This window comes from Acinetobacter sp. F9 (assembly GCF_019195275.1).
Taxonomy (GTDB): domain Bacteria; phylum Pseudomonadota; class Gammaproteobacteria; order Pseudomonadales; family Moraxellaceae; genus Acinetobacter; species Acinetobacter pseudolwoffii.
In genome coordinates, this window is record NZ_CP078068.1 from 1,049,001 (window position 1) to 1,106,671 (window position 57,671).

Genomic DNA, 57,671 nt, shown 5'->3' on the forward strand with positions numbered 1-57,671 from the left:
CTTAATAACCTATTTAAATCATTTAAAAAATCGAGTTATCCACATTGTTAAATTCACATGAATTCATTTTATACATGCAATCGAATCCTAAAAATCTTGTAAAAATAAGACTTTGATTTCGCATACGAATAAGTTCAGACAAATCCAAAGCTGATATTTAAATAAAATGAAAATTTATGAACTTTAATCAAGAATGTACTTTATTTAATCAATTTTTTATGATAAAAATACTCACAACAAATAGTATTAACGATAAATAGATCGGACAATAAATATCTATGAAAATCGTGCAAGAAGAAACATTAGACCAGGTCGAGCATCATCTTAGCTCTCGCTATAATATTGATATGATGTCATGCCTTTTTTTCATGTTGGGAATGCTGATCTGCGGCTTTACCCTGCATACTTTTATTTTTTAAATTCCCTGACATAACCGAATGCATAAAAAAACCCAGCCTATGCTGGGTTTTTACATTTCAGGGATTAACCATTGCGTTTTGCAAAGTCATCCATAAAATTCACCAAGGCTTGTACGCCCTCTAATGGCACTGCATTATAAATACTGGCACGCATACCACCGACAGAGCGGTGACCCGCAAGATTCAATAAATGCTGGGCTTCTGCTTCTTTCAGGAATTGTTTTTCAAGATCTGCATTGGCCAAAGTAAATGGCACATTCATGATTGAACGATTTTCTTTGAAGATTGGATTGGCATAAAAATCGCTTTGATCGATATAACCATAAAGCAGATTGGCTTTTTCCAGGTTCACTTTATGCATGGCTTCTACACCGCCATTTTCCAGCAACCATTCAAATACCAGACCAGACAAGTACCATGCATAAGTCGACGGCGTATTTACCATAGAACCATTTTTGGCTTGATCTGAGTATTTTAAGATACTTGGAATTTCAGCTTTGGCTTGATCCAGTAAATCTTCACGAATAATCACCAGGGTTAAACCCGCTGGGCCGATATTCTTTTGCGCGCCTGCATAGATCACACCAAATTTTGATACATCAAGTGGCGCAGATAAAATGCTTGATGAATAGTCACAAACAAGGGGCTTATCTGTTTCAGGAATAGAAGCAAACTGCAGACCACCAATGGTTTCGTTGTCTGCATAGTGCACATAGGCGGCATCGGCAGACAGCTTCCATTCGCTTTGCGCACTGATGGCATGTTTAGCATCAATTTTGATACCTGCTTCTACCACATTGATATCGCCATAGCGTTGCGCTTCTTTCAAGGCCTTTTCAGACCAGATTCCGGTATGGATATAGTCCGCTTTGTTATTTTTACCCAGCAAGTTCAATGGAATTGCCGAAAATTGTAAGGATGCGCCACCCTGCAAGAACAATACTTTGTAGTTCTCGGGAATATTCATGAGTTTGCGTAGGTCTGCTTCCGCTTTTTCAGCCACGGCCACATAGTCGGAACTACGGTGGCTCATTTCCATGATCGAAAGACCTTTGCCATGCCAGTCAAGCATTTCAGCTTGAGCTTTTTCAAGTACGGTAGTCGGTAATGCAGCAGGACCAGCACAGAAGTTGTACGCGCGCATGAGTTTTCCTTATCTATGTGAGACACAATAAAATGATGGCATTTAACCATATCTGGCAAGGTCTTGCACAAAATTATTTCAATCTCGAACTGTAATTACAGTCAAAAAATCAATGTAGATGATGAGGATACGTTTAACACTTATGTATTTCTAATTGTTTCCATTAGATCATTTATAGCTGCTTGCACCACTAACCATGAAATTTCCGTGGTATCTTTATTCGGATTAAAGTTTGATAGCATATGTTCGTAAGGATGTATCAAATTTCTAAACTCTCTTAAAGCATGTGAAAATTTTTTAACATCTACCTCAATCCATTGTAATGAATGAGCCACGTCAATCATTTCACTTAATTTCCACTCTGAAAAAGGTTTTACTTTTCCTTCGCGATTTTTTGGAGCAGAAGTAGCCTGATTGGCTTGTTTAATATTTTTATGGATAACACCTAATAAAAGTCCTTCCAATAAGCTCCCCATAAGAATTACTGCCGAAAGATTTGCATTAGCTCCAATACAACGTTGAATTTCATCCCAACGATAATCGAGTATCTCTCCTACCCCTGATTCTAAACCTAATGCTACAAAATTAGGTCGTGCAATGGGCTTTAATTCAGGCTCTGACTTGTCTTGAAAATCTATCTGAATTCTTCTGAATTTTGGCTCCACCCCCTGCAAAATAATTTCAAAACCTTCAGGATATAAAATTTCATTTAACAATTTCAATGCAGCACTAATTTTTGAACGATTCCCTCCATATTCTTTAGGAGAAGCAAGCCTCTTAAGCACATCAGCAATTTGATTTTTATTAAAATTATTTAGCTGCTCATATACCCATTTAGATCTTGTTGTTCCATCATGGTAGATCATAATTCCTACACGATGAAAGAATGATGTCAGCTCACTACTAGATCTATAAATTGGATAAATTTCTGGATTAGTTCCACAAATAAATTCAGCTATATTTTCTAAAGTTGTTTTATCCATTTTTATATTTAAGCAATAATTTTTTGTGTTTATATTTTACACACAAACCATTTTAACTCTAAGTATATTTCAAAAGATTCATAGTCCTTTCATCAGTAGTTGAAATACAGATGTAAAATAAACAATACTACAACCATGCCCCTTACTGAGCTGCAAACCACTGATTTATAATGTACACAAATCAACTTATTCTTCACTTTGGCCATCTGCTTGCATGAATATGACGAACTATAAAAGTAAATTATTTTTGGGGTGTGGATTATTGTCAGGCCTATGGTTGAATAGCCAGAGTCTATACGCCCAGACTTTGAGTTTTCAAGACGCCGAAAAACAGTTATTGCAGTCTTCTTACAGCAGTCAGGCCTATCAAAGCTTGGAACAAGCCTCGAAACTTGAAGCTGAAGCGGTAAAAGGTTTGGGATTACCACGTGTCGATCTGAATGTGCGTGCTTATGCCTTTCATAATGAATTAGATATTCCTTTGGGTGCTCTTAAAAACAACCTGGAGCAATCTCTCACCAATGGCTTAAATAATAAAATTGATGAGTTTAATTTAGCTGAGAATATTGCCAATCCTTTAAAAGAAGGTTTACAACAACCGATTCATGACGGTGTAGGCTTAATTCCCGATACCTCCAAGGTCGTACTCGAAGATCAAGTGATTCGTCCTACCGTGTCCATGATGATGCCGCTTTATACCGGTGGTTTGACTCATAGCGCCAAGGAGATTGCCAATCTTCAGGTCGGTCGCAGTCAGCTCAGTAATCAACAGCAACAAGACACGCAGCGTTTCGAACTGATTCAAAGTTATTTTAATGTGCAACTGCAAAAGCAACTCCATGCAGCAGCAGTATTTAATCTGAATGCCATGCAACAGCATTATCGCAATGCCTTAAAAATGGAACAGCAAGGTTTTATTAGCAAAGGCCAGCGCATGCAGTTTGAAGTGGCGCGTAATAATGCCGAGCGCAGTCAGCAAAATATGCAAACCAATTTAAATGCCAGTCTATTTCAACTGAATAATCTGCTGCAACAAAGCAGTATCACTGAACTGTCGACACCTTTATTTGTCAATCAGACCGAGCCACAGGCTTTAAATCAACTACTGAAAACCTTTAGTCAAAACTCTGCGCTGATTCAAAAAATGCAGCTAGATACCCAATTAGCACAAGCCAATGTCAAAGCTCAGCAAGCAGCAAAAAAACCCAATGTCTTTGCTTTTGGTGAATATAGTTTGGATCAGAATCAAAACTGGATTGTCGGGGTTGCCGCACGCTATAACCTGTTTTCCGGAATTGATAAAAACAAAAATATTCAGGCGGCCGAGCTCAAACGCTATGCCACAGAACTGCTCACCTCACGTACCCAGCAAGAGATTGAAAACCTGATTTATAAATCTTATAGCGAAGCCTTGAGTGCACAGCAAAGTCATGCTCTGTTGGAACAAAATCTAAAGGCTGCGCAGGAAAATTTACGCATTCAAGAGTTGTCCTTTAAAGAGGATATCGGAACAGCAACACAGGTCATTGATGCCCAAAACATGCTTAGCGGGCTACGAGCCGAAACTGCATTGAATGCCTATAAATATGTGATGTCACTGGCCACCCTGTTACAAAGCCATGGCTCGATTGCAGAATTTCCCAATTATATTCAACACACCAATACCCACTATATTCGCTAATGGAGCCGAACATGAACGACGATCAAAAACCCAATGATCCTGTGAATGAAGCGGTTTCATCTACCGAAACAGAAAGCTCTCCCGCTCCACAGACCCAATCAGCAACGCTAGAGGAAAATCACGCGACGACCTCGACCGATGAGCAGCCTCCTGAAATCTCCAAAAAGAAAAAATATCTACTGCTGGCGTTGCTGCCTATTCTGCTGGCCGTGATTATTTTTGGATTATGGAAAAGCTATCAACCGACGCCGATTGAATTGCAAGGTCGTGTCGAGGCTGAAACGATTCAGGTGGCCACCAAAGTGCCAAGCCGGATTGAAGAAATCTATGTGGAAGAAGGTCAGCGAGTTAAAAAAGGCGATGTTCTGGTTCGCTTAAATAGCCCGGAAATTGCAGCCAAAAAACAGCAAGCTACAGCAGCCTTACAATCGGCTTTGGCCTTACAGTCCACAGCTGAACGTGGCTCGCAGGAAGAAAATGTCGCGAGTCTGTATGCCAACTGGCAATCGCTAAAAGCACAGCAAAATCTCGCCACAGTATCTTATCAGCGTGGGGAAAATCTATTTAAGGAAGGTGTGATTTCACGTCAGCGCCGTGATGAACTGTATGCAGCCAGTCAATCTGCGCTAGAAATGACTGAGGCCGCCTATCAGCAATATGCACGTGCCAAGCGTGGCAGCACCCCGCAGCAAAAGAGTTCAGCCGATGCACAAGTAGACATTGCCCAGGCTGCTCTAAACGAAGCCAATGCGCTAGAAGCAGAAACCGAATTGCTGGCCCCCGTCAATGGAACGGTGTCTAAAACTTATGGCAAAATATCTGAGCTGGTCGCAACCGCAGTGCCCGTGGTCAGCCTGATTGAAGAGAAGATGTGGGTAAGCCTGAATATTCGCGAAGACCAGTATGCTCCATTTCAAAAATTAGAAAGCATTCAAGGTTATATTCCAGCCTTGGATCAAACAGCCAGTTTTCAGATCAAAAGTATTAGCGCTGAGGGTGAGTTTGCCACCATTAAAACCACCCGCCAAACCGGCGGCTATGATGTGAGAAGTTTTAAACTGCATTTGCTACCGACACAAACCATGCCTGAACTGAAAGTCGGTATGAGCGTATTATTTAAACTTAAAGAGACACCCTAATGTGGCTGGGTATATGGCGCGAACTACGCTATTTGCTCCGAGAAAAATGGGATCTGTGCCTGGTTACGCTGGCACCTGCTCTAGTAATTATTTTATTCAGCAGCATGTTTGCGCAGGGCAAGCCTACTCATTTACCGATTGCCATTATTGATCAAGACCGAAGTGCGTTCAGCCAAAGCATCTATCGACATGTCTCGCTCAATCATACCCTTAAAATTGAAACAGTATCCGAGCAAGCTGCTGAAGTTGAACGCCTACTGAATAAAAATAAAATTTGGGGTTATATCCATATTCCAAATGGTGCCGAACAACGTTTTGTTCGTGCTCAGGATGCAGAAATTAGCATTGCCTTTAACCAGAGTTATTTCAGTATCGGCAATACAATTTCTTCAGCCATGCTGGTGAGTACCTTACAAGCCTTGGCTGAGTTTACTGAACAGCACTATCTGGTGAATCGACTGCCCTATATCCAAGCACCGACACCACAGATCAAAATCTCACCTTTGTATAATCCGCAATTGAATTATGAGTTATATCTAGAACCTTATGTCATTCTCGCAGTTCTGCATTTACTGCTATGTTGTTGTGTGGCATTTTCCGTCGGTCAGGAACTGAAGCGGCAGACCTTAACAAGCTGGATTAGCAACCCATCCATCTGGATGGCTTTAGTGTCTAAAAATCTGGTCTATGTGGCTATTTTTAGTCTATGGACTTGGGCGTGGATGTTTTGGATGATTGAAATTCGCGGCTGGTTTGTTGCCGGTTCGCTTGGTCTGATTTTATTGGCACAATTGCTGCTGTATAGCGCCTATGCATTTTTAAGCGCTGCGGTGGTGCTGGCCACCCAAGATTTAAGTAAATCTTTCGGCTTGATTGCTGTATATGGTGGGTCATCGTTAAGCTTTGCCGGGGTGACTTTACCCTTAAATAATGCGCCCCTATTCACCCAGTTTTGGGCCAATATTATCCCCTTTACTCCTTATGCCAAATTACAAACTGAACAATGGATGATTGGCAGTCCAGTGCAGATTTCACTGCAAGCTATATGGATCTTGTTGGCCTATGTGGTGGTGTACGCACTGCTAGCCTATATTTTTCTCAAGAAAATAGCCAAAGGAGCGGCCTGATGAAATCCCTTTGGTTTTATTATCTGCGCAGCTTTAAAGATATTGTCAGCCACGGCGCTATCTTTACCACGCTGATTTTATCAGTGGTGTTTTATAGCTTCTTTTATCCCTTTGCTTATCAGGCACAGCAAGCCGAAGCCTTACCGATTATTATTGTTGATGCAGAACAAAGTCACTTGAGCGCGCGGATTATTGGCCAAGTCCGTCAAAGCCCGAATGTTGAAATCAAGGCGATTACCAGCAATTTCGCCGAAGCCAAAACATGGGTTGAATCGCAACAAGCGGATGGGATTTTGCTGCTACCGGACAATTTATCGCAAACGTTAAGGCATGGTGAAACGGGTGGAATAGGACTGTACTTAAGTGCTGCCAATTTTTTAGTCACCAAACAGATGGGGATCGGTTTAGCGACCTCTCTTGAGCAGACCTTGGCAGACTATGCTGAACGTTTTGGCCAGGTTTCAGATTTTTCTCCTGCCCTATCAGTGCATCAGATTCCATTGTTTAATCCGCTCTCCGGCTATGGCAGTTATGTCTTTCCTGCGGTCGCCCCTCTCATCATTCATCAGACCATTTTTTTAGGTTTGAATATGCTGATTCTGGTGTACCGCGAAAGAAAAGTGCAGTTAAACTCAAATGCGTTGATTGGGCTATGTTTAGCGATATTGAGCATTGGCTGTCTGGGTTGTTTTTATTTATTTGGATTTACCTTTTGGTTATTTGATTATCCGCGAGGGGGTAACCTATTCGGCATGCTGCTGGCTGTGCCGGTTTTTGTTTATACTGTGATTGGAATCACCTGCCTATTTGCCAGTTTTCTGGATATGCCGGAACGCGCTGGACATGTAATTGTTTTTACTTCTATCCCTCTATTTTTTTTATCCGGTGCTGCCTGGCCACATGCAGCTATGCCCATCTGGATGCAAGTGATCACTGAGATACTGCCTTCTACCCAAATGGTGCAGATGTTTATTCAACTGAATCAGATGGGTGTACCGACCGCACTGATTTTGCCTAAACTGATATATCTGGGGCTGATAGGCAGTTTATGTTTTTTCTTGGCTTATCGACGTTTGATTCAAGTGAGTCAAAGCAGATAAAGCATTGGATTTATGCTGTCATCAACTTATGGATTAAGATTCGCCAAAGACCTGAATATTAAAATTACGAATCTTGTTGCTACCATTCGGCTGGTCGAAACTGACATCATACTGCACCAGATTATTTGGATAGGCAATTTCATAGCTGATCTTATATTGGCCAGGCTGGTTGGTTGCTTCTTCAATCTGCTTGGTCATTAAAGTTTTAGACTTGTACTCACCTTGCGGAATTGAACGTGAAAAGCGTTTCATCAGCTTTTCGTTGTCCTTAAACTGTGTTTGCAATTGCGGCTCTAGCTGATCCAGAAACTCGTCATACTTCCCATCACGCAAATCCTCATAGGCCAGCTGTGCTGCCTGTTCCTGCTCAGGACTTGGGTTTGGGATATTGTCCATTGAGTTACAGCCACTTAATGCAACTGCTGCCGCTAACAACATTGATTGGGTTTTCATCGCTTACCTTCATTCAGTCAAGATTTATAAAAAAGGACGCCGAAGCGCCCTTTTTATCAATAGAACACTTATTCTTCTACTGAGTTTTCACCATCTTTTTCAACATGTTCAGCTACTGCATCTGTTTCAGTTGCTACATCTGTTTCTGCTACTAAAGATTCTTCACCTTCAATCGCTTCAACAAACTCATCTTCTTCAACAGCTTCAACTGAAACCACACCAACCAGTAACTCTTCATTACCGAGACGGATCAGACGAACACCTTGTGCATTACGACCGGTTTGAGCCACTTCAGAGGCACGGGTACGAACCAAAGTACCGCCATCGGAAATTAACATCAGCTCTTTAGATGCATCAATCGCTACTGCACCGACCAACTGACCATTACGTTCTGAGGTCTTGAGTGCAATCACACCCTTACCGCCACGTTTCTTGGTCGGGAAGTCATCCACCGGGGTACGTTTACCATAACCATTTTCAGAAGCACACAATACTTCGCCAGTTTCAGGGACAACAACTAAAGATACAATCCGGCTGATCAATGCTGAATCTGCAGCATCTTCATCATCAGACTCGATCTCAGTTTCTTCGCTTTCTTCCAGCAAGGCTGCTGCACCGATGGTCACGCGCATACCGCGCACACCTTTGGCTGAACGACCCATTGAACGCACATCAGTTTCTGCAAAGCGAATCGCTTTACCTTCGTTCGAGAACAACATGATTTGCTGTTCGCCGTCAGTAATCGCAACACCAATTAAAGTGTCATCGCCATTCAGTTCAATCGCACGTAAACCGTTTGAACGCACATTCGAGAACTGTTCAAGTTCTACACGTTTAATCGTACCGTATTCAGTCGCCATAAACACATAGAAGTTTTTACGAACCGCTTCAGCCTGCTGGGCAAAATCATTGATGATGTCATCATCAAGATCGGTCGTTGAAAGTTCTAAACCTAGCTCTTTCAATTGAACACGAAGTGCATCAGAAATATCATCCGCACCCTCTTCAGATTCAGCAAGTGCCGCTTCAAGTGCCGTAAAGTGACCATTAATCACTTCATTGCTTTGCAGTTGTGCAGCATTGGCTTTTACGAAGGCTTTGAAGTCCGCCAGACGTTCTTTGAATTTCTTCGGTGCATCAATCACCGGTAAAATTGCGGTAATGGTCTCGTTTTCGTCTAATGGCAACAAGTTCACCATTGGGCGACCTTTGGCACCACGTGATGCTTGTGGCACTTCATACACTTTCAGACGATAGACTTTACCAACGTTGGTAAAGCAAAGTACCGTCGCATGACTTGACGTCACAATCAGATGTTGAATGTAATCATCTTCTTTCATGCTGGTCGCAGACTTACCACGACCACCACGACGCTGTGCGGCATAGTCAGACAATGGTTGAGTTTTCGCATAACCTGTTTTTGAAACCGTCAGCACCATTTGCTCTTCAGGAATCAGATCTTCACGAGAGAAATCGATACGTGATTCAACAATCGAGGTTTTACGTGCATCGCCATATTGCTGAAGAATCAAAGCCAATTCTTCACGAATTACGTTCATCAACAGATTAAAGTCATTTAAAATTGCAGTCAGTTCAGCAATTTGCGCCAGAATTTCACTATATTCAGCATGTAACTTGTCTTGTTCAAGACCGGTTAAACGATGCAGACGCAGTTCCATAATCGCATTGACTTGGGTGGGTGACAGACGATAAATATCGCCATCCAGACCAAACGGACGACTTGGGTCTTCACCTTCAATCTCATCCGGACGTACAGAAACCGAGCCAGCTTTTTCTAGCAATGCCAATACACCGCCACCTGCCCACTCACCTGCCTGCAAACGCTCACGCGCTTCAGCCGGGTTTGCAGAACTTTTGATGGTTTCGATGATGGCATCAATATTCGCCAGAGCAACGGTTAAACCTTCCAAGATATGACCACGTTCACGCGCTTTGCGTAATTCGAACATGGTACGACGCGTTACCACTTCCTGACGGTGACGGATAAATGCTGCAATAATATCTTTCAGGTTCATCAGTTTAGGCTGGCCATTGTCCAGGCAGACCATGTTGATGCTGAAAGAGTTTTCAAGTTGCGTATTCTGGAACAGGTTGTTCACGATCACTTCGGCGTTTTCGCCACGTTTCAAGTCAATCGCGATACGCATACCGTCTTTGTCAGACTCGTCACGCAGCTCGGAAATACCTTCCAGTTTTTTCTCTTTAACCAGTTCAGCAATACGTTCAATGGTTTTTGCTTTATTGACCTGATATGGAATTTCCGTAAACACGATCGTGGTACGGCCATTCTTTGGATCTTCTTCGAAGTGATACTTGCCACGGATGTGTAAACGGCCTTTACCGGTACGGTAGGCATCCACGATGCCCGATTTACCGTAAATAATACCACCTGTCGGGAAGTCCGGACCAGAAATGTGTTCCATCAACCCTTCGATGCTGATCTGGGGATCATTGGCATAGGCCAGACACGCATTCACAACTTCAGTCATGTTATGCGGCGCCATATTGGTCGCCATACCCACCGCAATACCGGTTACACCATTAACCAGTAAGTTCGGTACACGGGTGGGCATCACCTGAGGAATACGCTCAGAGCCATCGTAGTTGTCTTCCCACTCGACGGTATCTTTTTCAAGATCCGCCAAGAGTTCGTGGGTCAGTTTACGCATACGCACTTCGGTATAACGCATTGCTGCTGCGCTGTCGCCATCGACCGAACCAAAGTTACCCTGACCATCGACCAACTGGTAACGCAAACTGAAATCTTGTGCCATACGTACAATGGTTTCGTATACAGCAGAGTCACCATGCGGGTGATATTTACCGATCACGTCACCGACGACACGTGCAGACTTTTTATAAGCTTTGTTATAGTCATTGCCTAATTCGTGCATTGCGAAAAGCACACGACGATGAACAGGTTTTAAACCATCTCGTACATCGGGCAATGCACGTGACACAATCACGCTCATCGCATAATCGAGATATGAGCTTTTAAGTTCATCCTCAATGGCAATCGGTCTAATTTCCGATACGCTCATGCATACTCCTTATTCTACAAGCCAGATCTATCTGGCTTGCATTTATATGTCGTAAATCCAGCTATAAATCGGCTCAAAAAAAGCTGAACCAATATTAAAATTTAGTCGTACAGTATAGCATAATCCCGGCCAAATTTATCTGTTTCAGCCCTAAGTATCCATAGGATTTTTAGTAGAAATTTTAAACACTTCACAAAATTTAGGTGTTAAAAAAACCTCTACAAGCAGAGGTTCATTTTTTAGGTGTTTGAATAGCCAGCTTAAATGCTGATTTTTGAGTCTACGTCAGACAAATCATCTTCTGCACGTTGCTGTTCAGCCCGTTTGGCTTTCTTACAATCCCATTGCATTAACGGATAAGCCACCATAAACAACCCCATAATCAGTGGAAATTCATACAGCTCCTCCATCAGATCTTTATAAACAAGTTCTGTAAAGATCATATGAATAAAAAACCGATTATGCTCAATTGCATCTGAAATAACCAAACCGGTAACTGCCAGTATTAAAGCCCAAAATGAAAATTTTGCATGCTTGAATTTATTCGCAATCTCATGACGCAAAGGCGCTAAAAACAGCATGAAAACGACAGGAACAATGACTAGGATCGAAATACCACGGAAATAAATTTTCGGAACTTCCGGGAAATAGTCACGCCCCCAGCTGGTACTTCTGCCGAACAGTAAAATCCACCATGCAACTGACCAGAGCCAGAACTGTTTTTGCCCTTGGCTTAATTCAAATGGACGGATATAAAAAAAACTAAGCACTGCAAAACCAAGCAACATCAATGCTTGGATTGACTCAACTGCTGTGACAGTCATACCATCTAACAAAGGAGGGGATAGACTTGGGAGAAAAGGGAAAATCAGACAGCAGATCATCATTACCAAAATACTGACTGATAACTGAAAATCAAATTTCACGGGCACTCCGCCAAAATGGCAAGCTTAATAAAAGTGTAATATTAACACGAAATATACAATAGCTAAAATTACCAATCAAAAAATAGACAGGTTGTAATTAATATTACTTATTCAAATGTTAAGACATAAAAAATGCTCCTGAGCAAAGCAGGAAAGCATTGCTTTCACTGCTTGCGCAAGAGCGTATTTCTAAACTGTATTCAGGAATTAGATTTTAGAAACCAATTCAGGAATAACAGTGTTCAAGTCACCAACTAACCAGTAGTCAGCCACTGCATTGATTGGCGCTTCTTCATCTTTGTTGATCGCAACGATCACTTTAGATTCTTTCATACCGGCCAAATGCTGAATTGCACCAGAAATACCGACAGCGATGTACAGGTCAGGTGCAACAATTTTACCGGTTTGACCAACCTGCATATCGTTAGGAACGAAGCCAGCATCTACTGCAGCACGTGATGCACCTTGTGCAGCACCAAGCTTGTCCGCCAATGGATCAAGGATCGCGTGATAGTTCTCACCTGAACCCACACCACGACCACCAGACACCACAATGCGAGCAGCTGTTAATTCAGGACGCTCAGACTTCACGATTTCTTCGTTGATAAACTTGGAAATGCCTGCATCGCCAGCAACAGTCGCAGCTTCTACAGAGGCAGAACCGCCTTCAGCAGCAACAGCATCAAATGCTGTACCACGAACAGTTGCTAGTACGACATTTTCGCCCGACTCTACAGTTGCAATCGCGTTGCCTGCATAGATCGGACGCTTGAATGTTTTAGGACCATCGACTGCGATGATGTCGGTAATCATGCTCACATCAAGAAGCGCAGCTGCACGTGGTAAAATGTTTTTACCAGTGGTAGTCGAAGCAGCAAGAATATGGCTATAACCTTTGCCTAATTCAGCAACTAGTTTCGCTACGTTTTCAGCCAGCTGGTTTGCATAAGCAGCATCATCAGCAAGTACGACTTTGCTTACACCCGTAACTTTCGCTGCTTGATCAGCAACTGCTTGAGCGCCAGAACCAGCAACCAATACAGTGATATCACCACCGATTTTTTGCGCCGCAGCAACAACGTTTAAAGTAGCAGCGTTTAATGCTTTGTTGTCGTGCTCAGCGATAACTAAAATACTCATGATTTTTATCCTTCTGTATTAGATCACTTTCGCTTCGTTTTTCAATTTTTCTACAAGCTCGTCTACAGACTTCACTTGTACGCCAGCTTTACGCTCTGCAGGTGATTCAACTTTTACTGTTTTCAGTTTAGTTGTGGTCGTTACACCAAAATCTGCAGGCGACTTGTTATCAAGCGGTTTTTTACGCGCTTTCATGATGTTTGGAAGCGCTGCATAACGTGGCTCGTTCAAACGCAAGTCAGTGGTAATAATGGCTGGAAGTGCAAGTTCAACAGTTTGTAAACCACCGTCTACTTCACGTGTTACTTGTACTTTGTCGCCATCTACTTTCACTTCAGAAGCAAATGTACCTTGGCCCGCACCCATTAGAGCGCCAAGCATCTGACCAACCTGATTAGAGTCGTCATCAATGGCTTGCTTACCTAGAAGGATTAATTGTGGTTGTTCAGCTTCAACAACACCTTTCAGGATTTTAGCAATTTCTAGCGCACCGAGCTGGCTGTCATCAGCTTCAACCAGAATACCGCGGTCAGCACCAAGCGCCATTGCAGAACGGATCTGTTCTTGCGCTTCTTTAGGACCAATAGAAACAACAATGATTTCTGAAACAGTTCCTTTTTCTTTTAAACGAACCGCTTCTTCCACTGCGATTTCACAGAATGGGTTAATTGACATTTTAACGTTGGTTAAGTCAACACCACTGTTGTCCGGTTTAACACGAACTTTAACGTTGGCATCAACCACACGTTTTACAGCAACAAGAGCCTTCATGTAATCCTCGGCTGTTTTAGCAAATGTAAATGTTGAGAAAAGTTAGTGTAACTCTTCACTTAAATTTTTTTAGGTGCCCTATCTTGCAATGTGTACGGCATTTCGGTCAAGTCACAATTCAACAAAGAGCTGTAAAAATGCGTAAATTTACCTGAACGATGCGTTCACAATTAATTGTTATCCATTTATTACAATGAAATGTATAAACATTTACTTAAAATTTAAGCATTGATTTATATTATTTTTTTATTTGATTAGTCACATCAATAGTTCTGATTGAAAAGCTGTACGCAAAATAAAATGAAAGTAGTTGGCAGCAAAACTGGCAGGATGAACCCACAATCATATTTGTCATTTTAGACAGAAATCTTCTTTGAAACGGATTTGGCCCACTAAAAAGACCAATTGACTGAATAAGCAACCCGCTCACTTATAGATACGCCAGGAAAGTCATCTCTTTTTCAAATGCTTTTAACCATAAAAAAAGCATACTGTGAAAAGTATGCTTTTTTGAATCGGGCTTAATTGATGATGAGCCAGCTTGCTGCAAGCGCCAATAAACCACCAGAACTTCCATCTACCCATTTTTGTTTACGTTCATCAATCTGGGTTTTCTGGCTGATTTTACTGAACAAAATACTTAAGCCACAATACACCACAAAAATCAGACCAATAAAAATAAAGGACAGAATCAAACCTTGACTGACAGTATTGGCCGATTTATCAATAAACTGCGGCAAAATCGCAAAATAAATCAGCATGCCTTTCGGGTTTAATAACGCAGTAAAAAAACCTTTTTGAATCGGATTGGCTGATGTCTTTTTCTCAATGTTCAGCACACTTTTACTGAATACTGACTTGAACAGGCCAAAGGCCAGATACAGCAGATAAGCAATTCCGAGCCAGCGAATCGTTTCAAACAGCACCGGAAAGGACACAATAATCGCAGCAATTCCGAGTGCGACCAGAATCGAATGTACCAGATAACCACAACACACACCGACAGTCGCCATCATGCCTGCTTTTGCATCTTTACCCATTACTTGAGACAGGATAAATAACATATCGGGTCCAGGCGTAAAAATCAGGGGAAGCACGGTCAGTGCAAAGAGTACAAATACAGACATTTCCTTTTCCTTTCAAACTCCAGAAAGTGAAACAAGTATCTGCGATTTTTTACAAAATTGGCTTTCAATTTATTTTATAATAAGTCTTATTTTTCGAATATTATTCTAATTTATGAAAATATCCACCAAGTCTGTGCGAGTAAAACTTGATCGAATTGATAAAAATATCATTCGACATTTACAAGCCAATGGCCGTATTCAAAATAATGATCTGGCGCGGGAAATTGGACTTTCACCTTCCTCCTGTTTGCGGCGGGTCAAATTACTGGAAGATGCGGGTGTGATTCAGAATTACACCACCATTGTCGATCAGCAGAAAATTGGCTTTCAGCTGATTTTGTTTTCACGGATTTGGCTGGTCGGTCAAGATGCTGAAACCATTGACACTTTTATTGAGGCGATGAAAGAACTACCTCAAGTGATGGAGTGCTATATCATTTTGGGGGAAAGTGATGCCATGCTGAAAGTCGTGGTGCCTGATCTGGAAAGTTACCGTAAATTCCAGTCGACCCATCTGACTAAAAAAAATGGTATTACCAGTGTTAAAACCGATTTACCGAGTCAGATTATTAAACAGAGTTTCCAATTGCCTTTAGAGGATTTATAAACGAATGGATTAAGAGTGACGATGGCGTATTTTTAATTCCAGCGCTAAATAATCATAGCCAGCTTAAATCACCCGCTATGTTGCAGATAGATAGATCGCAAGTTTGACGATAAGAAAAATATCAGGTTGCCTTGTTTAAAGACAACCTTTTTCTTGAGTAAAGCCGAGATACTAGGGAGTTTAGGCAGTTGCTTGTGCTAAAAAATCACGATGAATATGGCTTAAATCCACTAATTCATAGTCTGATAATTCAAAAACTGTCCAAATCGCAATTGCATCTTCTTTTAAATCGACCGCTTGGGTGGCACGATTCGACACTTGCCACTGTAAATCAGAAATCCATAAATAGTATTGTCCTGTCATTGCATTAAATGCCTGAACTTTACCATCGGCATTAATCCCTTGAATGATGGCACCTTCAGGTAAAGTCGCTGCAAGACTCGGTAAGCTAATATCCACAAAATGCTTGATTTGTCGCAAACCATAACCGGCAAACATTTCTTTTTGAGCTGCGCTTAACTGTGCATATTTTTGTTCTATATCTGCAATCACTATTGTGTCCATATCAATTCCCATCCGCCAAATGCTGAGACTTTGCTCAGTCATACTTCATTTTAAATATTAATTACTCGTTCTTGTTATACCTGAAATGACGCATTTAACGAATAAGACAATAGTGAAATGCCCCAACAGAACGCCAGTTTTCAGTTCAATTCCATTTTAAGGTTTAAATATGAAAGTTTTATGCCAAAAATATATATTCATGATTTTTAATTTCTACCACTTAGCGCATGATCAATCCTTTTTATGCTGTGCACGCGGATGCGCCTGATCATAAATTTGTGCCAGATGATCAAAATCGACATGGGTATAAATCTGGGTGGTGCTTAAATTACTGTGGCCCAGCATTTCCTGAACCGCACGTAAGTCGCGGCTATTCGACAGCATATGACTGGCAAAGCAGTGACGTAACAAATGCGGATGTAAATCCACATTGACGCCTGCGCGCTGCGCCTGAAACTTGACCCGATTTTCAATTTGGCGTGCACCCAGTGGATTGCCCTTCTGGGTAATAAATACATTCGCCTCTGGCACAAAATCGCCATTCCAGCGTGGATAAAGCTGTAACCAGGCCATAACACTCTCTTTGGCCTTGGAGCCAAAAGGCACGATCCGGGTTTTATTGCCCTTACCGGTAATACGTAGCAACTGCCGGTTGAAGTCGATATCTTTGATTCTGAGGTTTTGTAATTCGGCCAGACGCAACCCACTGGAATACAGCAACTCCAGAATCGCTTTGTCCCGGAGCCACATTTGCTGCTGGATTTCATTTTCAGGCGCAGGCTGATCGATAATCTGATTCACGGTTTCAATATCCACCATGCCCGGCAAAGGACGCGATTGGCGCTTTAACTGAAAATCATCAGCCGGATTAAAAGCGAGATGCTGGGCCTGCTCTGCCCATTTCATAAACTGGCGAATGGACGACAGCATGCGCTGAAGACTGCTGGGACTCAGCTGATGCTGTTCGACTTTTTCAGCCAGAAACTGGCGCAGGTCTGTGGCTTCTACATCATTTAAATTGAGCTGCTCACGCTGGCAAAATTCTAAAAAATCCGAGACATCACGAGCATAGGCCTGTAAGGTATGTTTAGACTGGTTCTGGATTTCACGTTCTTTCAGCCACATATTGAGCAAAAGTTGAGGGGGCACAGTCACTGCCTGCTCCATTTAAAATTGCTCCAGATAATCTTGAATCAGTGCTGCCACCTGACCTGCATGAGTGTGGGCAAAGAAATGATCTGCACCGCGAATTATATGTAGTTTTGCATGTTTAAATATTTTTTCTAAGTATTGTCCTACTTGAATGGTGCTTAGAGGATCATGATCTGCCCAAATCAGCAAAATGGGAATTTCAAGACCGGCGAGCTGATCAGGATTAAATTCAGTGTGATCTTGTACAAACCAGTTCGGTACTGCTTTAAACTGTTCACCATAATCTGTTCGCCAGTCTGCACAGTGAAATCTCTTCAAATTCAAACCGCCTGATGTCGCCAACAATACCAGCCCTTTGACTTTTTGCGGATGCTTAAGCGCCAACCCAACTGCCAATACACCACCCATCGACTGGGCAATCAGAATGGAGTCATCCTGAATCTGCCTATTTACTAGTTCTTGCAAATCATACAGGTTTTGAATGGCTACATTTGGCGCCACCCCATCAAATCCTGGATAGGCAATGACCTGCTGATCTGGATATTCGGTTAATGCTGCCCTTAACGGCTGCCAAAAACCTTGGCTGCCAGATGCACCCGGTAAAAATACAAGCTGATTCATGAAGGCATAATCATGCATATTAAATTTCAGTTTCATCCTAACATAAAAAAAGCACCGTTCTGAGCACGGTGCTTTTTTAAAACTTAATGCCGATTAACCCTGAAAATAACGCAAATCCAGACGCCCTTCATACACGGTCGCCGTTGGTCCGGTCATCCAGACCACATCGCCTTCTTTCCACTCGATCTGCAACTTGCCACCTGCCAGCTCGATTTCAACCTTGGTCGACAGCAGACCACGGCGCATCCCGGAAATGGCTGCGGCACAGGCACCTGTACCACAGGCCAGAGTCTCGCCGACACCACGTTCATATACACGCAAACGCGCATGTTTTTCATCAATGATCTGCATAAAGCCAGCATTGACCCGAGCCGGGAAACGCGCATGCGCTTCAACTTGTGGGCCAATACGTGCCACATCGGCAGCGATCACATCCGGTACAATCGTTACCGCATGCGGATTACCCATATTCACCACATCAATGCTCAGCTTTTCACCGCCAGCAAGCTCAATGTCATACAGGCTTTCCGGTGCATCGGCCAAAAATGGAATGTCCTGCGGCAGGAATTTCGGATAGCCCATATTGACCCGCACCCAGCCATTGGCACCCAATTCCGGTTCAACAATACCAGACTTCGTCTGTACCTTGATTTTGGTTTTGCTGGTCAGCTGACGGTCATGTACAAACTTGGCAAAACAGCGCACGCCATTGCCACATTGTTCTACTTCCGAACCATCGGCATTAAAAATCCGGTATTTAAAATCTGCACTCGGTACGTCTGGTGGTTCAACCACCAGCAGCTGATCAAAACCAATACCAAAATTACGATTGGCCAAGCGCTGAATGGTGACCGGATCCAAATAAGCGCGCTGGCTGATCAGATCAACCACCATAAAGTCATTGCCCAGACCATGCATCTTGGTAAATTCTAATAACATCTCGATTTAGTCCTTAAGGCAATAAACGCTCACGTTCCCAGAGTGATTCAATCGTCTCACGTTCACGAATCAAATGTGCCTGATCTGCATCAACCATCACTTCAGCCGCACGGCCGCGACTGTTGTAGTTTGAGCTCATCACAAAACCGTAGGCACCTGCGCCCAAGACTGCCAGTACATCATTTTCTTTGATTGCCAATTCACGCTCTTTACCGAGGAAATCACCGGTTTCACAGATCGCACCCACCACATCCCATTCTTTAGTTTCAGCATCAGTACGCGGCGTCACTGGCTGAATGTCCATCCATGCTTCATATAAAGCCGGGCGAATCAGGTCGTTCATCGCGGCATCAATAATCGCGAAATTACGGTGATTGGTCGGTTTGAGCAGATCGACTTTGGTCAGCAATACACCCGCATTGGCAGAAATACTACGCCCCGGCTCCATATACACTTTCAGGCCCAATTTTTCTAAAGCTGGACGCAGCGCATTGGCATATTCTTCAACCGATGGCGGGGTTTCATCTTTATACGTCACACCCAAACCACCACCAATATCGATGTGTTTGAGGTGGATACCCATTTCTTTGAGCTGGTCAATCATGACAATGACACGATCCAGCGCATCAACAAAAGGCTGGGTTTCGGTGAGCTGTGAACCGATATGACAGTCAATCCCGACCACATCCAGATTGGCCAGTGACGCCGCATATTGATAGGTTGCAAATACGCTATCAGATGGAATACCGAATTTATTTTCTTTTAGACCGGTTGAAATATAAGGATGGGTTTTGGCATCGACGTCCGGATTCACGCGCAATGAAATCGGCGCTTTAACATTTAATTCAGCCGCAACCTTTTGAATACGATCCAGCTCGGCATGAGATTCCACATTAAAGCAGGCAATGCCCACTTCTAAGGCTTTTTTAATATCTGCTTCAGTTTTACCCAGACCCGAAAATACAATTTTTGCGGCATCACCACCGGCTTTTAGCACACGTGCCAATTCACCACCGGTCACAATATCAAAACCGGCCCCCTGTTTGGCCAATACATTCAATACCGCAAGATTGGAGTTGGACTTTACCGCGAAACAGATTTGATGATCGATAAAGTTAAAAGCACGGTCCATATCTAAAAAATGCTTTTCCAAGGTGGCTTTGGAATAAACATAGAGAGGTGTGCCAAATTGCTCTGCGAGCTGTTGTAATGAACATTGCTCAGCGTGCAATACCCCATTAATGCGGGTGAAACTCATGAAGGTATCCTTTCTTTGAAAGCGTTAAGGTGTAGTCGTTGAATCTGATGCTTCAGGCGCAGCAAACTGTTGTTGCACAGGGGCATCTCGTTTTTCATCGGAGGCTTTGGATTCAGCTTCGGTATTTTTATATAACAAATACTTGGCACGCTTGTCGTAATCTGGATCATTCGGCAAGTGCAACGCACCTGACTGCCCACAAGCTGCAAGAACAAGACTTGTCGCCAAGATACTGATGTAGCAAATGACTTGATGCATCTGACCACCTAATTGAATAGTGTTTCGATGAAGTATAACGCGATGATCACCATGACCAAAGCGCTAAAGCCTAGAGATTATCTTTAGCGATAAAAAAACGCCAGCAGATCGCTGACGTTTTTATTGATAAGGTTTATTTATGTTTCTGTTTATAGAAACCGAAATAGCCAATAACCAGAAGGATAAACCAGATCGGGCTGACCATCAGTGCTTGACGGGTATCGTCTTCCAGCGCCAACACCACGATCATGCTCAGGAAGAATACGATCACAATCCAGCAGGTCACCAGACCGCCCGGCAACTTAAAGGTCGATTTGGCATGCAATTCTGGACGTGTTTTGTAGTACACGATATAGCTCCAGATAATGATGATCCAGACACAGATAAACAGAATCGTGGATAAAGTCGTTGCTAAAGTGAAAGCGCGGACGGTATCTGGAACGAAATACTGTAGTGCTGCACCCAGTAACAAACACACCGCAGAGAAATACAAGGCATTTGCCGGAACTGCACGACGGTTTAAGCGACCAAAGGCAAGTGGTGCCTGCTCTTCACGCGACAGACCGAACAGCATACGGCTGGTCGAGAATACCCCACTGTTCATCGATGACATCACCGAAGACAACACCACCAGGTTCATGATGATCGCAGCTGCGGCAATACCAGCCTGACTAAACAGGTTCACAAAGGGCGAGATATTTGGATCAATCTGATTCCATGGCGTTACCGACATCACAATCAAAAGTGCCAGTACATAGAAAATAATGATACGGATCGGAATCGAGTTCACTGCTTTCGGCAGGTTCTTTTCCGGATCTTTGGTTTCAGCTGCGGTCGTACCCACCAGCTCTACACCCACGAAGGCAAAAATCGCAATCTGGAACCCGGCCAGGAAGCCCATCGCTCCAGTCGGGAAGATACCGCCATGTGACCAGATATGACTAAATGACGCAACTGTGCCGGCATCCGAGGTAAACCCGGTAAAGACCATCCACAGGCCAACGGCAATCAGCACCACAATCGCGATAATCTTGACCAGAGCAAACCAGAATTCCATTTCACCAAACAGTTTGACCGTGACCAGGTTCAAACCCATGATAAACACAATCGCGGCAACGCTGATCATCACTCCTTCTTCAGGACTAAAGGGCAAGCCATTATTGAAGAATTGCAGGTAATAAATAATCGCGGATAGATCTGCGATCCCGATAGTGATCCAGCACAGCCAGTAGGTCCAGCCAACAAAGTATCCGGCCCAAGGCCCGATCAGATCTGTGGCAAAATCAATGAATGATTTATATTGCAAATTCGAGAGTAACAACTCACCGAGTGCACGCATTACCAGAAATACCATAAAACCGATGATCATATAGATCACCAGAATAGAAGGGCCTGCGAGACTGATGGTCTTGCCCGAACCCATAAACAGGCCGGTTCCGATGGCGCCACCAATGGCAATAAGCTGTAGATGCCGATTGGATAAGCTTCGCTGTAACTCACCGTGCTCTGCCGATGAACTGTTATATTTTTCTGACATTATTGATTTCAACTTCGAGTTTTACTCGCGACAAATTAACGTAAAAAAGCCTGAATACAAAAAGAAAAATCACATCATTTGTATTTTCTGCCTAAACTGTAAAGTTCATTTATTTTTCTTATATCTCACTCGCGCCAGCTTAACGCTTATTTTTTCGACGCCCGAGATTCAAGAAACTTCTTGTCAAAGCAGCAAAACCATGTAAAAACTAGAACACAATTCCGCCATTTTAAGTATTCAGGATGAATACCGATGGCACAATAATTGCTTTTTAATCAATATCTCGAATTACATAGACATGGATCAATAAGAAGAATTTTATGCAAAATTTACAAAGTTTAATGGAGACTTTAAGCGGCTGGGTCTGGGGCCCTTATATGCTGGTACTGATTGTCGGCACCGGGATATTCCTCACTTTCCGCTTATTGTTCTGGCAATTCCGTATGTTGCCACTGGCCTTCAAACAGGTCTTTGGCAAGCATCCCGAGCACTCAGGTGATATTTCCCAGTTCGCTTCACTGATGACTGCACTGTCTGCCACGATTGGTACCGGTAATATTGCCGGCGTAGCCACCGCCTGTGTGCTGGGTGGTCCGGGTGCGGTGTTCTGGATGTGGATGACTGCCCTGTTTGGTATGGCGACTAAATACGGCGAAGGTGTCCTTGCAGTCAAATACCGAATTAAAAATGAAAAAGGTGAAATGTCGGGTGGTCCGATGTACTACATCGAACGTGGCCTGAAATGGAAATGGCTGGCGCTGATTTTTGCCTTGTTCGGGACACTGGCCTCTTTTGGGATCGGCAGTTCAGTGCAGTCCAATACTGTTGCACTGGCAGTTGAAAACAGTTTGGGGATCGAAACCTGGATGACCGGTATTATCATTACTGCCTTTTCAGCACTGGTGATTCTGGGCGGGATTAAATCGATTTCCAAGGCATCTTCGGTGATTGTTCCAATCATGGCGGTAGGCTATGTGGCTGGCGGTCTGATCATTATTCTCAACAATTTAGAACTGGTAGCACCTGCACTAAAAATGATCTTCACCTATGCTTTTACCGGTGAAGCTGCAGTAGGTGGTGCGATTGGTGCGGCGATTCGTTATGGTGTAGCACGTGGGGTATTCTCGAATGAAGCCGGCATGGGCTCTGCGCCGATTGCAGCCGCAGCAGCAAAAACCGACCATCCTGCCCGTCAGGGTCTGGTCTCTATGACCGGTACTTTTATTGACACCATTATTGTCTGTTCAATTACTGGTATTGTTCTGGTCATGGGCTACATCATGGCCGGTAATTCATTTGGTGATCAGACCGGTGCAGTACTGACGATTGGCGTGTTCGACAAACTCCTGCCCGGTGTCGGTGGCTGGGTGGTCACCTTCGGAATTATTTTCTTTGCTTATTCCACGATTTTAGGCTGGAGCTACTACGGCGAAAAATGTGCCACTTACTTGCTCGGCGAAAAGTTCGTTCTACCCTATCGTATTATTTATATTGCATCGGTTTTTGTCGGCTGTATCGCGACACTGGATCTGGTCTGGTTATTTGCCGATACCTTTAATGGTCTGATGGCGGTTCCCAACCTGATTGCATTGCTGTTATTGTCTGGCGTGATTGCCAAGGAATCGAAAGACTTCATCGCAAGACGTAAATCTGGTGAACTTTATTAACCGCCTTATTGCTTAAATCCCGAACCAAGAGAATAAAAAGCCACATCAATTGTGGCTTTTTATTATTAATTTTATTCGAAATCCAAATCCAATATTCATGTTCTATGAGCGTAAACCGCCCCATTCTGGTAATTTGCCGTCAGATTCGAGTTCAAGTGCCAGCCCTAAAGATAAAACAAAAAACTGAATGCCTTCAATTTTCATATTGCCCTGATCATCTTCCAAGTACTCGCTCAGTTTTTGATAAGTTTTATGCTGCAGGTCAAAAGGTACATCCAGATATAGACTGCCCGAATACACGTCACTGCGGACTGTGGGCTCAATGCCCAAACACGGTATATAACGGATACCCTGTTGCTCTAACCAGCCGATAAACATTTGCCGAACCGAGTGAGCGTCCTGATCTGGGTATACATACTGTTCAAAATGCACAAACAGCACATCACGGTTTTTTTCACGTGCGATCGCATCAATATGTTTCAGCAATTGTGACAAGATCTGTTCCATTTCAGCATAACAAGACGGGCATTATAGACGGCGTTGATACACAACATCCGAATAAGCACAAATAAAAACGACAAGCCTTGTCGTAAAAACCATGATTTCTCAGGTGAAAGGCTTGGTTTTAGATCACATTCACCGCTATGCTGTCAGTCAATTTCAATCGCTTCATCTTAAAATATGGCTAAAGCAAAAAGTGTCTATCGTTGTGAACAATGTGGTGCAGATCATCCGAAATGGTCGGGACAATGTTCGGAGTGTGGGGAATGGAACAGCCTGACTGAGGTCAGCATTGCACCTGCGGTTACACATCGGGCTCAGCCAAAAATCGCGGGTGGATATGCAGGTCAGGCATCCACAATCACCACCTTAAATCAGGTCTCAGTCTCGCATGAAACACGCTTACCGACCGGTATCAGTGAGTTTGACCGGGTTCTGGGTGGTGGACTGGTGACGGGTTCAGTGGTTCTGATCGGTGGTGATCCCGGCATTGGTAAATCAACCATTTTGCTGCAAACAGCCACGCATATGGCCTCTGCCAAAAATCCGGCCTTATATGTCACCGGCGAAGAATCCCTGTCTCAGGTCGCATTACGTGCCCAGCGTCTGGATCTGCCAACCGATCAGCTCAAGGTCATGGCAGAAACCTGTGTCGAACGCATTTGTGAAGTATTGGCCCAGCAACGTCCTGCCGTCGCAATTCTGGACTCAATTCAAACCCTGTATACCGAGACCTTACAATCGGCTCCAGGTGGAGTCTCGCAGATTCGTGAATCCGCTGCCCTGCTGACCCGCTTTGCCAAAAACAGCGGTACCTCTTTATTTCTGGTCGGCCACGTCACCAAAGAAGGTGCATTGGCAGGCCCACGCGTACTTGAGCATATGGTCGATTGTGTGCTGTATTTTGAAGGTCAGTCCGATTCACGTTACCGGATGATCCGTGCCGTCAAAAACCGTTTTGGCGCGGTGAATGAACTCGGGGTGTTTGGCATGACCGACAAAGGGCTGCGCGAAGTGTCCAATCCATCTGCAATATTTTTAAGCCGTTATGATGAAGCGATTCCGGGCTCGATTGTCATGATCAGTCGTGAAGGCACGCGTCCACTCCTGGTCGAAGTACAGGCTTTGGTCGATGATGCGCATGGTCAGCCACGACGGGTCGCGCTGGGTCTGGATCAGAACCGCCTGAATATGCTCTTGGCCGTCATGCATCGGCATGGTGGTGTGCAAACCTCCGGCCAGGATGTCTATGTCAATATCGTCGGTGGTTTGAAAATCACCGAAACCGGTTCGGATCTGGCGGTACTTCTCGCCTGCGCTTCCAGTATTCGTGGCAAGGCCTTACCACAACAACTGGCTGTTTTTGGGGAAGTCGGGCTGTCTGGTGAAATTCGTCCCGTGCCAAATGGACAGGAACGTCTGAAAGAAGCGATCAAGCATGGTTTTAAATACATTATTGTGCCGCGTGGCAATGCACCGCAAAAAACCATTGCAGGCGTGCAGATTATTGCTGTTGCCCGTTTGCATGAAGCCCTGAGTGAAGCCATGTCTTTAAGTGATGAGCTAAATTAAGCATCAGGCAGTGAATTTGCAGTAAAGCGCAAAAAAATACAGATTTTTGATTGAAATTCCACACAAAGCCTATATAAATAGACTGTACAAATAGGTTTTATTCTCATAGGAAAAATGAATGCAAGTTCGACAGCGCGGTTTGATTACAGGTATCTTGACAGCAGTATTATTGGTTGCGCCTTTTGCTGCTGAAGCAAAACGTGCCGGTGGCGGTAAAAGTCACGGTATGCAACGTTCTGCACAGCCTACCCAATCTTATCAACAACCTCGTCAAGCTGCGCCTGCTCAACAAGCGCCAGCTGCCGGTGCTGCAACCCAGCAAAAATCTGGCCCAGGTGTGGGTGGTATGGTTGCTGCCGGTGTAGCGGGTGCTGCGATTGGTGCCGTAGCTGCCAATGCATTGGCCGATGATCAAAGTGTGGCAGCGTCTGAAGCTCAGGCGGCTCCAGCAGAAGAGGAAAAAGGTGGTATTCCAGGCTGGATCTGGATCCTGCTTGCTGCTGCTGTTGCCTTCTTCATTTTCCGTAAGATGGGCGCAAAAAAAAAAGTAGCTTCTAATCCATTTGCACCAAATAGCGGTGCTGGTAATACAGCACCTTTTGGTCAAGCACCGACTGCACCTCGCGGTGGTGACAATAGCAATATCTTTGGTCAGAATGTTGGTGGTCAAACGCCAAGTACTAATGCACCGTTTGGTTCTGCACCGGTAAATACTGCGCCTTTCGGCACGGCTTATACCCAAAGTGGTAGCCAGTTACCGGATGGTACTGAACCTGCCGCGTTCTTGCGTGTCGCACGTCAGCGTTTTAACCACATTCAGTCTATGAATACGGCAAGCAATATTTCGGAAATTCAGCGTTACCTAACTCCTGATCTTTATCAGTCAATGCGTAATGACATCATGAGCAATCAGGATCAGGATGTTGCCGAGTTTTCAAATCTGAATGCCATGGTGGTAGATTCATCGACTGACAATGGTCAGTATATTGTCAGCGTACGCTTTACCGGTACGGTAAGCGAAGACTTGAACAGCTTGCCACAACCGTTTGCAGAAATCTGGCATTTCACTAAACCAGCAGGTTCAAATCAGGACTGGGTGGTTGCAGGTATTCAGCAAGACTAATTCTGAACAGATAATATTTAGACAGCGGCTTTCGAGCCGCTGTTTTTATTTTTAAAGCTTATATTTTTTAATACCCCCCTTTTAGCCTGTCCAATAGTTCTTTTTATTTTTCATATAAATAGTTTGATGTTTCGTATTTAAAATATAAACAATAATTGTTATCATTCGCATCGAAATAGCTTAACAAGTTTAATAGATAGAATTTTCGATGATGAGTAGTCCGAATATGCATGCAATAGCGACTGAAACAGTTACTGCACCGAGTCCATCGAGCAAAAATAAAGTTAAAGCAAATCTGCTGGTTTATCGTGGGATGATTTTATATCGTTTTCTTCTGGCTGGTGTCGGCGGTTATATGCTTGCCTCGCTGGCTGCCGTCGTGATTGCCCAGATGTTTATGGATGCAGGAAGCAGTGCTGCCATGTCAGCCACCCTGATTGGTTTTAGCCTGAATACCGCAGCCTTTATTTGGGTATTTATGGTCAACAAAACTGTCAAGGCAACGCTCGGAATCGTAATTCCCAGTGTTTTGCTCTATATCGCATATAAATTCCTAGGAAATTAAGATGAGAGTAGATGCAAAACAGGAAGGGCCACGCCAGTCGATGTCATGGTTGCATACCTGGGCCAGTCTGATTTTAGGCTGGCTTTTATATGCGATTTTTTTAACTGGAACTTTAAGTTTTTTCCAGAATGAAATCAGCATCTGGATGAAACCGGAATTTCATCAGTCAGTCCCACAAAAGTCCCAAATCGAACAGACCCGTGTCGCATTGGCTTATCTGCAACAGCATCATCCGGATGCCGGCAGCTGGGCGATTCAGCTGCCTAACTCACGCCAGAATACCACCATACTGAATATTCGCGGTGCCGGTGAAGATCCGCGTGCCCGTCGTGGCGGTACCCGCCTAACCATTGACAGTGCAACCGGTGAAGTGCTGCAAGCCCGTGAAACACGCGGTGGTTCATTCTTATACCGTTTTCATTTTGAACTGTACGGACTGCCCCGAATCTGGGCGCGCTGGATTGTCGGCATTGCAACCTTGCTCATGCTGGTGGCGATTATCAGCGGTGTGATTACCCATAAGAAAATTTTTAAGGATTTCTTTACTTTCCGTCCTGGCAAAGGTCAGCGCTCCTGGCTGGATGCCCATAATGCAACGGCGGTATTTGCCCTGCCGTTCCATATCATGATTACCTTTAGCGGTTTGTTACTGCTGCTGTTTACCCTGATGCCTTGGGGTGTCAACCAGATTTATGAAAATCGAGGCGCATTTCTGCAAGATCAACGTAAGAGCTTGATTCAGGACAATAGCGTTCAGGCTGAATCCGGTGATAGTGACCAGCGTCGACCGCGTAGTGAGCGAGAGAATCGTGGTGAACGTGGTGATATGTCTGCACGGGGTGAAGCTCGCCGTTCGCGTGGCGATGCGTCACCTGCCCGCCCTGCGCCATTGGCAGACTTAGCGCCCATTCTTGCAGCAGCAGAAAAGCAATGGAAAAACAATCCGGTTGCTATAATTAACATCATCCAGCCAAATACCGCCAAAGCTGAAATTGAGCTTCGTGCCTTAAATGGGGTCAGCGTAGCCTATCGCAATGTTTATCCGAGTCTGGCTTTCAATGGCGTGACGGGTGAATTAAAGCCGGATCAAACCACACTGAAAACACCCTCGGTTGCAAACGGTATTTATAACGTATTTACCACACTGCATGAAGCACGTGGCGTGGACTTGGCTCTACGCTGGTTATTGTTCATGTCTGGTGTGGTCGGCACATTCATGATTGCGACTGGTTTGATTCTGTGGTGTGTCAAACGCGCACCACAACAACAAAAGCAAGGCTATAAATCTTTTGGTTATCGTCTTGTGGAAGTGACTAATATCGCGGCAATTATCGGTTTACCGATTGCCTGTGCTGCCTACTTTTATGCCAACCGTTTTATTCCGGCAGACATGGACATGCGTTTGAACTGGGAAATTCGCAGCTTCTTTATCATCTGGTTGCTGACTTTAGTTTATGCCATGATTCGTAGCAATCGTCAGGCCTGGCTAGAGCTGCTCCTGCTTGCAACAGCAGCATTTGCCCTACTCCCAATTGTGAACTTCCTGACCGGCGGTCAGGCAATCTGGAACAGCATCATGCATGGTCAGTGGATGATTGCTTCTTTTGATCTGGCGATGTGGGCGCTCGCGATCCTGTTCTGGTTTGCATTCAAGAAAGTGAAAAACCATAAAGGCTTGCCGCCAAAAAAAACCAAAGCTACATTAAAGGAGAATCAGGCATGATGTTCTTCTTATTGATTTGGGCTTTGACTTCTCTCGGTTTATTTGCACTTGCCGCATCGATGTCCAAACATCAGAAACAGATCTTTGCTAAAGAGCTAGATGCTTCCAAAACCAGAATGGCCAGCATTCTTGGCTGGGTGATATTAACGATTGCGCTCATCCTGTGCCTGTTCGCAGGTACAATCAGTAACATGATCAGTTATTGGCTGGGCAGTTTAACTTTTGCAGCATTGGTCGTTGGTTTAAGCCTGAGCTATCTGGAAAGTAAAATTAAAGTAATCGCCTCAATCTGTGTGGTAATCGCCGTGATTTCAGCAATCATTTGCTTGGTCTAAAATTCTAATTTACCCCCTCATACTTGAAAAGCTGATCTTCGGATTGGCTTTTTTAATTTAAACCTTTAGTCTACGCATAATATTTTTGAGATGTTGATATGACCCAGCGTGTTTCTCCCTCTGCTGCCCTGACCAATCTTGCCTTAGCAGGCAATGCTGAAGCGCAATTTGAATTGGCTGAACTGTATATGCAAAGCGAGCATGATGATGACATCATTCTGGCTGAAGAATGGGCATTGAAAGCTGCCAACGGCGGACTGGTTGATGCGATGTACTGGTTAGGTGAAGGTTATACCGTTTATGCCAAAGAACTGGCTGAAGAAGATCCAGAAGAATCCAAAGCTCACTTTGAGTTAGCCTATTACTGGTTAAGCAAGGCCAATATCGAGAAGCACCCTGCTGCGACTTTAGAGTTGGCCGGTTTCTACCGTCGTGGTGATGTAATTGAAAAAGACGTGGAAAAATCGATTGCTTTGGTCAAACAAGCCGCGGAACTTGGCGAAGTTCAAGCGATGCGTGATCTTGCATTCATTTATGCCAATGGTTTAGGCGTAGATGGCGATGAGGAACTAGCTGAGTTCTGGACCCAAAAAGCGGATGCTGCTGAGCAAGAAGCTAAATAAAACGAAAAGCCCGTCAAATGATGGGCTTTTTTATAAACAAATAATCTAGCTCAATTAGATAACCACCTATATATTAGTAATTAATATAAATAAGATTTTGATAACAATATGGCTTACCAAGCAACCGTATTAAACGTAATGATCGCATCACCAAGCGATGTCGCGGAAGAAAGACAACTTGTTCGTGATGCTATCTATGAATGGAATGCAATTCATTCTAAGCAATTTGATGTAATGCTAAATCCTATCGGATGGGAAACTCATGTAGCACCCGAAATGGGGAATCGGCCTCAAGAAATCATTAATAAAAGAATTTTGAATGATGCTGACATTCTGATTGGAATATTTTGGACTCGATTAGGTACAGACACTGGGGAATATGCCAGTGGTACTGTAGAAGAAATTTCCAGACATATCGACTCTCAAAAACTGACTTCAATTTATATCTGTGATAAACCTATTTCCCCAAGTCAGATTACTGAACAATATCAAAAACTACAAATTCAAATCAGGGAGTGGATGCCCAGTGGCGTACTAGAATTTTATAATGATTTATCTATTTTTAAACAAAAAATTAGAGATCATTTATCTATCCAAATTCAAAATAATGAATACATTCAATCTATATTAACAGATGTTCTTCCTTCCTCAGACCAAAACGTTGCCAATCCGGAAACTACAATTGAGCCGACAGAAGAAATGGTTCAAATATTATTAGGTGCTGGTGAAGCAGAAAGTGAAATACAATTTATTCAAGGAATAGACCATACAAACATATTTGCGGGGAATTTAAATCTTAATTTAGATAGTCCTAGAAAAATAGCTACATGGAAAAGCACACTCCAAAAATTACAAGATCTAGGATTAATTAGAGATGAAGGTTATAAAGGACAACTATTTAATCTCACCGAAAATGGTTGGAAAGCTTTTGACCAATTGAAAGCTCAGCTCAAGGAAAATTAATAATATTTCATTGTTAAACTTGGAACAAATTTAGATTCCAAGTACAATAGCCCGCTAGTCGAGGGATGCTGCGACGTTTTACAGGCTGATTTTAAAAAATAGCAATGTAAAATCGCTAGGCTCGACCATCGGTCAGACATTCGTTCTGATCAACAACGGCATCCGCGAACAGAACGATCCAATCTATTTTTTCCTAGGAGATCCTGATGAACGCGGTTACTGCTTCATTTACAGATTACAAAGTTGCTGATATTTCACTTGCTGATTACGGCCGTAAAGAAATCAAACTTGCTGAAGCTGAAATGCCAGCCCTCATGGGTCTACGTAAACGCTACTCGGCAGCAAAACCACTTGCAGGCGCGAAAATTCTCGGCTGTATCCACATGACCATTCAAACAGCTGTTTTAATTGAAACACTGGTTGAATTGGGCGCAGAAGTTCGCTGGACTTCATGTAACATCTTCTCGACTCAAGACCACGCTGCTGCTGCAATCGCAGCTGCGGGCATTCCTGTGTTTGCCTGGAAAGGCGAAACTGAAGAAGAATACATGTGGTGTCTTGAACAACAAATCAATGTAAATGGCACGCCTTGGGATGCCAACATGATTCTTGACGATGGCGGTGACTTAACGCTACTTGTTCACGAAAAATACCCAGAAGTGATTGCAAAAATTCACGGTGTAACTGAAGAAACAACGACAGGTGTTCAACGTCTGTACGAAATGCTTCGTGATGGCACTTTAAAAGTTCCTGCAATCAACGTAAACGATTCAGTAACCAAGTCTAAAAACGACAACAAATACGGTTGCCGTCACTCACTAAATGATGCAATCAAACGTGGTACAGATATGCTTTTATCTGGCCGTCGTGCGCTTGTGATCGGTTACGGTGACGTAGGTAAAGGTTCTGCTCAATCCCTCCGTCAAGAAGGCATGATTGTACGCGTAACTGAAGTTGACCCAATCTGTGCAATGCAAGCATGTATGGACGGTTACGAAGTTGTATCTCCATACAAAAATGGTGTGCAAACTGGCAAGAAAGAAGACATCAATGTTGACCTTCTTCAGAATACTGACCTGATCGTGACTACAACGGGTAACTACCACGTTTGTGATTCAGCAATGCTTGATTCATTAAAAGCGGGTGCTGTTGTATGTAACATCGGTCACTTTGATACTGAAATTGATACAGCTTACCTACGTGGCTACAAGTGGGTTGAAGTTAAACCTCAAGTACACCAGGTGTATCGTTCAGAAAATGAAAATGATTACCTGATCCTTCTTTCTGAAGGCCGTTTGGTGAACCTGGGTAATGCGACTGGTCACCCATCACGTATTATGGATGGTTCATTTGCCAACCAGGTATTGGGTCAAATGCACTTGTTCGCTGAGAAATTTGCTGATCTTCCAGAATCTGAAAAAGCTGCACAAATTCGTGTAGAACTTCTTCCTAAGAAATTAGATGAAGAAGTTGCTGCTGCGATGGTTGCTGGTTTCGGTGGTGTCTTGACTCAATTGACTCAAGAACAAGCGGATTACTTGGGTGTTCAAGTTGAAGGCCCATTCAAGTCGGATGCTTATAAATACTAATTTTTGTTTTTACCTCTCCCTAGCCCTCACTTGCGCTGAGCTTTAAAGCAATGCTTAAAGCACGCTCAGGAGAGGGAAACTTCTATTGTGAAATAGTTAGAAGGTAAGTCTTAAAGACTTTAACTATCGTAATGGAAGTCCCTTCTCCCTCTGGGAGAAGGCTAGGATTAGGGAATTCAAAAAATTAAAGTACTTATAAAAAGGATTTGAACATGTCTAAACAGATTCCAATTTCATTTGAATTCTTCCCGACCAAAACTGATGTAGGTGCGGAAAAACTCAAAGTTGTGCATCAAGAGTTACAACTGCTAAACCCAGAATTTTTTTCTGTGACCTATGGTGCTGGTGGTTCGACCCGTGAACGTACCTTGTCTACCATCAATGACTTCAATGGCAAAGGTGCACCTGTTGCCCCTCACCTGTCATGTATTGGCGATGACAAAGCGCGTATTGCTGAATTGCTGGATTTGTATAAATCACAAGGCATTGATCGTATTGTTGCGCTGCGTGGTGACTTGCCTTCAGGTCAAGTCGGTTTAGGTGAATTACCTTATGCAGCTGACCTGGTTCGCTTTATCCGTGAGTATTCAGGCGATCATTTCAAGATTGAAGTCGCAGCTTATCCGGAAATGCATCCTCAGGCAGAAAGCTTTGATCAAGACATCCAGCACTTTGTTGAAAAAGTACAAGCTGGTGCCAATGCAGCATTAACCCAGTTCTTTTTCAATCCAGATGCTTATTTCTACTTTGTAGATCGCATCCAGAAAGCCGGAATTGATATTCCTGTGGCGCCGGGCATTATGCCAATCACCAATGCCAGCAACCTGATCCGCTTTGCGGACGGTACCGGTGCCGAGATTCCACGCTGGATTCGCAAGCAACTGGCAACCTATGGTGATGATACTGCCAGCATCAAAGCCTTTGGCCACGAAGTTGTGGTTAAATTCTGTGAGCGTCTGCTTGCAGGTGGCGCACCAAGCTTGCACTTCTACACCATGAACACCACTGATCCTACACGCCAACTTGTAAAAGACTTAGGTCTAGCATAAGTTTTTAGGCTGCATTGATCTCACCCATTTTCTCCCCTTGGGAAAAACACAAAGAGGGTGTAAATAGCAATGCAGTCTTGTTTTGTTCCATCTGAGAGTAATCCCTCCATGCCACGTTTTTTTATTGAAGCAGACTTAAATGTTGATACTACGGTTGAGTTAACGGAAACCGTTTTTCATCATTGGGTAAAGGTATTACGCGCTCAAGCGGGCGAAGCCGCGACCCTGTTCAATGGACAGGGTGGCGAATATGAAGTGACCTTAACTGAGGTTGCTAAAAAATCAGCCACAGTATCGGTCAATGCATTTAATCCCGCCAATCGCACACCCAAGTTCCAGGCCTTGCTCGGTCAGGTGATGAGCAAAGGCGACCGCATGGATTATGCGATTCAAAAAGCTGTGGAATTGGGCGTTTCAGAAATTCAATTGCTGACTTCAGATCGTTGTGAAATGCGCTTGAAGTATGATCGTGACCAAAAAAAACTGGATCACTGGCAAGGGATCGCGATTGCAGCATGTGAACAGTGTGGACTGAATATTGTGCCTAAAATTTTAGCACCAATATCACTTGAAAAATGGTTGGAAACCGAGCTACCCAAGACCAAACTGGTTTTGGCCCCCAATAAAGATGAAACAGATGTACTGGCAGATGCGACCCTGGATATTGCCCTGCTGATTGGCCCTGAAGGCGGTCTCAGTGAGGCAGAAATTACAGCGGCAAATGCAAAAGGTTTTCTAAACTGGTGTATTGGTGAACGCGTACTACGTACCGAAACAGCCCCTGTCGTGGCCCTTTCAATTTTGAACTATAATCTCTAGTTCATCAGGCCAGTAAAAATTTGTCTTTAATTTTGTTGATTTTTATTCCTAAGACCTCTAATCTCGACGAAAGAATAATAACTATTGATGAGTTAATTTTACACATTTCCTGGAGTTTTTTTATAAGAACAATACATAGGGAAAAACGTTTAGGATGAATACAGGCATTGAATCACATGGTTGATAAGCAAGACGACTATATCCAGCAGCATTTGCATCATGCTCAGATTGCGAACACACTTCGCCATAGTCGCTATTTTTTAATCAGTATAATGGTGATTTGCCTTTATATTTTTTGTATTTATCACCTTCAATATCGTCCTTCCAATACCTATTTTAATACCTGGTTTATTCTGACCGAGCTACTGGTCAGTATGTGCTGGTTGGTGAGCACACTTTATTTTAAGCCTGAACAATATGATTTGAAAGGCGCACATCGCTGGTTACAGATTCAGAGTCTTGCCGTCGGGAGCTGTATTGCTGTCGGTATTTATACAATTTATTACTATTTGCCGCAGGCCAATCCTGCATTCGAAGATATTGAAGCACTGACCTTGTCTGCTCTGCTCCTGATTGTGACTCAGGCATTTGGCTTGACTTATCTGACCCAAAAACTCAGTTATTTCTGCCTGGTATTTTTACCCTCTTTATTCCCTTTTTTATTGTCGCAAATTTATCATGTCAGCCTTTCCAATCCCTTCTTCGGTCTGGCCTTAAATTTTGCGGTGATTGTCATTCTGCTGTGTGCCAATAGTAGTTATCGTATTCATCGCCGGACATCGCGCTTGTATGCAGAAAACAGTCTGCTGGTTAAAAATGCCGAACAGCAAGTGGCCTGGACTGATGAGCTGTGCCAGCAACTGCAAACTGAAGTCAATAAATCCAAAGATATTGAATTACAATTACAGCTCAACAATCAATTACTGGAACAAAAAGTACGGGAACGTACCTATGATATTGAACAGATTAATCATCATTTGAAAAATCAGCAACAGAACCTGGATCTTGCCCATGAGATTGCCGGCATTCGCCCATGGGACTGGAATATCAAAGACCGTCTCATTACATTAACCAATCATAAAGATGAAAAAATTCTGCGTGATTCCAAAGATCATCATCTGCAATTAGAGCATCTGATTCACCCTGATGATCTGGACTATTTTAAGCGCAACATGAAACAGCATTTACGTGGCCAGATTGAGCGTTATGATGCCACTTACCGGATTCTGCTCAGTGATGGCAGCTGGAACTGGGTGCATGATATTGGCCGCGTGATTAGCCGTGATCCTAAAAATAACAAACCTTTGCGAATGGTGGGTATTCGTCGTGATATTCAGCAGGAACGTATTTCTCAAGAACGTTTAAAACTGGTTGCCAGTGTACTGGAACAGGCCGCGGAAGGGATTTTTATTCTCAATCCTGAACTGTATTATATTGATGTCAATCCTCACTATGAATACCTGAGTGGCTTTGAGCGTGAGCAGATCATCGGTAAGTCTTTATTCGATCTTGTTGCACAAAATAAAGCTGAACAGCGCAGCAACCATGCCAGTATTATCAAACAGCTTCAAAAGATTGGCTCCTATGATGGCGAGGTATACGCCAAATTCATGTCGGGCAAACAATCCGCCTTATGGTTACACATCAATGCCGTCACCGATGATGAAGGCCGGATTACCCATTATGTCGGGATTGTCTCGGATCTGACCGAACGCAAATTACAGGAACAGCGCCTGTCTTATCTGGAAAATTATGACCCACTGACCGATTTACCGAATCGTTTCTATTATAACTATCAGCTGCATCAATATCTGGTCTCGCAAAAAGATTCCATTCAGCAGATGGCCGTGATTCGCCTGAATATCGATCGCTTCCGTCCATTAAATGAATATCTATCCAATAATGGCGGGGATGAACTTTTACGTCAGGTCGCGCAGCGCCTGCGCATGAACAATGCAGAAGCCTTGTTTGTGGCGCATCTGAATGGTGATGATTTTGCGATTATCTATGAAATTTCACATATTCGCCCTTCAGTACAGCGACACTGTGAACGCATCGCTCAGGCATTTACCACTCCATTTAATATTTACGGTCAGGATTATGTGATCATGCTTTCCATGGGCGTGGCATTTTATCCAGATCATGGTCGTCAACTCGATTATTTAAACAACTGTGCCGAACAGGCCCTGAACGAAGCTAAAAATCTGGGGGGCAATACCATTCACTTTTATTCTAATCAAAGTGATGGCCTACAAGAAACGGGGATTTTTCTGGAACGGGATTTGCGTAAAGCCCTCCAGAATAATGAGCTGATTGTTTATTATCAGCCAAAAATTAATTTCAGTGATCAGCGCATTTATGGCTTTGAAGCCTTGATTCGCTGGAATCATCCCGAAAAAGGCATTATTCCACCCGGCTTGTTTATCCCTTTAGCCGAACAGACCAGCCTGATTTCAGATATTGGCCGTCTGGTCATCCAGCAGACAGCCAAACAGATTCGCCAATGGAACAATCTGGGCTTTAATCATATTTGTGTATCAGTCAACGTCGTGGCGCAGCAATTGCGCCGCGGTCAGTTACTCGATGATCTGGATCAGGCCATTGCCGATAACCAGATTTCAGGTGCCAGTCTGGAACTGGAAATTACCGAATCGTCTTTAATTGAAAATTCGGAAGCAGTCAAAAACCTGCTGAATGAAATCAAACAGCGACAGATCCATATTGCTCTGGATGATTTTGGCACGGGTTATTCATCCCTTTCCTATCTTGCTGATTTCCCGATTGATACCCTAAAAATTGACCGCAGTTTTGTGTCCAAGATTGGTGAAAACAAACAGGAAGCCATTGTCAGTGCCATGGTGGCGATGGGTAAAGCCATGGGCATGACCGTGGTCGCGGAAGGCATCGAGACTGAAGAGCAGTTAGCATATCTACATGATTTAGACTGTGATATCGCTCAAGGATATTTATTCTCCAAACCGCTGCCAGAAGAGGACGCCACTGCGTATTTGACACAAAATATGACCAATGATTCTTATACTTATCAAGTCTAAGTTTATACCCTCCCCCAATAAGATTGTTGGAAAAACGGCCGTCTTTGGCTGTGCGAACTGGCGAACAAATGGTATATTCGGGGACATAAATAAATTTTTTACCCGCTGACCGGGTAATCTTTACAACGATCGAGAGACTGATGGACGAACAATCTTTAAAGCAACAGGCCCTTTACTATCACGAGTTTCCTACCCCGGGGAAAATCAGCGTTACACCAAGCAAACAATTGGTCAACCAACGTGACTTAGCCCTTGCTTACTCGCCTGGCGTAGCTGCACCATGTCTTGAGATTGAACGCGATCCTTCAACTGCTGCATTGTATACCGCACGCGGTAATCTGGTCGCTGTAGTGACCAACGGTACTGCGGTGCTGGGCTTGGGTAATATTGGTCCTCTGGCTTCTAAACCAGTCATGGAAGGCAAAGGCGTATTATTTAAAAAATTCGCCGGTGTTGATGTATTCGATATCGAAATCGCTGAAAATGATCCAGATAAAATTGTAGACATTATCGCATCCTTAGAGCCGACTTTTGGCGGGATTAACCTTGAAGATATCAAGGCGCCAGAATGCTTCTACATCGAGCAAAAACTGCGTGAACGCATGAATATTCCGGTATTCCATGATGATCAGCACGGTACTTCAATTATTGTTGGTTCTGCGTTACTGAATGCCCTGCAAATTAATGGCAAAAAAATTGACGAAATCAAGATTGTGGCATCAGGTGCGGGTGCTGCAGCGCTATCTTGCTTAAATCTGCTGTGTGCTTTGGGCGCTAAAAAAGAAAACATCATCGTTGCCGATTCACGTGGTCTGCTGACCACGCATCGTGAAGGTCTGGATGAATCTAAAAAAGCGTATGTACAGGACATTGAAGCCACTCAGCTTGGTGATGTGATCGCGGGTGCAGACATGTTCCTTGGTCTTTCTGCTGCCGGCATCCTGACCAAAGAAATGGTTAAGGTGATGGCCAAAGATCCGATCATTTTCGCACTGGCGAATCCGGATCCAGAAATTCTGCCTGAACATGCACACGAAGTTCGTAATGATGTGATCATGGCCACTGGCCGTTCTGACTATCCAAACCAGGTCAATAACGCACTTTGCTTCCCATACATCTTCCGTGGGGCATTAGACGTTGGTGCAACCACGATTAACGAAGAAATGAAAATTGCCTGTGTACATGCAATTGCGCGTATGGCACACGTCGAAGCGGATGCTGCAACTTATGGTGAGAAATCGGCATCATTTGGCCGTGAATACCTGATTCCGGGTCCACTAGATCAACGCCTGATTCTTGAAATCGCGCCTGCAGTGGCACAAGCAGCCATGGATTCGGGTGTAGCAACACGTCCAATTAAAGATTTCTCGCATTATCGTCAACGTTTGTCTGAGTTTGTCTATAACTCGGCATTCGTGATGAAACCGATCTTTGAACAGGCAAAATCGAATCCTAAGCGTATTGCCTATGCGGAAGGTGAAGACCTGCGTGTACTTCGCGCCGTTCAAATTGCAGTCGATGATGGTTTGGCGATCCCTATTCTGGTCGGTCGTCCAGCCGTGATTGAAGCCAATATCAAAAAATTGGGTCTACGTCTTGAAGATGGCGTGAATATCACGATTGTTGATCAAGAAAAGAATCCGGATTATGAGTTGTTTGCAGACGATTATTACCAGATCATGCAGCGTAAAGGCGTAACGCCTGAATATGCACAGCGTGAAGCGCGTCGTCGCTCTACCTTAATTGCATCGATGCTGGTCAAACATGGCATGGCAGATGGCATGCTCTGTGGTACTTATTCAAGCTACGACATTCATCTGGACTTCGTCAGCAACATCATTGGCAAAAAAGAAGGTCATAACACTTTCTTTACCCTAAATGCCTTGATGCTTGAAGATCGCAACCTGTTCATTGCCGACACCTATGTCAACACCAATCCAACGGCTGAACAGCTGGCGGAAATGACCATTCTGGCTGCTGAAGAAGTGCGCCGTTTTGGTATGACCCCACGTATTGCCCTGCTTTCTCACTCAAGTTTCGGTTCAGACCAGCATGATGCCAGCGCGCAAAAAATGCGTAAGGTATATGACATCCTGTCTGAAATCGCGCCTGAGCTAGAAGTTGAAGGTGAAATGCACGGTGATGCTGCACTGGATGAAAATATTCGCCAGTTTGCCTTCCCGAACTCACGTTTTAAAGGTTCTGCAAACTTACTGATCATGCCGAATCTGGATGCTGCCAACATTTCGTTTAACTTGTTGAAAGCAACTTCAGGCAACAACGTGACGATTGGCCCAATTCTGTTGGGTGCTGCGAAGCCGGTACATATCTTGACTCCGACTGCGACTACGCGTCGCGTGGTGAACATGACTGCACTTACCGTTGCAGAAATCCAGCAAGCGGAACAAGATGCACTTTAAGCCAATGACAAGATAACGACGCATCAGCCTCGTTTCTTAACTTGAGAAAACCTCTATTCTGTAGCATGATGCTTGTAAGAATAGAGGTTTTTTCATGCAAGTTTATTTAGTAGGCGGTGCAGTTCGGGATCATTTGCTCGGACACCCCTATCACGAAAAAGATTATGTGGTCGTTGGTGCAACTCCGGCGCAAATGCTTGACTTAGGCTATCAGCCCGTAGGCAAAGATTTTCCTGTTTTCCTACACCCCAAAACAAAAGAAGAATATGCACTGGCCCGTACCGAACGTAAATCCGGCACCGGTTATCATGGTTTTGACTTTCATACCGATATCAGTGTGACCCTGGAACAGGATTTGATCCGTCGTGACCTGACCATTAATGCCATGGCGATGGATGATGCCGGTCAGATTTATGATCCTTATGGCGGTCAGCAAGATTTGAATAACCGGGTGCTGCGTCATGTTTCCGATGCTTTTGTCGAAGATCCATTACGGGTGCTGCGAATTGCCCGTTTTGCGGCCCGCTATACCAGTGCAGGTTTTGTGATTGCGGATGAAACTTTAGCACTCATGCAGCGCTTGACGGAATCCGGTGAATTGAATGCATTAACACCGGAGCGGGTCTGGAAAGAAACTTCACGTGCCTTAACAGAACGTCATGCTGATGTGTATTTTGAAGTATTGCGTCAATGTGGCGCTTTAAAAGTCTTATTTCCTGAGATAGATGCCTTATATGGTATTCCGCAACGCCCTGAATATCATCCGGAAATTGACTGCGGCATTCACACCATGATGTCCTTGCAGCAGGCGTGTCGTCAAAACTATAGCCTGGATGTACGTTTCGCCGTTTTAGTGCATGATTTGGGCAAAGCATTAACCCCGGTTGAAGAATTACCGCGGCATATCATGCATGAAGAACGTGGCATCAAGCCGGTCAATGATCTGTGTGATCGCTTAAAAGTACCGACCTATACCAAGCAACTGGCGTTGGCAGTATGTAAAGAGCATCTGAAATGTCATCAGGCATTTAATCTCAAACCCGGTACTTTATGGCGATTATTGCAGCGTCTGGACGTTTTACGTCGTCCCGAGCGTGTCGAAGCTTTTGTACAGGCCTGTGAATGTGATTCACGTGGCCGTTTAGGACTGGAAGATCGTGCCTATCCACAAGCACAATATGTACTTGATGCCATGCAGATAGTACGTGCCATTAAAGCACAAGACCTGCCTGCCGATATTCAAGGCCCGGATATTGGCGAAATGCTGATTGAACGGCGTATTCAGGCACTGGGTGAACTTAAAGCCCAACAAACTGTATCTATTGAATAAAGACAAAGCACCCGAGGGTGCTTTTTTATTGCTTCAATCATTTAGTGCAGAGACCCAGCCCTCTAAAGAGCTTAAGGAAAATCAAATCCCGATCAGGAAATATCCGCCGGGAAACTAATCACTTGCTCCAGTTTCATCTGATTGGTCGCGATCATGAGCAAGCGGTCAATTCCCAAGGCAATCCCTGAACATTCCGGCATATTCGGTAAAGCCGCCAGTAAATACTCATCAATAGGCATGACATGCAGTCCCAATCTGGCCCGCTCTACATTATCCGCCTCAAAGCGTGAGCGCAAAACTCCAGCATCAATCAGCTCATCATAGGCATTGGCCAATTCTAAACCTTCGATATACAACTCAAAACGTGCAGCGACCAGTTCCCCATCTTCATCGATTCGGGTTTTCGCCAGAGAGGCCATTTCCGGCGGGAAATCGGTCAGGAATACTGCGGTATCAAAACCGAGACTCGGCTCCACCATATGTGAAAATAACAGGTCGATATAGCCGAGCCGATCCTCACCCAAATCCAGATTTAGACCGACACGACGACAGCAGTCTTTCAGTTCCTGCAAGGTCGCTTGCAATGGATTAATATCCAGACGATCCATAAAGGCATGTTTATAGCTCAAAATGGTTGGACGGATTTCAGCAAAACGTGCTTTAAGCGTCACATTAAGCAGATCGGCTACTTCGAACATCAAATCTTTTAAGCTAAAGCCCGGGCGATACCATTCCAGCATGGTAAATTCGCTATTGTGCTTACGCCCATGTTCATCATCACGGAAGACTTTACAAATCTGGTAAATAGGCCCGCTGCCACTGGCCAATAAACGCTTCATGGCAAATTCAGGTGAGGTCTGTAAATAATGCGTATGTGCTTTAGCCAGTACATGACGCTGCGCCTGTACTGAAGCCAAATGCACATCGGTCACACCGGCTTGAGATAAAATTGGTGTTTCGACTTCTAATACATCCCGCTCAGCAAAAAATTGACGGATTTGTGCATATAAGGTGGCACGTGCACGCATGGCATTCAGGTCACACGTCGGCTGATAAGTGCTATTCATGCTTTTGGCCCACCATGTGCAGCCCATTCACGACGCAGCGGATAGGTTTTTCTTAAATGATCAAAAGCCTGCTGATCCACTTTGCCATCCTTGACACAAGCACGCAGATTTTGATCATCACGGGCAATATCATAAATTTGCGTTAAATATTGCTTTAGCACCATTTTTAAATCCTGATTTTGGAAAAACTGCTCGCAGACCGGAAGCTGGGTTTCGAACTGTTTATGTGCTGCAAAAGCAAAAGTTTGACAGAAAGCGTCATAGATCATTTGAGTACCACGCGCCTTGCCTTCCAGGCTATAACCGGCAATATGCGGCGTCACCAGCGTCAGCAGATCCAGAAGCTCTGCTGAAATAACCGGTTCGTGTTCAAAAACATCTAAAATCACGGTTCGTTGTGTCGCTTTAAGATCCTGGATCAGGGCGGCCTCTTCAATCACTGGCCCACGTGCAGAATTAATCAGAATTGCATCAGGCTGCATTTGCGCCAATGTAGCCGTATTGAATAAATGGTAAGTTGGATAAAGACCCGTTTGAGTTAAAGGGACATGAATCGAAATCGCATCTGCTTGCTGCAACAATTCATTAAATTCAACTTGATCAACCTGCGTTCTTTGAACCAAAGGATCATAGCCAATCACGCGCCAGCCCAAAAGTTTTGCCATATAAGCCAGACGGGTTCCAACATTACCCAAACCGACTATACCCAGGCTAAATGTTGCATTGGCATCTACTAACTCAGGACGTACATGCAGTAATGCGGTAATGACATATTCAGCCACAGCTTGTGCATTACAGCCGGCTGCATTGCTCCACTGAATCCCATGCTGTTCCAATGCAGCAATATCCAGATGATCTGTACCAATAGTGGCACTGCCTACAAACTTGATCGAACTATTCTGTAGCAGTGCTTCATTGACCTGAGTCACTGAGCGTACCAATAATGCATCTGCATCCTGAACATCCTGTGCCATTAAGCTACGGCCTGGACAATGACGAATGTCTGCAAATTCAGAAAAGAAATAATCGGTAAATGCCAGATTTTCATCTGCGACAATTTTCATAATGAGATCCATATGATGCTTGGGCATATGATAGCGCGTTGATGTCTCTGACTCTATATTTGGCACATGCGTCCATTTTTCAAGTTTTAAGCTATGAGCTGGTTATTGATGAATAAAGTATTGAATCATTGCTGCCTAAAAAGAAAAACCCCAATCTTTCGACTGGGGTTTTTAGAATTTGGCGGAAGCGGTGAGATTCGAACTCACGGAGGACTCACACCCTCGTCGGTTTTCAAGACCGGTGCATTAAACCGCTCTGCCACGCTTCCTTGGCCGCCATCATATAAATAAATCGGATTTTTGGCAATAAAATTTAGCAAAACTTTTAGCAAAAGCTGTTCATTCAGTTAAAAATCAGTCGAAACAAAAGCTGAAATGTATTTTTATTTAAAGAAGTTAATACTTAAACGATGCCAAGAGGTATTTAATTCAAGATAAAGCAACGACATGAATCAGAATTAGCTTGATAATGAATATAAAAATAAAGGCATAAAAAAACCCAGTCAATTGACTGGGTTTTTAGAATTTGGCGGAAGCGGTGAGATTCGAACTCACGGAGGACTCACACCCTCGTCGGTTTTCAAGACCGGTGCATTAAACCGCTCTGCCACGCTTCCATGGCCGACATGATATAAACAAAAATCACGCTTGGCAAATATTTTCATGCTTTCACTGCATCAATTGCACAAAATAAAATCAATTCCATTAATTTGCTGAATTTTCTGGTTTTTCATAACGAATTGAATTGATGAACCAGCGTTTCTTTCCAGAAGGTGTCAGCACTTCAGCCTCATCATCTACCTGCTTGCCCAACAACGCGCGTGCCATGGGCGAACTGATCGAGATATGCTGCGGATGATGATCGTAAATTTCATCGACCCCGACAATACGTAAATTTTTCTGCTCGCCTTCTTCATTTTCAATCTCGACCCAAGCTCCAAAATAGACCTTGCCTTCCTGCTCTGGAGAAAAATCGATGATTTTTAGCTCTTCAAGACGCTTGCCTAGGTATCTGACCCGGCGGTCAATCTTACGCAAAATTTGCTTGTTATATTGGTAATCGGCATTTTCCGAACGGTCGCCGAGACTCGCTGCCCAGTTCACTTTTCTGGTGATTTCCGGCCGCTCTTCATGCCAGAGATTCTTAAGTTCTGCCACCAATTTATCGTGTCCACCACGGGTGATTAAGTTGGATTTCATACGTCGTGCTGATCAAATTTTCAGTGTATTAACTTACAAACAGCTTATTTTATTTACCATTTCAAAACAATGAAAAAATTCAAAAAAAATTCACATTATATTTCAGTATCTTAAAATTATTTTTAATAATAATTTGTGTACAAAATTTGACAATCGTTTTTTAGATCATTAATATGCCACCTACTTCCGGAAATGCTTACTTTTTAATCTATGTAGTTTTTCTACATAATGATGCGTAAATCTCTTGTCATTTTGAATGACGTCATGACTGCCCAACCCTTATTGAATTTATCAAACTGTTAAAATTTCTGGCTATGTTGGCTGTGATTTTTAGGGCATAAATTACTTGTAGCGGAGACAACATGCACAGTAGTTCATCCACTGGGTCGAGGCTTTGCCTACGATCTGTAATTTCTTCTCTCCCTTTGAAAGCACTTGTACTGAGCACTGCATTTATTCCCTTTCATAGTATCAATGCAAGTAAGACCACACTTCAGTTTGATCATGTGGTCAATAGCAATAAGCTGACCGTGGTTGCAGTCGAAAATCCGACCACCGTATTTCAGGATGGACAACATCTGCATGGCTTCGGTTATGACCTGGTGCGCAACTATGCCAACAGTCTGAATGTGAAACTGGATTTTAAAATTGTCCCGAATAATGCCACTGCACTGCAATGGGTTGCTCAGGGCAAAGCCAATCTGGCCATGACCACCACCGATTTAGGTGAAATTGAAAATAAGCGCCTGACTTCATTCTCCGCCACCTGTGGTGATCAGTCTATTTTGGTGAGTAATGGCTTGAATACCAATTTAAATCTGGTATTTAAATCTGCCACAGATCCCTTGAGCCAGACTGCTAGTGCTTTTATCTGTAAAGGCAAACAAAGTGGTGCCATCAAGCAGCTTGCTTCATTTTATAATCAGAATGTGGTGAAAGAGGAATCTTGGACAGCCATTCAACGTGATTTGAGCAACCGGTTACCGATCTATAAAGCAAGCTTTAAACAGACAGCGCAGCAATATGATCTAGATTGGCATTTATTAGCTGCCATTGGTTATCAGGAATCTTATCTGAAACCGAACTCAGTCTCTCCGACAGGTGTTCGCGGTTTGATGATGCTGACCAATAGCACTGCTAAAGCAATGGGTGTGAGCAATCGTACCGATCCAGCCCAAAGCATTCAGGGTGGTGCCAAGTATTATGATCAAATGCTGAGCCGCTATGAGCATATTCCTTATCCAGATCGCAACTGGTTTGCACTGGTCGCTTATAATATGGGCCCAGGTGCAGTGAATCAGTTACAAAAACGCATTCAGTCACAAGGCAAGAATCCAAATAACTGGGTAAACCTCTATGCCTATCTGGATCAGAATAAAGCCAATAACGGCCGCTATCGTCAGGCAGTACAATATGTAACCCGTATTCGTGCTTATCTGGAACACATCAAGACCACACCACAATTGGTGAATATCTAAGGTCTAATGAGCTGGATTTTATTCTATCCGGCGATAAAAAAGCTTACCTCAAAGGTAAGCTTTTTTTGTGCTCATTTCAGCTGATGTTCAGCAAAATTAAGCTGTCGTATTTTCAAGTACTTTCTTGAATAGATCTTTTTGTTCCTGACTCGGTTTGGCAGTTTGAAGTGCCATCAATTGAGACATATCACCCTGTACTTTGATTTTACCGGTCATAAATGCCTGCATGGCTGCGGCCATATCAAACTCCAGAAAAACTTTACGTAACGTTTCGCCGTCCATATTCAAAGTCGTTTTGGCATTTGAAGACAAACCTTTTTTAATTGCTCCACCATCTAAAGATAGTTCAGTATTACCTGTAGTGTCCGCTACAACCAAATTAATCGCCAGGTTCGCCAAAGCTGGTGGCAAGTTTAAATCACCAGCTTGCGCAGTAAGTGTTTCTACAGTTGAAAACCAATCATCAGTTAAAAAAGCAGGCATGATCTTTCCTCAAATTATTTGTTCATTTGTGTCGACTATCCAGACGACATCATGTTGAAGCTATTATGCTCGTGCTTTGTTATATCATGATCATTAGCGCAAAGGCTAACGAATTTTGTACGCGTCGTTCAATTTTTGTAGTTCTATTTTTATTTGTTTTTCATACAGACATCAACCCGAAGGCTGATATCTGTGTGCTGAAATTATTCTGCGGCAAAGCCCAGATTGACCATATTAATCCGGCGTTTCTCGCCTTCCAGCGCTTCTTCAGTCGAACAGCTGTCTTTGAAGTCAAATTCGCGCTGGCTGTCCAGCACTTCAAAGTCAAATAATTCACGATCGACCAGCTGTGATGGCGAGACATTTTGCAATGCACCAAAAATACTGTGCAGACGTTTTGGATGTGCCTTATCCCAATCACGTAACATGTCATTGATAATTGCGCGCTGCAGGTTCGCCTGAGAGCCACATAAATTACATGGAATAATTGGAAATTGACGCATTTCTGCATATTTGATGATGTCTTTTTCTTCCACATAAGCCAGTGGACGAATCAGAATGTTCTTTTTGTCAGAAGACAACAGTTTTGGTGGCATGGCCTTCAAGCTGCCGCCATGGAACAGGTTCAGGAAGAAGGTCGCCAGAATATCATCACGGTGATGCCCCAGCGCAACCTTGGTCGCACCAATTTCCTGGGCAAAGCCATACAAAGAGCCACGGCGTAGACGCGAACAGACGGCGCAATAAGTCTTACCTTCCGGGGTCAACTTTTTGGTGATGCTGTAGGTGTCTTTTTCCAGAATGTAATACGGAATGTTATTTTCTTCTAAATAACGTGGTAATACATCTTCCGGGAAGCCTGGCTGTTTCTGATCCAGATTCACCGCCACGACATCAAAGTTGATCGGTGCGATACGCTTGAACTGCAACATGATATCTAACAGGGTGTAACTGTCTTTACCACCTGAAATACACACCATGACCTTATCGCCTTCTTCAATCATTTTGAAGTCACGAATGGCATGTCCGACCTGGCGACGCAGCTTCTTTAACAAACGATAGTAGGCTGAGCTTGTTGGCAGTTCAGGTTTGAAATTAAATCCTTGTTCGGACTCAACTGGCGAGTACATAGACGAGATTCACCCATAAATAAAAATACCGCGCAATTTTAGCCGATTCAGGCCCGCATCGCATCAAAAGAATTTATTTTCATGCAAATGTCATATTAGTTTCATTTTCATGTTTTATTTAGATTGATATATTGAACGTTTCAGTTCAATTAATCAGCAAGATGCCTAGTTTTTGGACTTTTCCACAGTTGTCCACAAAAGCTGTGGATAACTTTGTGGATTGAAACGCACTTGACAAGTTCTTCGTCTCAAAAGATAAGGCTTTTCTTTAAATTGATCACTTTTTAACCAATTTAATTATTAATAAAAATCAACTAGTTAAACCTGTCAACCCTAAGGTTTTAAATTAAATCATATTTTTTTTTCTAACTCTAAAATGTAAAAAATGGCTTGCACTTACAAACTCGTTTATAAATGCAGCGTACAAGTCTTTTCATTCCGTAATTTTTTGTTAAACTCATCATTAAATTTTTCTCGATTGTGTTTACCTAATATAAACAATGAAAATAAATTTGCGTGTTTTGGGGTGTCAGGGGATCAGTGCTGTGCTATTGGCAAGTTGTTGCCAGTTGGTCTATGCCGGTCAAACCATTTATCAGTTGCGCGATAGCAATGGCAGCACCTTATTAACCAATAAGAAAAGTCGCTATAACCATCTTCAGGTTGAAAAGAAGACCTATTATCCAGACAGTAATATTCATAGTTATAGCAATTGGGGTTCCAGTGAAGCTTCGGTCTTGCCGAGCTATAGTAGAAATAAAAATGCTTATGATTCGATTATTCGCCAGGCAGCGCAAACCTATGGTGTCTCTGAAGGCCTGATCAAAGCCGTGATGCATACCGAGTCCGGTTTTAATGTACAGGCTCGCTCTCCAGTCGGTGCACAAGGCCTGATGCAACTCATGCCGGCGACAGCACGTCGTTTTAATGTCAGCAATGCCTATGACCCGCAGCAGAATATTATGGCCGGGGCCAAATATCTGGCCTGGTTATTGAAACGCTTTAATGGCAATACCACCTTGGCACTGGCAGGTTATAATGCCGGCGAAGGCAATGTGGCCAAATATAAGGGGGTGCCACCTTTTCGTGAAACTCAGGACTATGTCCGCCGTGTCAGCAGCCGTTATCAGAACTTGTACGCACAGGGACTGGGCAGCACCAGTGGTACATATACCGCTTCCTCTGATACTGGTCGTGTCATTGCCAGCTCTGCCAATTATTCAACTGAAACCACGACGGCGTCCAATGTTCAGGCGGCAAAATATCAGCGTCAGATCATTGCACGAGCAGATGGTAGCTTCACTGATGCACCGATGGGTTCTTATGCCAATGCCAATGCGACAGCATCTGCAAAAATATATTTAAGTGAGTAATTTTGAAACAGCTTTGTTTTTAAAGACCTATCTTTCAATATGGACAAAAAACATACTGTCTTTTTGTAGCGAATTGCTATTTTTTTCTTGAAATCTTATCGATTTCACCTCATATTGATTTCAATGATTTACATTCAATAATCAGATTATTTTTCTGTAATAAGAGGATTTCTCAATGATGCGGATTGGTTTGTTCTTGCTAACCAACCTCGCGGTACTGGTTGTAGCTGGCATTATCTTGTCACTCTTCGGTGTCGGTAGTTACCATGGCGCAGGTGGCTTGAATCTAGGCAACCTGTTGGTCATCTGTTTCGTGTTCGGTATGGTTGGCTCAATGATTTCCCTGTTCATGTCTAAATGGATGGCGAAAAAGACCACGGGTACTGAACTGATTGACCCGAATGCACCTCGTAACCAAGCTGAAGCCTGGTTGCTCCATGAAGTTGCACAACTTTCTCAGCGTGCAGGCATTAAAATGCCGGAAGTGGGTATTTTCCCATCTTATCAATCCAATGCCTTTGCCACTGGCTGGAATAAAAACGATGCTTTAGTAGCCGTATCGACTGGTCTGCTTGAGCGTATGAACAAAGACGAGCTTCGTGCAGTATTGGCGCATGAGATTGGTCACGTCGCCAATGGTGATATGGTCACTCTGGCACTGATTCAGGGTGTTGTGAACGCCTTCGTCATGTTCTTCGCACGTGTCGCGGGTGATTTTATTGACCGTAACGTTTTTGGTCGTGAAGAAGGTGAAGCACCGGGTATTGCCTATTTTGTAATTACCATCGTACTGGATATCGTATTCGGTATTCTGGCGTCGTCGATTGTGATGTGGTTCTCCCGTCAGCGTGAGTATCGTGCCGATGAAGCCGGTGCGCGCTTGGCAGGTAAACAGGCTATGATTTCAGCATTATTGCGCTTACAGGCAGAGTCTGAAATGCCAGATGCCATGCCGAAAGAAATGAAAGCATTTGCGATTTCTGCGGGTAAAGAAGAAGGCTTTAGCCTTGCTGCCTTGTTCCAGACGCATCCAAGCATCGAACAACGTGTTGCTGCACTACAACAGCTTGATTGTACTTAAGTAATACTATTCATTGATTGAAAAAAGCCTGCACTTGCAGGCTTTTTTATTGGATTCAATTATTCATTATTTATATAGGGCTTTATGCGCTGATCCACTGATACAACGCCATCGCCCCCCACCCAATCGCAAAAACAAATAGAATCAGGAACAAGGCGCCTAAAATATCCGGGATATGAATCCAGATCCAGGCCACTACAGGATTGCGCCAAAATACAGATTGCTGCTGTTTGCGTTCCAGGCTTTCATGCAAAAAAGGGTGTACCACATGTCGATCACTGTGAATCTGATATTCTTCACGAATATGAACATGCACCACATCAAGCGCCTTGCGACTGGGACGAATAAAAATATCAAAAATGGTGCCTGCCACTGGAATAAATCCAACCACCGCATCCATCACCGCCAGTTTCATGACCGGATTCAGCTTGGCACTCGGCACCCCAATCTGTTTGGCCTTATGAATGGCATAACAGGTCAATACAAAACCGGCGATATCTCCAGCGACCGGAATCGTACTCAGCGCGGCATCTGCCCCTACCCCTTGCTTGGTAAATGGAATACGTACCACTGAATCCATCATGTTGGCAAACTTGGCCAGATCACGTTCCAGACGAATGACCTCTTGTTGACTCAGTTTTGTTTTTTGTCCAGGCTCAGGCATATGTGATTCCAAAAATAGGGCTGACTTTCATCAGCATAAATTATTTTGAGACCAAAGTTGTAGCAATCTGTGAATTAAAACAATAATTTGGAAGCAACAAATAGATAAATAATCACACCGGTGGCATCACAAATAGAGGTCACCAAAGGTGCAGAGGCACTGGCCGGATCCATCTTAAACTTGTTCAGAATAAAAGGCAGACTCATGCCGATCAGGCAGCCCATCAGCACAATGCCGAGCATACTGATCGCCAGAACCACAGCCACCATGATATCCCCTCGGACATAACCCAACACCGAGACAGCCAGTGCCATGGTGCCACCCAGACACAACGCCACCAAGGTTTCCCGGCTGAGCAGGCTAAACCAGTCTCTAAACTCTACATCACCGGTGGCCAAAGCACGCACCATCAAGGTCGCCGACTGCGAGCCGGCATTACCACCACTGCCCACCAGCAATGGCAGAAAAAAAACCAGAACAATATGCGCGGCAATGGTCTCTTCATAATGTGCAATGCCAATGCCGGACAATAGACTGCCAAAGACCAGAATCACCAGCCAAGATACGCGCTTCTGGTACAATGTAAAAATAGGCGCAGTTTTTAAACTTAACTCAGTTAAGGGCTCAACCGCCCCTGACTTTAAAATATCCTCGGTGGTTTCGGCTTCCATGATGTCCATGGCATCATCATAAGTGACAATTCCAAGAATTTTTTTATGCTCATCGACAATCGGCAAAGCCATAAAATCATAATAGGTTAAAGTTTTTGCGACGTCTTCTTGGTCATCCCCAATCTTGGCGTAAATCACATCTCTTTGCATGATCTCGGCAATGCTGGTTTCAGGACTGGCCTGAATCATCTGCCTTAAAGAGACTACCCCGATCAGCTGGTCCTGCTCATCAACAATATAAATCAGATACAGGGTTTCCTGATCTGCGGCCACCACACGCAACATTTGGATAGCGTCATGAATCGACAGATCCTGATGCAAAGAAACAAAACTGGAGCTCATCAGCGCACCAGCAGTCCCTTCAGGATAAATCGCCAGATCTTTTAGGGTTTGCCGACTCGCTTCGGACAATTTTGCCATGAGCTGCTGCTGCAGCTGTGGAGAACATCGTTTATAAACATCGACAAAGTTGTCCGAATCGAGCGCATTTAAAATCGCAATAATCTGTGCGACCGGTAATTGCTCAGCCAGACTGACTTGTTGGCTGAGTGGCATAAACTCGAATACCCGGCTCGGTTCTTTGAGTTCCTGAAAAATCCGGATCTGTTCTTCTAACTTCAAACCTTTTAAAATACTGGCCTGATCGGCGACATTCAGCTCATTTAATAAGCCAATCGCCATAGCATGGTGTTCAGAACGGATCTGTTGTTGAATATGCTGTATTTTTTCTGAAATTTTCGGCATAGGCAGTCCATGGTTATAAGCGCAAAGGCGTGGATTTTAGCATCATCCTCCGAACATTACCCCTGCTCTCAGTGCATCTAAATCATCACAGCCGGATTGAGTCAGGCTATGGATTGTTTTTCTGAGCGCACGATCATGAATCAACCGGTTCTTTTTTAGCCATTAAACTTCGAATCATCACATACATAAAGGGAATAAAAATTAGCACCAGCACGGTTCCGAAAATTACGCCGCCGAATACACTGACACCAATTTCCTGACGGCTTACCGCGCCTGCTCCCGTGGCAAAGACCAAAGGTAAAATTCCGGCGCCAAAAGCCAAGGAAGTCATCAGGATCGGACGCAGACGCAGGGAAGCACCTTCCAATGCTGCCTCCACCACCGATTTTCCCTGTTGCTGTGCCAGCGAAGCAAATTCCACAATCAGAATGGCATTCTTACAGGACAAGCCAATGGTGGTCAGCAAGGCAATCTGGAAATAGATATCATTCGGGAAGCCAGCCAAATAACTGAAAATAATATTGCCGCCAATACCAAGAGGAATTGCTGACATTACCGCCGTTGGAATACTCCAGCTTTCATACAATGCGGCCAGACACAGGAAAATAAAACCTATCGAAATCAGATACAGCCAGATGGCCTGATTATTGGACTGTTTTTCTTCAAAGGATAAACCGCTCCAGACCACATCTACGCCGTCCTGTTCAGCAATCAGCGCCTCTACATCCTGCATGGCCTGACCGGAGCTGCTGCCTTGAGCCCGATCCGCTTCCATCTGTAGTGCGGTATAGCCCATGAAACGGTTGACCACTTCCGGACCACCACTCCAGTCCACTTGCGAGAAGTTACTAAAAGGCACCATTTGATTCTGGTCATTACGGACATGCCATTGTGCCAGATCTTCCGGCTTGGAACGAAATTCGGCATCGCCCTGCATGATCACCCGTTTAATCCGGCCGCGATCAATAAAGTCATTGATATAACTGCCACCCCAAGCGCTAGATAAGGTGCTGTTAATTGCCGTTTGGGTCAGACCATTGGCCATGGCCTGTTTTTGGTCAATATTGACGCGTAGTTCGGCTTTTTCAGGATTAGAACGTTTACCCAGATTTTCAAAGCTTGCATAATTGCCAGCCTGAGCTTCCAGTGCCTGAAATTGCTGTTCCAGATACTGCCGGCCATTACCATTGATATCCCGAATCCAGAAATCCAGACCATCGGTTTGTCCCAGACCATTGACTGACGCGGGCATGGATACGTTGATTTGTGCATTAGGGTTACTTTGAAAATGCTTCAAAGCCCGTTCACGAATCGCGGGTGCGGTATTGTCCTGACCGGAACGTTCATTCCAGTGTTTTAATGCCACAAAACCGGTGGCCAGATTCTGGCCAGTTCCCGAGAAATTGCGGCCATAACGAATCATCACCAGGCTGACATTGGCCTGTTCCTGATCCAGAAAATATTTACGAACCTCTTCTCCGACCTGAATGGTATTTTTCATCGGAGCACCTTCCTGCACTTTGATTTGCAGGCTTAAAATCCCCTGATCTTCACTCGGCAAAAAACTGGTTGGCAAAGCACGGTAAAACAGTGCAAAGACACAGATCAAGCCGGCAAAAAGCAGTAAACAAATGACCTGATGCTGAATCGTGACTTTGGAAAGATGCAGATAACGATGCTTTAAATGATCCAGCTTCTGGTTAAACCATGCCGCCCATTTTGCCGGTTTTGGATTCGGTTTCAGAATGAGCGCACACAGTGCTGGGGTTAGAATCAAGGCCACCAATAAGGATAAGGACATGGCCGCAACCAAAGTGATGGAGAACTGTCGGTAGATCACCCCGGTAGAACCGCCAAAGAACGCCATCGGAATAAAGACTGCGGTTAGAACTAAGGTAATTCCGACCAATGCCCCACTAATTTCCTGCATGGACTCTAACGCCGCCTCTTTGGCAGACAAATGCTGTTCATGCATCAGCCGTTCCACGTTTTCTACCACCACAATCGCATCATCAACCAATAGACCAATGGCCAGAACCAAAGCGAATAAGGTCAAGGTGTTGATACTCATGCCCAGTGCATACAGCACTGCCATGGTTCCCAAAATCACCACCGGCACCGTTACGGTAGGAATCAAGGTGGCACGCCAGTTCTGCAAGAAAATGAACATCACCATGATAACCAGAATGATCGCTTCGATCAGGGTTTTGACCACCTCTTTAATCGACTCTTGTACAAAGGGCGTATTGTCTCGTGGATAGGCAATTTTATAGCCTTCGGGCAATTGCTGGGAAATACGGGCAACTTCAGCTTTAATCAAGTTTGAGGTGGCAATGGCATTGGCACCTGAGGCCAGAGAAATCCCAAGACCTGCCGAAGGATAACCATTATTGGTGCTATAAGACTGATAACTTTCAGCACCAAGTTCGACCCGTGCAATATCTTTTAAATAAATAAAACTACCGGCACGATCCGATTTGACAATAATATTCTGGAATTCTTCAACGGTTTTTAGACGGGAACCCGAGGTGACTTTAGCATTCAGGTATTGTTCATCCACTGCCGGCAAATCCCCAATCGCGCCCGCAGCCACCTGAGTATTCTGAGCTTCAATGGCGGCACGAACATCGCTTGGCATCAGCTTATACTGTTTGAGTTTTCCTGGATCCAGCCAGATCCGCATCGCATATTGAGAACCAAAAACATCGACTTCACCAATGCCTTCAATCCGGGAAATGTCCTGCTCCAGATGTGTCATCAAGTAATCAGAAAGTTCAATATTGTTACTGCGGCCGGACTCATCATACAGGCTGATCACCATATGGGTATCGCCGAGAGATTTAAACACGTTAACGCCCTGGCGTTGGACATCTTCCGGTAAACGGTTCAATACCCCATTAATCGCATTTTGTACCTGAACCTGTGCTGTATCGGGGTCGGTACCATTTTCAAAGCTGATGCTGACCCGGCTGCGCCCTGAAGAATCACTATTCGAACTAAAATACAGTAAATGGTCAATCCCTTTAATCTGCTGCTCCAGCACCTGGGTCACGCTTTCTTCCACAGTTTCCGCAGAAGCGCCACTATAGGTTGCTGCCACCGTTATCCGTGGCGGGGCAATGTCCGGATAACGTTCCACTGGCAGGTTCATCACTGCGAACAGGCCAATCGCCATCACGACAATCGCCAATACCCCAGCAAAGATCGGGCGGTGGATAAAAAATTTAGACAGCATAAGTCCGAGTCACTTTTTAATTAAAGAGGGATGAATTTAGACCAAATACGAGCAAGCTATATCTAAATATTCAGTGACATAGCAGTAGAATGCAAGAATTAAACACATAATAACTGTGATAAAAACCAATCATGGAGAAATTATGGATGATCTCACTTGAATACTTTCTTGAGGTTGCCATTTCCTATTTATTAATAGCATTTTTCCAAATAAAAAACCCTGCAGATGCAGGGTTTTTTTGGTGAATCAATTCAGCAGATTAAGCACTGAACTGGTTCATTGTGTTTTTAGCGTCATCACCAGCTTTCAATGCATTGTCACCAGCGAAGATTTCTTTGTGGTCATCACCGATGTCAGAACCAGCCATTGCCTGGTGTTTAACACATGCGATACCGCCGCGGATTTCTTTACGTTGTACGCCAGCAACATAAGCCAACATGCCTTCAGAACCGAAGTAACCTTGAGCAAGTTCATGCGTAGAAAGTGCAGCTGTGTGGTAAGTCGGAAGTGTGATCAAGTGATGGAACACACCCGCTTCACGCGCAGCATCTGCTTGGAAGGTACGAACTTTTTCGTCAGCTTCAGCAGCCAGTTCAGTTGCATCGTACTCAGCGCTCATTAACTTAGCACGGTCGTAAGCAGAAACGTCTTTACCTTCAGCAACCCAACGGTCATACGCTTGTTGACGGAAGTTAAGCGTCCAGTTGAATGAAGGTGAGTTGTTGTATACAAGTTTCGCATTTGGAACTGTTTCTTTCACACGGTTTACCATGTGAGCGATTTCAGCAACGTTTGGTGTCGCAGTTTCGATCCAAAGAAGATCCGCACCATTTTGCAAGCTGGTTACACAGTCAAGTACAACGCGGTCAATTTGCGTGCCTTCACGGAACTGGTACAAGCCAGAAGCAAGACGTTTAGGACGGTGAAGTTTGCCATCACGTTTGATCAGGATTTCATCTTCTTGTGCATCAGCGATATCAATTTCAGATGTTTCCAAGTAGCTGATATATTGAGAAGCGATGTCGCCTGGCTCTTTAACCACTGGGATTTTTTGAGTCAGGTCAGCACCTTCAGAGTCAGTACGTGCAACGATGATACCGTCGTCAAGACCCATTTCAAGGAATGCATAGCGAAGTGCGTGGATTTTCGCGATGAAGTCTTCGTGTGGCACAGTTACTTTACCAGCTTGGTGACCACATTGTTTCGCGTCAGACACCTGGTTTTCGATTTGTAGTGCACATGCACCCGCTTCGATCATTTTCTTAGCTAAAAGATAAGTCGCTTCTTCGTTACCGAAACCCGCATCAATGTCCGCAATAATTGGCACAACGTGAGTTTGGAAATTGTCGATTTGTGAAGTCAATTCAGCTGCTTTAGCAGTGTCGCCTGCTTCTTGTGCTTTTTTAAGTGCACGGAACAAGTCGTTCAATTCTTTCGCGTCAGCTTGACGTAAGAATGTGTAGATTTCTTCGATCAATGCAGGAACAGAAGTTTTTTCGTGCATAGATTGGTCAGGAAGTGGACCAAATTCTGAACGAAGTGCTGCAACCATCCAACCAGAAAGGTAAATGTAGCGACGTTCAGTCGTACCGAAGTATTTTTTGTTCGCAATCATTTTTTGTTGTGCGATGAAACCATGCCAGCAACCTAATGATTGAGTGTATTTGCTAGAGTCTGCATCATAAGCAGCCATATCACGACGCATAATTGCCGCGGTATATTTCGCAATGTCTAAACCAGTTTTGAAACGGTTTTGGATTTGCATACGCGCAGCATCTTCAGGACTGATGTCTGCCCAAGTGTTACCGAATTTCGCTTTCAATTCGCGGATTGCATCAATCGCTGTTTGGTATGTAGTCATGATATTTTCCTGTAATAATATTAGGATTTTTCTGCAACGAACCGTTCAAATCACACCCTCAGTAACTTGTTTAGATTTTCGCCGGTCCGTTGGGATAGCTAAAGATTAGTGGGCTTATGAAAATTAATCCAATAGTCTGCAAGAATCTTCAGTATTTATTTAAAAAATGAGTAGATGAAAGTCTTAGTATAATCCTGTGATGTTAAAATAAGATATTGTTTTATTTTATATTTTACTAAAATAAAATTGATCGTTTTTCACTCATGCTGCTTAAAAATAC

Annotated in this window: 47 protein-coding genes and 2 tRNA genes; 22 read left to right on the top strand and 27 right to left on the bottom strand. The window is 43.9% G+C overall.

Annotated features, from left to right (window positions below):
• Nucleotides 1–483 precede the first annotated feature (483 nt).
• Nucleotides 484–1,563 (bottom strand): 3-phosphoserine/phosphohydroxythreonine transaminase, encoded by a 1,080-nt coding sequence (gene serC, locus KT990_RS05065; RefSeq protein WP_074383369.1) that lies wholly within the window; start codon nt 1,561–1,563, stop codon nt 484–486.
• 140 nt (nt 1,564–1,703) lie between these two features.
• Nucleotides 1,704–2,546, bottom strand: coding sequence for a hypothetical protein (locus KT990_RS05070; protein WP_180077700.1), 843 nt, complete (start codon nt 2,544–2,546; stop codon nt 1,704–1,706).
• Between the two features lie 214 nt (nt 2,547–2,760).
• Between KT990_RS05070 and KT990_RS05075 the strand changes: the two genes are divergently transcribed.
• From KT990_RS05075 to KT990_RS05090, 4 genes are read left to right on the top strand one after another with little or no spacing between them, the layout of a single operon-like run.
• Entirely contained in the window at nt 2,761–4,227 is a 1,467-nt protein-coding gene (locus tag KT990_RS05075) for a TolC family protein (RefSeq protein WP_218209257.1), read from the top strand.
• Nucleotides 4,228–4,238: 11 nt separating this feature from the next.
• A complete protein-coding gene (locus tag KT990_RS05080; RefSeq protein ID WP_005170000.1) occupies nt 4,239–5,366 on the top strand; it encodes an HlyD family secretion protein in 1,128 nt (375 codons plus the stop codon).
• The gene (locus KT990_RS05085; RefSeq protein WP_218209258.1) at nt 5,366–6,493 is read left to right on the top strand and encodes an ABC transporter permease; all 1,128 of its coding nucleotides are present in this window, start codon (nt 5,366–5,368) and stop codon (nt 6,491–6,493) included. The genes KT990_RS05080 and KT990_RS05085 overlap by 1 nt, the downstream gene beginning before the upstream one ends.
• Nucleotides 6,493–7,593, top strand: a complete 1,101-nt coding sequence (locus tag KT990_RS05090) for an ABC transporter permease (RefSeq protein WP_218209259.1) — start codon at nt 6,493–6,495, stop codon at nt 7,591–7,593. The genes KT990_RS05085 and KT990_RS05090 overlap by 1 nt, the downstream gene beginning before the upstream one ends.
• Before the next feature lie 33 nt (nt 7,594–7,626).
• Here KT990_RS05090 and KT990_RS05095 read toward each other — a convergent pair whose 3' ends face one another.
• The 6 genes from KT990_RS05095 to KT990_RS05120 all read right to left on the bottom strand — a co-directional run bounded on the left by KT990_RS05095 (nt 7,627) and on the right by KT990_RS05120 (nt 15,072).
• Nucleotides 7,627–8,046, bottom strand: a complete 420-nt coding sequence (locus KT990_RS05095; RefSeq protein WP_005097650.1) for a hypothetical protein — start codon at nt 8,044–8,046, stop codon at nt 7,627–7,629.
• A 68-nt stretch (nt 8,047–8,114) separates the two neighbouring features.
• Entirely contained in the window at nt 8,115–11,108 is a 2,994-nt protein-coding gene (gyrA, locus tag KT990_RS05100) for a DNA gyrase subunit A (RefSeq protein ID WP_218209260.1), read from the bottom strand.
• A 260-nt stretch (nt 11,109–11,368) separates the two neighbouring features.
• Nucleotides 11,369–12,034 carry a hypothetical protein gene (locus KT990_RS05105; RefSeq protein WP_218209261.1) on the bottom strand — a complete coding sequence of 222 codons (666 nt, stop codon included), beginning with the start codon at nt 12,032–12,034 and terminating at the stop codon, nt 11,369–11,371.
• 207 nt (nt 12,035–12,241) lie between these two features.
• A complete protein-coding gene (locus tag KT990_RS05110; protein WP_005169982.1) occupies nt 12,242–13,174 on the bottom strand; it encodes an FAD-binding protein in 933 nt (310 codons plus the stop codon).
• Between the two features lie 18 nt (nt 13,175–13,192).
• Complete coding sequence (locus tag KT990_RS05115; RefSeq protein WP_005097655.1) at nt 13,193–13,945, bottom strand: electron transfer flavoprotein subunit beta/FixA family protein; 753 nt, start codon at nt 13,943–13,945, stop codon at nt 13,193–13,195.
• A 521-nt stretch (nt 13,946–14,466) separates the two neighbouring features.
• Nucleotides 14,467–15,072 carry a LysE family translocator gene (locus tag KT990_RS05120; protein WP_004280497.1) on the bottom strand — a complete coding sequence of 202 codons (606 nt, stop codon included), beginning with the start codon at nt 15,070–15,072 and terminating at the stop codon, nt 14,467–14,469.
• A gap of 112 nt (nt 15,073–15,184) precedes the next feature.
• On the opposite strand from KT990_RS05120, the gene KT990_RS05125 reads away from it, so the two are divergent.
• Complete coding sequence (locus KT990_RS05125) at nt 15,185–15,679, top strand: Lrp/AsnC family transcriptional regulator (protein WP_004645712.1); 495 nt, start codon at nt 15,185–15,187, stop codon at nt 15,677–15,679.
• Nucleotides 15,680–15,859: 180 nt separating this feature from the next.
• Here KT990_RS05125 and KT990_RS05130 read toward each other — a convergent pair whose 3' ends face one another.
• The 7 genes from KT990_RS05130 to KT990_RS05160 form a co-directional block, all read right to left on the bottom strand.
• Nucleotides 15,860–16,243 (bottom strand): hypothetical protein, encoded by a 384-nt coding sequence (locus KT990_RS05130; protein WP_005265835.1) that lies wholly within the window; start codon nt 16,241–16,243, stop codon nt 15,860–15,862.
• Between the two features lie 231 nt (nt 16,244–16,474).
• Nucleotides 16,475–17,410, bottom strand: coding sequence for a site-specific tyrosine recombinase/integron integrase (gene xerA / locus KT990_RS05135; RefSeq protein ID WP_218209262.1), 936 nt, complete (start codon nt 17,408–17,410; stop codon nt 16,475–16,477).
• Nucleotides 17,411–18,052 (bottom strand): alpha/beta fold hydrolase, encoded by a 642-nt coding sequence (locus KT990_RS05140; RefSeq protein ID WP_218209263.1) that lies wholly within the window; start codon nt 18,050–18,052, stop codon nt 17,411–17,413.
• 57 nt (nt 18,053–18,109) lie between these two features.
• Nucleotides 18,110–18,955 (bottom strand): diaminopimelate epimerase, encoded by an 846-nt coding sequence (gene dapF, locus KT990_RS05145; RefSeq protein ID WP_218209264.1) that lies wholly within the window; start codon nt 18,953–18,955, stop codon nt 18,110–18,112.
• 13 nt (nt 18,956–18,968) lie between these two features.
• Nucleotides 18,969–20,213 carry a diaminopimelate decarboxylase gene (lysA, locus tag KT990_RS05150; RefSeq protein ID WP_159138227.1) on the bottom strand — a complete coding sequence of 415 codons (1,245 nt, stop codon included), beginning with the start codon at nt 20,211–20,213 and terminating at the stop codon, nt 18,969–18,971.
• A gap of 24 nt (nt 20,214–20,237) precedes the next feature.
• On the bottom strand, nt 20,238–20,471 hold the full coding sequence (gene lptM, locus KT990_RS05155; RefSeq protein ID WP_005169961.1) for an LPS translocon maturation chaperone LptM: 234 nt from the start codon (nt 20,469–20,471) through the stop codon (nt 20,238–20,240).
• A gap of 133 nt (nt 20,472–20,604) precedes the next feature.
• Nucleotides 20,605–22,008 carry an amino acid permease gene (locus tag KT990_RS05160; RefSeq protein WP_005097664.1) on the bottom strand — a complete coding sequence of 468 codons (1,404 nt, stop codon included), beginning with the start codon at nt 22,006–22,008 and terminating at the stop codon, nt 20,605–20,607.
• A gap of 320 nt (nt 22,009–22,328) precedes the next feature.
• Here KT990_RS05160 and KT990_RS05165 point away from each other — a divergent pair, with 320 nt between their 5' ends.
• Nucleotides 22,329–23,675, top strand: coding sequence for an alanine/glycine:cation symporter family protein (locus KT990_RS05165; RefSeq protein ID WP_005169960.1), 1,347 nt, complete (start codon nt 22,329–22,331; stop codon nt 23,673–23,675).
• A gap of 102 nt (nt 23,676–23,777) precedes the next feature.
• On the opposite strand, the gene KT990_RS05170 is transcribed toward KT990_RS05165, so the two are convergent.
• A complete protein-coding gene (locus KT990_RS05170) occupies nt 23,778–24,182 on the bottom strand; it encodes a hypothetical protein (protein ID WP_005169959.1) in 405 nt (134 codons plus the stop codon).
• 174 nt (nt 24,183–24,356) lie between these two features.
• On the opposite strand from KT990_RS05170, the gene radA reads away from it, so the two are divergent.
• The 13 genes from radA to KT990_RS05235 all read left to right on the top strand — a co-directional run bounded on the left by radA (nt 24,357) and on the right by KT990_RS05235 (nt 41,340).
• Nucleotides 24,357–25,748: a DNA repair protein RadA gene (radA, locus tag KT990_RS05175; RefSeq protein ID WP_159138228.1), complete on the top strand. Its 1,392-nt coding sequence runs from the start codon at nt 24,357–24,359 to the stop codon at nt 25,746–25,748.
• Between the two features lie 118 nt (nt 25,749–25,866).
• The gene (locus KT990_RS05180; RefSeq protein WP_005169956.1) at nt 25,867–26,871 is read left to right on the top strand and encodes a Tim44 domain-containing protein; all 1,005 of its coding nucleotides are present in this window, start codon (nt 25,867–25,869) and stop codon (nt 26,869–26,871) included.
• A 208-nt stretch (nt 26,872–27,079) separates the two neighbouring features.
• The gene (locus KT990_RS05185; RefSeq protein ID WP_074383383.1) at nt 27,080–27,436 is read left to right on the top strand and encodes a hypothetical protein; all 357 of its coding nucleotides are present in this window, start codon (nt 27,080–27,082) and stop codon (nt 27,434–27,436) included.
• A gap of 1 nt (nt 27,437) precedes the next feature.
• Entirely contained in the window at nt 27,438–29,159 is a 1,722-nt protein-coding gene (locus KT990_RS05190; RefSeq protein WP_218209265.1) for a PepSY-associated TM helix domain-containing protein, read from the top strand.
• Nucleotides 29,156–29,494: a DUF3325 domain-containing protein gene (locus KT990_RS05195; RefSeq protein WP_100329080.1), complete on the top strand. Its 339-nt coding sequence runs from the start codon at nt 29,156–29,158 to the stop codon at nt 29,492–29,494. Before KT990_RS05190 ends, KT990_RS05195 begins: the two co-directional genes overlap by 4 nt.
• Before the next feature lie 98 nt (nt 29,495–29,592).
• Complete coding sequence (locus tag KT990_RS05200) at nt 29,593–30,117, top strand: tetratricopeptide repeat protein (protein ID WP_218209266.1); 525 nt, start codon at nt 29,593–29,595, stop codon at nt 30,115–30,117.
• 108 nt (nt 30,118–30,225) lie between these two features.
• Nucleotides 30,226–31,080, top strand: coding sequence for a DUF4062 domain-containing protein (locus KT990_RS05205; RefSeq protein WP_228730817.1), 855 nt, complete (start codon nt 30,226–30,228; stop codon nt 31,078–31,080).
• Between the two features lie 206 nt (nt 31,081–31,286).
• Nucleotides 31,287–32,669 carry an adenosylhomocysteinase gene (ahcY, locus tag KT990_RS05210; RefSeq protein ID WP_218209267.1) on the top strand — a complete coding sequence of 461 codons (1,383 nt, stop codon included), beginning with the start codon at nt 31,287–31,289 and terminating at the stop codon, nt 32,667–32,669.
• A gap of 212 nt (nt 32,670–32,881) precedes the next feature.
• The gene (gene metF / locus KT990_RS05215; RefSeq protein WP_100329083.1) at nt 32,882–33,718 is read left to right on the top strand and encodes a methylenetetrahydrofolate reductase [NAD(P)H]; all 837 of its coding nucleotides are present in this window, start codon (nt 32,882–32,884) and stop codon (nt 33,716–33,718) included.
• A 108-nt stretch (nt 33,719–33,826) separates the two neighbouring features.
• A complete protein-coding gene (locus tag KT990_RS05220; RefSeq protein WP_034608453.1) occupies nt 33,827–34,537 on the top strand; it encodes a 16S rRNA (uracil(1498)-N(3))-methyltransferase in 711 nt (236 codons plus the stop codon).
• A 176-nt stretch (nt 34,538–34,713) separates the two neighbouring features.
• On the top strand, nt 34,714–37,590 hold the full coding sequence (locus KT990_RS05225; RefSeq protein WP_218209268.1) for a putative bifunctional diguanylate cyclase/phosphodiesterase: 2,877 nt from the start codon (nt 34,714–34,716) through the stop codon (nt 37,588–37,590).
• Between the two features lie 140 nt (nt 37,591–37,730).
• Nucleotides 37,731–40,010: an NADP-dependent malic enzyme gene (locus KT990_RS05230; RefSeq protein WP_005169926.1), complete on the top strand. Its 2,280-nt coding sequence runs from the start codon at nt 37,731–37,733 to the stop codon at nt 40,008–40,010.
• A gap of 94 nt (nt 40,011–40,104) precedes the next feature.
• Complete coding sequence (locus KT990_RS05235; protein ID WP_074383390.1) at nt 40,105–41,340, top strand: multifunctional CCA addition/repair protein; 1,236 nt, start codon at nt 40,105–40,107, stop codon at nt 41,338–41,340.
• A 92-nt stretch (nt 41,341–41,432) separates the two neighbouring features.
• Here the strand turns inward: KT990_RS05235 and epmA are convergent, their stop codons facing one another.
• The 5 genes from epmA to greB form a co-directional block, all read right to left on the bottom strand.
• Nucleotides 41,433–42,407, bottom strand: coding sequence for an EF-P lysine aminoacylase EpmA (epmA, locus tag KT990_RS05240; protein WP_218209269.1), 975 nt, complete (start codon nt 42,405–42,407; stop codon nt 41,433–41,435).
• Nucleotides 42,404–43,471 (bottom strand): 4-phosphoerythronate dehydrogenase, encoded by a 1,068-nt coding sequence (locus tag KT990_RS05245; protein WP_005169904.1) that lies wholly within the window; start codon nt 43,469–43,471, stop codon nt 42,404–42,406. Before KT990_RS05245 ends, epmA begins: the two co-directional genes overlap by 4 nt.
• Nucleotides 43,472–43,650: 179 nt before the next feature.
• A tRNA-Ser gene (locus KT990_RS05250) sits at nt 43,651–43,740 on the bottom strand.
• Nucleotides 43,741–43,998: 258 nt separating this feature from the next.
• A tRNA-Ser gene (locus KT990_RS05255) sits at nt 43,999–44,088 on the bottom strand.
• 88 nt (nt 44,089–44,176) lie between these two features.
• Nucleotides 44,177–44,671 (bottom strand): transcription elongation factor GreB, encoded by a 495-nt coding sequence (gene greB / locus KT990_RS05260; protein ID WP_005097688.1) that lies wholly within the window; start codon nt 44,669–44,671, stop codon nt 44,177–44,179.
• Between the two features lie 362 nt (nt 44,672–45,033).
• Between greB and KT990_RS05265 the strand changes: the two genes are divergently transcribed.
• Nucleotides 45,034–46,149 (top strand): transglycosylase SLT domain-containing protein, encoded by a 1,116-nt coding sequence (locus tag KT990_RS05265; RefSeq protein ID WP_005097690.1) that lies wholly within the window; start codon nt 45,034–45,036, stop codon nt 46,147–46,149.
• A gap of 96 nt (nt 46,150–46,245) precedes the next feature.
• Here KT990_RS05265 and KT990_RS05270 read toward each other — a convergent pair whose 3' ends face one another.
• On the bottom strand, nt 46,246–46,632 hold the full coding sequence (locus KT990_RS05270) for an SCP2 sterol-binding domain-containing protein (protein WP_004280536.1): 387 nt from the start codon (nt 46,630–46,632) through the stop codon (nt 46,246–46,248).
• 203 nt (nt 46,633–46,835) lie between these two features.
• Nucleotides 46,836–47,762: a tRNA 2-thiocytidine(32) synthetase TtcA gene (gene ttcA, locus KT990_RS05275; RefSeq protein ID WP_005097691.1), complete on the bottom strand. Its 927-nt coding sequence runs from the start codon at nt 47,760–47,762 to the stop codon at nt 46,836–46,838.
• A gap of 500 nt (nt 47,763–48,262) precedes the next feature.
• On the opposite strand from ttcA, the gene KT990_RS05280 reads away from it, so the two are divergent.
• Both KT990_RS05280 and htpX read left to right on the top strand, forming a co-directional pair.
• Entirely contained in the window at nt 48,263–49,135 is an 873-nt protein-coding gene (locus KT990_RS05280; RefSeq protein WP_218209270.1) for a lytic transglycosylase domain-containing protein, read from the top strand.
• A gap of 175 nt (nt 49,136–49,310) precedes the next feature.
• Nucleotides 49,311–50,216: a protease HtpX gene (gene htpX, locus KT990_RS05285; RefSeq protein WP_218209271.1), complete on the top strand. Its 906-nt coding sequence runs from the start codon at nt 49,311–49,313 to the stop codon at nt 50,214–50,216.
• A gap of 82 nt (nt 50,217–50,298) precedes the next feature.
• Here htpX and KT990_RS05290 read toward each other — a convergent pair whose 3' ends face one another.
• The 4 genes from KT990_RS05290 to KT990_RS05305 all read right to left on the bottom strand — a co-directional run bounded on the left by KT990_RS05290 (nt 50,299) and on the right by KT990_RS05305 (nt 57,391).
• A complete protein-coding gene (locus KT990_RS05290) occupies nt 50,299–50,880 on the bottom strand; it encodes a DUF4112 domain-containing protein (RefSeq protein WP_005169896.1) in 582 nt (193 codons plus the stop codon).
• 74 nt (nt 50,881–50,954) lie between these two features.
• Nucleotides 50,955–52,295 (bottom strand): magnesium transporter, encoded by a 1,341-nt coding sequence (gene mgtE / locus KT990_RS05295; protein WP_100357860.1) that lies wholly within the window; start codon nt 52,293–52,295, stop codon nt 50,955–50,957.
• A 133-nt stretch (nt 52,296–52,428) separates the two neighbouring features.
• Nucleotides 52,429–55,530: a multidrug efflux RND transporter permease subunit gene (locus tag KT990_RS05300; protein WP_180085735.1), complete on the bottom strand. Its 3,102-nt coding sequence runs from the start codon at nt 55,528–55,530 to the stop codon at nt 52,429–52,431.
• A 259-nt stretch (nt 55,531–55,789) separates the two neighbouring features.
• Entirely contained in the window at nt 55,790–57,391 is a 1,602-nt protein-coding gene (locus KT990_RS05305) for an isocitrate lyase (protein ID WP_005169883.1), read from the bottom strand.
• Nucleotides 57,392–57,671: the final 280 nt, after the last annotated feature.

What these genes read in the sequence shown, in the direction of transcription:
- epmA (WP_218209269.1), bottom strand. Translation starts at nt 42,407, where the DNA reads ATGAATAGCACTTATCAGCCGACGTGTGACCTGAATGCCATGCGTGCA.
- KT990_RS05265 (WP_005097690.1), top strand. Translation starts at nt 45,034, where the DNA reads ATGCACAGTAGTTCATCCACTGGGTCGAGGCTTTGCCTACGATCTGTA.
- KT990_RS05115 (WP_005097655.1), bottom strand. Translation starts at nt 13,945, where the DNA reads ATGAAGGCTCTTGTTGCTGTAAAACGTGTGGTTGATGCCAACGTTAAA.
- htpX (WP_218209271.1), top strand. Translation starts at nt 49,311, where the DNA reads ATGATGCGGATTGGTTTGTTCTTGCTAACCAACCTCGCGGTACTGGTT.
- KT990_RS05290 (WP_005169896.1), bottom strand. Translation starts at nt 50,880, where the DNA reads ATGCCTGAGCCTGGACAAAAAACAAAACTGAGTCAACAAGAGGTCATT.
- KT990_RS05170 (WP_005169959.1), bottom strand. Translation starts at nt 24,182, where the DNA reads ATGGAACAGATCTTGTCACAATTGCTGAAACATATTGATGCGATCGCA.
- KT990_RS05110 (WP_005169982.1), bottom strand. Translation starts at nt 13,174, where the DNA reads ATGAGTATTTTAGTTATCGCTGAGCACGACAACAAAGCATTAAACGCT.
- serC (WP_074383369.1), bottom strand. Translation starts at nt 1,563, where the DNA reads ATGCGCGCGTACAACTTCTGTGCTGGTCCTGCTGCATTACCGACTACC.
- KT990_RS05090 (WP_218209259.1), top strand. Translation starts at nt 6,493, where the DNA reads ATGAAATCCCTTTGGTTTTATTATCTGCGCAGCTTTAAAGATATTGTC.
- KT990_RS05225 (WP_218209268.1), top strand. Translation starts at nt 34,714, where the DNA reads ATGGTTGATAAGCAAGACGACTATATCCAGCAGCATTTGCATCATGCT.
- KT990_RS05300 (WP_180085735.1), bottom strand. Translation starts at nt 55,530, where the DNA reads ATGCTGTCTAAATTTTTTATCCACCGCCCGATCTTTGCTGGGGTATTG.
- KT990_RS05280 (WP_218209270.1), top strand. Translation starts at nt 48,263, where the DNA reads ATGAAAATAAATTTGCGTGTTTTGGGGTGTCAGGGGATCAGTGCTGTG.
- lysA (WP_159138227.1), bottom strand. Translation starts at nt 20,213, where the DNA reads ATGAGTTTCACCCGCATTAATGGGGTATTGCACGCTGAGCAATGTTCA.
- lptM (WP_005169961.1), bottom strand. Translation starts at nt 20,471, where the DNA reads ATGCATCAAGTCATTTGCTACATCAGTATCTTGGCGACAAGTCTTGTT.
- KT990_RS05120 (WP_004280497.1), bottom strand. Translation starts at nt 15,072, where the DNA reads ATGTCTGTATTTGTACTCTTTGCACTGACCGTGCTTCCCCTGATTTTT.
- KT990_RS05200 (WP_218209266.1), top strand. Translation starts at nt 29,593, where the DNA reads ATGACCCAGCGTGTTTCTCCCTCTGCTGCCCTGACCAATCTTGCCTTA.
- KT990_RS05190 (WP_218209265.1), top strand. Translation starts at nt 27,438, where the DNA reads ATGAGAGTAGATGCAAAACAGGAAGGGCCACGCCAGTCGATGTCATGG.
- xerA (WP_218209262.1), bottom strand. Translation starts at nt 17,410, where the DNA reads ATGGAGCAGGCAGTGACTGTGCCCCCTCAACTTTTGCTCAATATGTGG.
- KT990_RS05230 (WP_005169926.1), top strand. Translation starts at nt 37,731, where the DNA reads ATGGACGAACAATCTTTAAAGCAACAGGCCCTTTACTATCACGAGTTT.
- KT990_RS05205 (WP_228730817.1), top strand. Translation starts at nt 30,226, where the DNA reads ATGGCTTACCAAGCAACCGTATTAAACGTAATGATCGCATCACCAAGC.
- KT990_RS05180 (WP_005169956.1), top strand. Translation starts at nt 25,867, where the DNA reads ATGCAAGTTCGACAGCGCGGTTTGATTACAGGTATCTTGACAGCAGTA.
- KT990_RS05140 (WP_218209263.1), bottom strand. Translation starts at nt 18,052, where the DNA reads ATGAAACTGAAATTTAATATGCATGATTATGCCTTCATGAATCAGCTT.
- KT990_RS05160 (WP_005097664.1), bottom strand. Translation starts at nt 22,008, where the DNA reads ATGTCAGAAAAATATAACAGTTCATCGGCAGAGCACGGTGAGTTACAG.
- KT990_RS05245 (WP_005169904.1), bottom strand. Translation starts at nt 43,471, where the DNA reads ATGAAAATTGTCGCAGATGAAAATCTGGCATTTACCGATTATTTCTTT.
- ahcY (WP_218209267.1), top strand. Translation starts at nt 31,287, where the DNA reads ATGAACGCGGTTACTGCTTCATTTACAGATTACAAAGTTGCTGATATT.
- KT990_RS05165 (WP_005169960.1), top strand. Translation starts at nt 22,329, where the DNA reads ATGCAAAATTTACAAAGTTTAATGGAGACTTTAAGCGGCTGGGTCTGG.
- dapF (WP_218209264.1), bottom strand. Translation starts at nt 18,955, where the DNA reads ATGTTATTAGAATTTACCAAGATGCATGGTCTGGGCAATGACTTTATG.
- KT990_RS05075 (WP_218209257.1), top strand. Translation starts at nt 2,761, where the DNA reads ATGAATATGACGAACTATAAAAGTAAATTATTTTTGGGGTGTGGATTA.
- KT990_RS05125 (WP_004645712.1), top strand. Translation starts at nt 15,185, where the DNA reads ATGAAAATATCCACCAAGTCTGTGCGAGTAAAACTTGATCGAATTGAT.
- KT990_RS05095 (WP_005097650.1), bottom strand. Translation starts at nt 8,046, where the DNA reads ATGAAAACCCAATCAATGTTGTTAGCGGCAGCAGTTGCATTAAGTGGC.
- KT990_RS05270 (WP_004280536.1), bottom strand. Translation starts at nt 46,632, where the DNA reads ATGCCTGCTTTTTTAACTGATGATTGGTTTTCAACTGTAGAAACACTT.
- KT990_RS05130 (WP_005265835.1), bottom strand. Translation starts at nt 16,243, where the DNA reads ATGGACACAATAGTGATTGCAGATATAGAACAAAAATATGCACAGTTA.
- greB (WP_005097688.1), bottom strand. Translation starts at nt 44,671, where the DNA reads ATGAAATCCAACTTAATCACCCGTGGTGGACACGATAAATTGGTGGCA.
- KT990_RS05070 (WP_180077700.1), bottom strand. Translation starts at nt 2,546, where the DNA reads ATGGATAAAACAACTTTAGAAAATATAGCTGAATTTATTTGTGGAACT.
- KT990_RS05080 (WP_005170000.1), top strand. Translation starts at nt 4,239, where the DNA reads ATGAACGACGATCAAAAACCCAATGATCCTGTGAATGAAGCGGTTTCA.
- KT990_RS05305 (WP_005169883.1), bottom strand. Translation starts at nt 57,391, where the DNA reads ATGACTACATACCAAACAGCGATTGATGCAATCCGCGAATTGAAAGCG.
- metF (WP_100329083.1), top strand. Translation starts at nt 32,882, where the DNA reads ATGTCTAAACAGATTCCAATTTCATTTGAATTCTTCCCGACCAAAACT.
- ttcA (WP_005097691.1), bottom strand. Translation starts at nt 47,762, where the DNA reads ATGTACTCGCCAGTTGAGTCCGAACAAGGATTTAATTTCAAACCTGAA.
- mgtE (WP_100357860.1), bottom strand. Translation starts at nt 52,295, where the DNA reads ATGCCGAAAATTTCAGAAAAAATACAGCATATTCAACAACAGATCCGT.
- radA (WP_159138228.1), top strand. Translation starts at nt 24,357, where the DNA reads ATGGCTAAAGCAAAAAGTGTCTATCGTTGTGAACAATGTGGTGCAGAT.
- KT990_RS05235 (WP_074383390.1), top strand. Translation starts at nt 40,105, where the DNA reads ATGCAAGTTTATTTAGTAGGCGGTGCAGTTCGGGATCATTTGCTCGGA.
- KT990_RS05085 (WP_218209258.1), top strand. Translation starts at nt 5,366, where the DNA reads ATGTGGCTGGGTATATGGCGCGAACTACGCTATTTGCTCCGAGAAAAA.
- KT990_RS05185 (WP_074383383.1), top strand. Translation starts at nt 27,080, where the DNA reads ATGATGAGTAGTCCGAATATGCATGCAATAGCGACTGAAACAGTTACT.
- gyrA (WP_218209260.1), bottom strand. Translation starts at nt 11,108, where the DNA reads ATGAGCGTATCGGAAATTAGACCGATTGCCATTGAGGATGAACTTAAA.
- KT990_RS05195 (WP_100329080.1), top strand. Translation starts at nt 29,156, where the DNA reads ATGATGTTCTTCTTATTGATTTGGGCTTTGACTTCTCTCGGTTTATTT.
- KT990_RS05220 (WP_034608453.1), top strand. Translation starts at nt 33,827, where the DNA reads ATGCCACGTTTTTTTATTGAAGCAGACTTAAATGTTGATACTACGGTT.